Genomic DNA, 49,515 nt, shown 5'->3' on the forward strand with positions numbered 1-49,515 from the left:
TCCACCCTCGGCTACGGCGGCATGCTGCTCGGCCCGCCCTCGATCGGTTTCCTCACCGACGCCGTCGGCCTGCCCACCGCGCTGACCACCGTCTCCGCCCTGGCCGCGGTCGCGGCGGCCATCGCCTACGGCGTACGGAACAGCGCCGCGCGCGCCGAGAAGTGACCGACGGAACAGGCGCTCACCGGCACGTATCACGGCATGCTGGTCCCCGGCCGCGAGATCCACTGCCGGAAGCGTAGGGCCCGGAGACCGGGCGGGGCGAAGGCGTCGGAGCCTCACGGGCCGGAATCGTACGGGTTCGGAACCGCAAGGAGGAGCGATGCGCATACCGTCCTGGCTGACCACCGCCACCGGCCCGCTGCACCGGGAACGGATCTCCCGCGGCTATCTGTACGTCGTCGGCGCCGCGCTGGCGCTGATGCTGCTGGACACGGCGGTCTTCTCGCACCGCAACGCCTCGCTCACCGCCGTCCTGCTGGTGCTGCTGACCCTGCCGTGGACGCCGCTGATCTGGGCGCTCTTCGCCGCGGTCGGCGGCATGGACACCCGTGGCACCGCCTTCGGCTGGTCCGGCTGGACGCTGACCGTCGTGGCCGCGCTGGTCTCCGCGGCGCTCAACGCCGTACTGCTCGGCTACGCGGCCCGGTACGCCCGCCGCCGCGCCGACACCAGGGGCGAGCGTTCCGCCGACGGCTCGACGGCCGCGGAGACGGGCGCCCGGCCCACCCGCTGAGCGGGCCGCCGGCCCCGTTTACTCCCTCGCCCGCACGGTGACCGTCCTGCGAGAATCCGCGCATGGAGAGCGATCAGCGGACGGGGAAGCGGACGGGGAGCATGGAGACAGCCGAGTTCATCGACACGCTGCGCGACGAGGGCACGCTGCTCGCCGACGCGGCGGGCGGCGCCGGTCTCGACGCGCCCGTGCCGCCGTGTCCCGGCTGGCGGGTGCGCGACCTGCTGGCGCACACCGGCGCGGTGCACCGCTGGGCCACCGGGTACGTCGCCGAAGGCCGCATGGAGCGCGAGCCGTTGGACCCGGCGGTGCCCGACGACCCGGAGCTGGTGGACTGGTACCGGGGTACGCATCGGCGGCTCACGGAAGCTCTGGTCGCCGCCCCCGCCGATCTGACGTGCTGGTTCTTCCTGGCGGCGCCCTCGCCGCTGGCCTTCTGGGCGCGGCGCCAGGCCCATGAGACGACGATCCACCGGATCGACGCGGAGGCGGCGCTCGGCCGCGACCCGTCCCCGGTGGACACCGGCTTCGCGGCGGACGGCGTGGACGAGCTGCTGACCGGCTTCCAGGCCAGGCGGCGGGCCAGGCTCCGCACCGACCGGCCGCGCACGCTGCGGGTCCGGGCGACCGACGTGCCGGGCGGCGCCCGCGAGTGGCTGCTGCGGCTCTCGTCCGAGGCCCCGACCGCGGAGCGCGACGCGCCCGGTGAGGCGGACTGCACCGTCACCGGCTCGGCGGCCGACCTCTATCTGGCGCTGTGGAACCGCGGGTCGTACGAGCGGCTGTCGGTGACGGGTGACGACGCGCTGGTGGAGCTGTGGCGTCGGACGGCGAAGATCACCTGACGAACGGACCGGGGCCCGCGGATTGACGAACGGGGTCAGCTCTGGACGAGCATCCGTTCCAGCACGGCGCGGTGGCAGGGGCGGGCCTGTTCGTATCGGGCGCGGCCGGTCTCGGTGAGGCCGACGCGTACGCCCCGGCGGTCCTCGCTACAGATGCCGCGGTCGACGAGACCGTCCTTCTCCAGCCGGGCGACGAGCCGGGACAGCGCGCTCTGGCTGAGGTGGACGCGGTCGGCCAGCTCCTGGACGCGGAAGGTGCAGCCGCCGTCCTGGGGGTCGCCGGAGGCCAGCAGGTCCAGCACCTCGAAGTCGCTGGCGCCGAGCCCGTACTGGTGCAGCGCACGGTCGAGTTCACATGCCGTGCGCGCGTGAACGGCAAGGATCTGCCGCCACTCGTCCACGAGCGCCCGCTCACCCTTGTCGCCGGTCATGTCTGCACGGTAGCAGAAAGCGAACCCTTCATGCACGGACATTAAATGCGCTTGCATTGAATGCGTGCGCATGTAAGTCTCGCCTCCATGACCTCTCCGTCTCCTACCGTCCCCCGCACCGAGGAGCGATGGAGTGCCCTGCAGTGGGGCACGCTCCTGGTGCTCTGCGCGGCGCTCTTCCTCGACGCACTCGATGTGTCGATGGTCGGCGTGGCGCTGCCTTCGATCGCCCACGACCTCGACCTCTCCACGTCCTCGCTCCAGTGGGTCGTCAGCGGTTACATCCTCGGCTACGGCGGCCTGCTGCTGCTCGGCGGCCGCGCGGCCGACCTGCTCGGCAGGCGCCGCGTCTTCCTCATCGCGCTCGGCGTCTTCGCCGTCGCCTCACTGCTCGGCGGCCTGGTCGACTCGGGTGAACTGCTGATCGCGACCCGCTTCATCAAGGGCCTCAGCGCCGCGTTCACCGCGCCCGCCGGACTGTCGATCATCACCACGACCTTCGCCGAGGGCCCGGTCCGCAACCGCGCCCTCACCATCTACTCGAGCTGCGGCGCCACCGGCTTCTCCATGGGTCTGGTGCTCTCCGGCTTCCTCACCGAGGCGGGCTGGCGCTGGACGATGCTGCTGCCCGCGCCGGTCGCGCTGATCGCCCTCGCCGCCGGTCTGAAGCTCATCCCGAAGAGCCCGCGCGAGAGCGGCAAGGGCCGCGGATACGACCTGCCGGGCGCCGTCACCGGCACGGCCTCGATGCTGTTGCTGGTGTTCACCGTGGTCTCGGCGTCCGAGGCGGGCTGGGCCTCGGCCCGCACGCTGGTCTCCTTCGCCGCCGTCGCCGTCCTGCTGGCGTCCTTCGTCGCCATCGAACACCGCTCCTCGTCCCCGCTGATCCGGCTCGGCGTCCTGCGCTCGTCCAGCCAGATCAGGGCCAACCTCGGCGGCGCCACCTTCTTCGGCTCGTACGTCGCCTTCCAGTTCCTCGTCACGCAGTACATGCAGAACGTGCTGGGCTGGAGCGCCCTGCACACCGCGCTCGCCTTCCTGCCCGCGGGCTCACTGGTGGCCGTCCTGTCCACCCGGATGGGCCCGATCGTGGACCGGTTCGGCACGCCACGGGTGATCGCCGTCGGCTTCACCTCGCTGGTCATCGGCTACATCCTCTTCCTCCGGATCAATCTGGACCCGAACTACGCGGCGGCCATCCTGCCGTCGATGCTGCTGCTCGGCGCCGCCTTCGCGCTGGCCTTCCCGTCCCTCAACATCCAGGCCACCAACGGCGTCAAGGACCATGAGCAGGGCATGGTCTCCGGACTGCTCAACACCTCCTTCCAGGTCGGCGGCGCCATCTTCCTGGCCGTGGTCACCGCGGTGGTCACCGCAGCCGGCGGCGATCACCCGGCGAACAAGCAGGCCATTCTGGACAGTTACCGGCCCGGCCTGTGGGTCGTCACCGGCATCGGTCTCGTGGGCCTGCTGCTGACCCTGTCCGGGCTGTTCACCCGCAGGAAGGCGTCCTACGGCATCCTGGTCGCGTCCTCGGCCGACTTCGAGAACGGGGGCGCGGGACGGTCCGGCGCCGCCGGTTCCGCGGCTGCCACGGGGTCTGTCGGTTCCGCGGGCTCCGCCGGGGCGGCCGACGAGCCGGAACAGGTCGCCGTGCGCGACTGATCACCCGGTCGGCCGACCGCTCGGCCGACTGTCCGATTCCCATCCCGCGTCCCTTCCGGCGTCCTCCGACTCCCTTGGTGATCCGGGCACTTGACGACCGGCCCCGCGCGAAAAGGCATCGCGCGGGGCCGGTCGTGCCATGGCAGACTTGGCCGCATCGCAATTGCGACGGGAGGGGCGGGGGATGCGCGGAAGCCGTACGCAAGCGGAACGCGACGCCATCACAGTCGAAATGGTCTTCGCCATGGTGTCGGGCGCCGTGCTGGCGGCGGTCGGATTTCTGGCGGTGGTGAGCCCGGTCATGGCGGACGAGGCCCACGGCACGGCCCGCGAAGGGTGGTTCACCGCCGCGGTGATCGTCGCCGCGGCCGCCTTCTGCGGGCGCGTCGCCCTGACGCTCCGCCGCTTCGAGCAGCGGGGGCACGCGCTGCACGAGCGGATTCCGTTACCCGGGGCACCGGTCGGCGCGGACGCGGGCACCGAGAGGGGCGCGGGCGCCGAGTCGGGCGCCGGAACCGGTCCTGATCCGGGGGCCCAGTGGGGTACGGCGGCCGGCCGTTCGCCCTCGGGCGGCGGGTCGGTGACGTCGGGTCAGCCCAGCCAGCCGGGGCGGACGAGCCCGGACTCGTAGGCCATCACGACCAGTTGGGCCCGGTCGCGCGCCCCGAGTTTCACCATCGCGCGGCTGACGTGCGTCTTGGCGGTGAGCGGGCTCACGACGAGGCGGCGTGAGATCTCGTCGTTGGACAGCCCGATGCCGACCAGCGCCATCACTTCCCTTTCCCGCTCGGTGAGTTGGTCCAGGCCGACCGCCTGCGCGGGCTCCTTGGAGCGAGCGGCGAATTCGGCGATCAGCCGTCGGGTCACACCGGGCGACAGCAGCGCGTCGCCCTCCACCACCGCCCTTACCGCGCGCAGCAGTTCCTCCGGTTCGGTGTCCTTCACCAGGAAGCCGGAGGCTCCGGCGCGGATCGCCTCGAAGACGTATTCGTCGAGTTCGAAGGTGGTGAGGATGACCACCTTGACCTCGGACAACGCCGGGTCGTCGGTGATCCGGCGGGTGGCGGCGAGACCGTCCGTCAGCGGCATGCGGATGTCCATCAGCACGGCGTCGGGGGTCATGTCGCGGACCAGCCGCAGCGCCTCCTCGCCGTCGGCCGCCTCCCCCACCACCTCGATGTCGCTCTGCGCGTCCAGCAGCGCGCGGAATCCGGCGCGTACCAGCACCTGGTCGTCGGCCAGCAGCACGCGGATCACTAACGCTCCTCGGTGGCCTCGACGGCCTTGGTGAACTCGGTCGCCTCAGCGGCTCCGTCGGCGGGGGTGGGCCGGTCGGCGCGGTCCTGCGGCGGCGGCTCGACCGTGCCCGATCGTACGGCGCGTGGCGTCGGCGGGGCGGCCGGTGGGGTCGGGCCCTCGGACCGGTCGGCCGGGGCGGAGGGTCCGGGCGTCGGGCCGATTGGAGCCTCGGTGCCGCCGCCCGGTACGCCCGGCGCGACGATCGGCAGCAGCGCGCGGATCCGGAAGCCGCCGTCGGGGCGCGGGCCCGCCTCCAGCGTGCCGCCCAGCGCGACGCTCCGCTCGCGCATGCCGACCAGGCCGTTGCCCCCGCCGCTCTCGCCGCCCGCGACGGCGGGTCCGTCGTCGTCGACCGTCACTTCCACGCTGCCGGGCCGATAGCCGAGGCGGATACGGGCGGCGCGGGAGCCGGAGTGCCGCACGATGTTCGTCAGCGCCTCCTGCACGATACGGAAGGCGGCGAGGTCGACGCCGGGCGGCAGCGGGGCCGGTGCGCCGTCGACGGTGACCTCGGCCTTCAGGCCCGCGGAGCCCGCCTGTTCGACCAGTTCGGGGAGCCGGTCGAGGCCCGGTGCGGGCGAGCGCGGTGCCTCGCCGGGGGCGCGGAGCGTGCTGAGCACCTGCCGTACCTCGCCCAGCGCTTCCTTGCTGGCGGCCTTGATGGTGACCAGCGCCGTCCGCGCCTGCTCCGGCCGCTCGTCCATCAACGCGAGGGCCACGCCCGCCTGCACATTGATCACCGAGATGCTGTGCGCGAGCACGTCGTGCAGTTCGCGGGCGATCCGCATGCGCTCCTCGTCGGCCTTGCGGTGCTCGGCCTCGGCCCGCTCACGGCGGTCCCTGGCGATCTGCTCCCGCCGTACCCGGTACAGCTCGGCGGCGGCCAGCACCGCGAGCAGCCAGGCACCGGCCGCTGAGGTCTCCGCCCAGGACGCGCGGCCGTCGCCGGAGGGCGGCAGATAGCGGTAGAGCCACTGGCCGATCAGCGTGTGTCCGGCGAAGAACACCAGGGCGATGGCCGGCACGGCCCTTCTGTGGCCCGCGGCGACGGCGCTGAAGAAGGCGACGACGAGGCTGGCGAAGACCGGGCCGTAGGGATAGCCGAGCGTGATGTAGAGCAGCGTCGCGCCGCAGGTCGCGGCGGCCACGACGACCGGCGCGCGGCGGCGGATGAGCAGGAGTGCCGGGCCCGCGAGCAGCAGCAGGTAGCCGAGCCAGTCCAGGCCGACCCGGCCGGTCTGGTGGCCCGATGCCACGCGGGTGCCGACGACCTGGACGAAGGCCAGCGCGAGTGCGGGGATCCAGACGGGCCGCGCGAACGGGATTCCGTGGCGCGGCGGCCCTGTCGGCTCCTCGTTGCTCATGCGTTCCACGCTAGACCGCGGTCCAGGAGGCGGCGTCCGCTGTACGGGGGCACCGCGACTACTTCGCGGGGAGTACGCCGTCCGTCGCCGACGCGTCCGCGGGTATGTCGTCAGGGGTGTCCGCCGAGGCGCTCGCGGGGGCGCCGAGGCCGACTTGGCGGGCCAGTCCCGCGGCTGCCAGTTCGAGGAATTCACGGCGGGCCTCGACCACCCGGTTGAACTGCCCGAAGACCTCGAAGCTGATCAGCCCGAAGAGCTGCGCCCAGGCGGCGACGAGCGCGGCGACCGTCCGCACCGGCAGATCGGGGGCCAGTTCCGCGGCGAGCCGGGCGGCGTCGGCGCGGACGGGGGCGGCGAGCGGATTGCCGGGCGGCTGCGTGAGCAGGCCGTCGCGGTGGGCGTCGCGGACGACGGAGAACAGGGCCAGGGCGGCGCGGGAGGCGGGGCCGATGGTGTCGAGCGGCGCGGTGTAGCCGGGTACGGGTGAGCCGTAGATCAGCGCGTACTCGTGCGGATGGGCGACGGCCCACTCGCCGGCGGCGCGGCAGATCGCGACCCATCGGTCGGCCGGTGCCGCGCCCTGCTCCACCGCGCTCGCCAGGGCGTCCTCCGCCGCCGCGCCGATCGCGTCGTAGGCGTCGATGATGAGAGCGGTGAGCAGATCGTCCCTGCTCGGGAAGTAGCGGTAGAGGGCGGATGAGACCATGCCCAGTTCGCGTGCGACCGCGCGCAGCGAGAGCCGCGCCGCTCCCTCGGCGGCGAGCTGGCGTCTGGCCTCTTCCTTGATGGCCGCGGTGACTTCGATCCTCGCCCGTTCCCTGGCTCCTCTGATCACGCTCATGGCAGCCAGTGTGCCATCTCCAAGAGCATCAGCCAAGAAAGAGAGCAGTGCTCTTGCTTTTTCTCACGAGGCGCTGGCACACTGTTCTCAAGCGAGAGCACCGCTCACAACAGCGGTCACGACAGCAGTCGAGAAATCGGAGAGATCGCCATGTCTGAGCAGGTCGCACACGTCAAGAAGCCCGGCTGGTTCACCGTCAACGTCCTCAATCGCACGGTCGGCTGGCTGACCCGGCGCGGCTTGAGCGTCTGGGGTTCGCGGGTGCTGGCCGTCCGGGGCCGCAAGAGCGGTGAGTGGCGGCAGACCCCGGTGAATCTGCTGACCTTCGAGGACCGGCGGTATCTGGTGGCCCCGCGCGGCCACGTCCAGTGGACCTACAACATGCGGGTGGCCGGCGGCGGCGAACTGCACCTCGGCAAGAAGGTCGAGGAGTTCACCGCCACCGAGGTGGCCGACGACGACAAGCCCGCCATCCTGCGCGCCTACCTCAAGCGCTGGAAGGCCGAGGTCGGAGCCTTCTTCGACGGCGTGGGCCCGGATTCGACCGACGAGGAGCTGCGCGCGATAGCGCCCAACCACCCGATATTCCAGGTCCACGCCACCGACGGGAAGTGAGGCGCGGGAGTACGGCACAGGGCCCGGAGCCGGGCCGGGGCCGATGTCAGGCCCGGTCGACGGCCTCCAGCGCCTTGCGGGCGAGCGGGTGGGTGCGGACGAGTTCGGCGAGCGAGCTCTTTCCGCGGGTGATGCCCGCGAAGGCGCGCCAGGCGGGCGGGAATGTGGTGAGCACAGCGTGCAGCATTCCGGGGCGCCGTTCGAAGAGGGTCAGCATGCGGCGGCCGACCCCCATCTCGACGCCGAGCCCGGCCTTCACCGCGAAGGTGTAGTTGAGGGCCTGGCGCCTGGCGTCCACCGCGTCGTGGGACTCGGCGATGCGCACGGCCCACTCCCCCGCCAGACGGCCGGAGCGCAGCGCGTAGGAGATGCCCTCGCGCGTCCAGGGTTCGAGCAGGCCCGCGGCGTCGCCGCAGACCAGGACCCGGCCCCGGGAGAGCGGGGAGTCGTCGGCGCGGCAGCGGGTGAGGTGGCCGGAGGAGACGCTGGGTTCGAACCCGGCCAGGCCGAGCCGGGCGATGAAGTCGTCCAGGTAGCGCTTGGTGGCGCTGCCGTCGCCGCGGGCGGAGATCACGCCCACGGTGAGGGAGTCGCCCTTGGGGAAGACCCAGCCGTAACTGCCGGGCAGCGGGCCCCAGTCGATCAGCACCCGTCCCGCCCAGTCCTCCGCGACGGACGTGGGGACCGGGATCTCCGCCTCCAGGCCGAGGTCGACCTGGTCGAGCTTGACGCCGACATGAGCGCCTATCCGGCTCGCACTGCCGTCGGCGCCGACGACGGCGCGGGCGTAGACGGTCTCCTCGACGCCCTTGCCCGCCGGGCCGCCGCTGCCGTTGAGCACGACGGCGACGGTGCGACGGTCGGGGACACCGGGACCGTGCTGCTCCACACGGGAGACGGTCACTCCGGTGCGCAGCTCGGCGCCCGCCTCGCAGGCGGCCTCCACGAGGGCGTTGTCGAATTCGGGCCGGTTGATCAGCCCGAAGAGCATCTGCCGGGAGCGCTTGGTGCGCGTCAGCTTGCCGTTGAGACTGAAGGTGACCGCGTGCACCCGGTCGCGCAGGGGCAGTTCGAATCCCGGCGGCAGGGCGTCCCGTGAGGACCCGATGATGCCGCCGCCGCAGGTCTTGTACCTCGGCAGTTCGGACTTCTCCAAGAGGAGGACCCGACGGCCCGTCACGGCCGCGGCGTGGGCCGCGGTGGCCCCCGCGGGGCCCGCGCCGATCACCACGACGTCCCAGACCGCGAGCGCCTCGCCGTCGTTCGCGCCGCTGTCCTGCGCCGCCTGCTCACCGCTCACGTCTGTTTCGCTCCCGCTCGGCCTGTCCGGCTGTGTTGCCCCTGTTCAGCCGCATCCTATTGCGCCCGTCCGGAACATCTCGCTGTGGCACCATCGGCAGCGACCCCGTTGTGTGCACCAACGACCGATGTTGCCACCTGATTCCTGCTAGGAGCACCTATGTCCAGCACCCCGCTCGCCGATACTGTCGCCGCCCTGCTTCCCCGTGCCCGGACGGAGCTGGCGGAGCTGGTGTCGTACGCGTCGGTGGCCGATGAACGACAGTTCCCGAAGAGCGAGTGCGAGAAGGCGGCCGTCTGGGTGGCCGACGCGCTGCGGGCGGAGGGCTTCCAGGAGGTGGCCCTGCTGGACACCCCCGACGGCACGCAGTCGGTGTACGGCTGGCTGCCGGGGCCCGAGGGCGCGCCGACGGTGCTGCTGTACGCGCACTACGACGTGCAGCCGCCGCTGGACGAATCGGCGTGGCTGTCCCCGCCCTTCGAGCTGACCGAGCGGGACGGCCGCTGGTACGGGCGTGGCGCGGCCGACTGCAAGGGCGGCGTGCTGATGCACCTCACGGCGCTGCGGGCGCTGCGCGAGCACGGCGGCGCTCCGGTGAACATCAAGGTGATCGTGGAGGGTTCCGAGGAGCAGGGCACCGGCGGTCTTGAGCGCTACGCCGAGGAGCACCCGGAGCTGCTGGCCGCCGACGCGATCGTGATCGGCGACGCGGGCAACTTCCGGGTGGGGCTGCCCACGGTGACCTCGACGCTGCGCGGCATGGTGCTGGCGGAGGTCCGCGTCTCGACGCTCGAAGGCAACCTGCACTCGGGGCAGTTCGGCGGGGCGGCGCCGGACGCGCTCGGGGCGCTGATCCAGATCCTGGCGTCGCTGCGTGACGCGAACGGTTCGACCACGATCGACGGTCTCGACGCCTCGGGCGAGTGGCCGGGGCTGCGCTACCCGGAGGAGGACTTCCGGCGCGACGCCAAGGTGCTGGACGGTGTGGAACTGGTCGGCAAGGGCAGTGTCGCGGACCGGATCTGGGCGCGTCCCTCGGTGACGGTGCTGGGCGTCGACGCGCCGCCGGTCGTCGGCGCGACCCCGTCCGTACAGGCCACCGCGGGCGCGCTGGTGAGCGTCCGGGTCCCGCCGGGCACCGCGGCCGAGCAGGCGGCCGAGGCGCTGACCGCGCATCTGCGGGCGGCGGCTCCGTGGGGCGCGAAGGTGGAGGTGACGCAGCGCGGCAGCGGTCAGCCGTTCCGCGCGGACACCGGGAGCCCGGCGTACACGGCGATGGCGGACGCGATGCGGGAGGCGTACGGGGAGGAGTTGGCGGTGGCCGGGCAGGGCGGTTCGATCCCGCTGTGCAACACCCTGGCGACCCTGTATCCGCGAGCCGAGATCCTGCTGATCGGCCTCAGCGAGCCGGAGGCGCAGATCCACGCGGTCAACGAGAGCGTGTCGCCGCGGGAGCTGGAGCGGCTGTCGCTGGCGGAGGCGCTGTTCCTGGGCCACTACGCGGCCTCCAAGTCCGCGGGCGGCGCGGCCTGACCGACCCGCGGGACCCGGCCGCCGTCACCGCCGTCCACGCCGGGTGGGCGGCGGCGGGGGCAGCGGCGGCCGGGCGGGGCGGGGTCATTAGGCCGGGTGACCGGCCTCCAGGTTGAGCGGGCGGCCCTGTTCGCGGGCGCGCAGCGCCCAGCGCAGCCGGTCGAGGCGGGCCGGTGGGAGCAGTCCCGCGGCCTCGTCCTCGGTGACGAAGCGCCAGCCGCGCAGTTCGGCGCCGGGCAGCAGCAGGCGGCCGATGTCCGCTTCCGCGACCCGGCCGCCGTCGAAGATCAGGCGGAGCCCGCCGTAGCCGGGCGGGCGTGGTGGTTCCCAGTCGACCACGAGGAGTTCGAGGCCGCGGGCGAGTTCGAGCCCCAGCTCCTCGGCGACCTCGCGGTGTCCGGCGCGCGCGGGCGACTCGCCGCGTTCGACGACCCCGCCGGGGAACTCCCAGCCGGGTTTGTAGGTCGGGTCGACAAGCAGGACGCGGTCGGCGTCGTCGAAGAGCAGGACGCCGGACGCCACGGTCTCCGCGGTCGGTTCGGGGGTCTGGACGATCCCGCAGGCCCCGGCGCCGCGCCCGACGGCCTCGGTGACCCGCAGCGCGGTCTGACGGGGGGTCAGGCCCGCGGTGGACAGGATGTGCGCGTCCAGGGCGAGCCACGGCAGGGCGTTCTCGTAGTCGGCGATGCGGTCCAGCGCCCAGCGGCGGGCCCGGTCGTTCGTTCCGGTGCGGTCGGGGTGGTCGTCCCTGGTGGCGATGCGTTCACGCAGGATCGTTTCTCCTGGTTCCAGCAGCACGTGCCGGACCTCGATGCCACGGGAAGCGAGGCCACCGAAGATCTCGTCGCGGTAGTCCTGCCGCAGCAGGGTCATCGGGGCCACCAGAACGCCGCCCACCTCATTGAGGAGAGCGGCGGCGGTCTCGACCACCAATCGCCGCCATATGGCCAGGTCCTGATAGTCGGTCACTTCTTGGAGCCGTTTTTCCGGCAGCAGTTGGCGCAGACAGCCGCCGAGTACCTCGGGGTCGTACAGGGTGCTTTCCGGTATCAGCTCCAGCATCTCCAGTGCGGCGCTGGTCTTCCCCGCGCCGAACGCCCCGTTCACCCAGATGATCACGGTGCCCCCTTTTCCGTAGACCCCTACGAATTGCCCGGATCATCGTGGGCGGCAAACGCGCCGTGGCCCGCGGCGGCGCGTACCGGCCGCAGCGGTCGGCGCGGGGAGGTCAGCGTGACGGACGCCGGACCGTCGCGGTGCGGGCCGTCGGAGCGCGGCCCGGGCCGCGTCTCCGCCTCCGCGGCCGCCACCCTGTGCTCACGGCGGACCGGGCAGCGCCCGCCGCGTCGAGCCGGGCGCCGCACGCGATCCGGTGGAAGGCGCGGGTCGCTCCCGCCTCCCGGTCCTCGGAAACGCGCCGCCCCTCAGCGGGAATCCGGCACGGCGGCGGCAGGGGCGGGCCTCGGCGCGGCACCCGGTTTGCCGCGCAGCGGGTCCTCCTCGGCGAACAGCGCGGCCAGGAAGGCAGCGGCGCAGACGGCCGCGGCGACCATGAAGATCTGATGCGTCCCCGTCGCGCCGGAACGCAAGTACGCGTCCCGCGCCGCCCGCGCCCGGCCGACGCCCCTCGGTGGCCCGGGTGAACAGCGAGCCGAAGACGGCCACGCCGAGCGAGCCGCCGCCCGTACGGAAGAGCGTGGTGCCGGCGGACGCGACGCCCATGTCCCGCATCCCGACGTTGTTCTGGGCGATCGTGGTGGACATCCGCGTCAGCAGGCCGAGCTCCGCACCGGCCGGAGCGTGGCACCGAACATCGCGGCGCCCACCGCGAAGATCATCATCGACGAGAGGCGGACGTTGCGGGTGCCGAACACCCTCAATGGCAGGACGGGTTCGGCCGCGCGGCGCTGCGAGGCGACAATGGCGGCCAGGCCGAGCGCGGCGGCGACGGCCAGCGGGCCGATCCGCCAGGAGGCCCAGGCGTAACGGTTGCCCGCCCAGGTCCCGGCGAGCACAACCGAGGAGAGGGCGAAGGTCATGAGGACGAAGCCGAGCCAGTCGGTCCCGGCCTTGCCGCGGGTGGCGGGCAGCCGCAGCATCACCTGGCACCACACCAGCGCGAGCAGGCCGAGCGGCAGATTGACGGAGAAGGCCCAGCGCCAGCCGAGGTGGCCGGTGACGAAGCCGCCGAGCAGCGGGCCGCCGATGGTGCCGAGCACCATGACCGAGGCGGTCATGCCCTGGCAGCGGCCCCGCTCGCCGTGGCGGCACCGGCGCGCCGATCAGCCAGAAGGCGCCCACGGCGAGACCGCCCGCGCCGAGCCCCTCAAAGGCCCTGAAGGCGATCAGCGCCGTCATCGGCTGCGCGGCACCAGAGTGCGCGCCCCCTGACGAGACACGGCACGCGGTGGCGTCCACGACGCGAAGCACACCGCGCGGAGGCCAAGGTCTCGGGGCCCGCCCCCAGACGCCCTCACCCCTCGGAAGAGAGCACACCGAGATCTCGGCGCGCACGGTGCGCCGCCCTCACCAATCGCCAGAGGGCACGCCAGGTCTTTTGAGGGGCGCGGGGAACTGCGCGCCCAGCCAGCGCCCAGCCGCGGACCGCAGCCGGCCCCCGCGAGGCGGTCACCTCTTCGGATTGTCGGGCCACCGGCCCGACAAAGGCCGAGCACGCCGCAGGCCCCCGCCCCCACAGGAACCGTCCTCGCGGACGCGAACCCGGCGGCGAGCCGCCCCGTCAGATCGTCGTCGTAAAGGCGTCCAACCGCAGCGCCTGCGCCGCAGCCGCCGCCGCCCCGACCAACCCGGCATCCGTCCCGAGCTTGGCGGGCACGACATCGACCCCGGCCGCGAAAGAAAGCGTGGCGTACCGCGCGAGGTGCTCCCGGAGAGGATCGAAGAGAATCGGCCCGGCCCCCGCGACACCCCCGCCGATGACGGCGACATGGATCTCGACGAGCGTCGCGGTGGCCGCGATCCCGGCCGCGAGCGCCTGTGCGGCCCGGTCGAAGGAGGCCAGCGCCACGGCGTCCCCGCCGCGCGCGGCCTCGGCGACGGCCGCCGCGGTGGGCGCGGCACCGGCGGGCGGCACCCAGCCCCCGTCCAGCGCGCGGCGCGCGATGTTCGGCCCGCTGGCGATCCGCTCGACGCAGCCGCGCGACCCGCACGGGCAGAGATCGCCGTCGAGGTCGACGCTGATGTGACCGATGTGCCCGGCATTGCCGGTGGGCCCGGGAAGGAGGGCGCCGCCGAGGACCAGACCGCCGCCGACCCCGGTGGAGACGACCATGCACAGCGCGTTGTCGTAACCGCGGGCGGCTCCCTGCCAGTGCTCGGCCGCGGTCATGGCGACCCCGTCGCCGGTGAGGACGACGGGCAGGCCGCCGACCGCGTCGGACACCCGCGCGACGAGCGGGAATTCGCGCCAGCCGGGCACGTTGACCGGGCTGACGGTGCCGTGCGCGGCGTCGACGGGACCCGCGCTGCCGATGCCGACGGCGACGACGCGGGGCCACACGGCGGTGGCCCGCAGCTCGGCGATCACGTCGGTGACCGCCCGCACCACCGTCTCGCCGTCCTCCCCCGCGGGCGTCGCCCGCAGCGCCCGCGCCAGCAGTCGCCCCTCCGCGTCGATGAGCGCCCCGGCGATCTTCGTACCGCCGATGTCGATTGCGGCCACGAGTGGACCGGTAGCGCCTTGGGGGTGCATCGCTCGGGGATCTCCTCTTTCCTGACGTTCCTGACGAATATCCTGGCGAATCGCCCGGGGTTCCGCGGAAACGGCACCAGAGATAGTCTCGCCTAACTCTGACAACGTTGTCCAACTCTTCCCGCAGGGAATACTACGATCGTGACCCACAGTTCTGGACGAGTTCCCCGGCCCACCATGAAAGATGTCGCCGCCCGAGCGGGCGTCGGCCTCAAGACGGTGTCGCGGGTGGTGAACGAGGAGCCCGGCGTCACCCCGGACACGGTCGCCCGCGTCCAGGCGGCGATCGACGCGCTCGGCTTCCGGCGCAACGACAGCGCGCGACTGCTGCGCACCCGCCGCACCGCCAGTGTCGGCCTGGTGCTCGAAGACCTCGCCGACCCGTTCTACGCCCCGCTCAGCAGGGCGGTCGAGGACGTGGCGCGGGCCAACGGCGCGCTGCTGTTCACCGGGTCGAGCGCCGAGGACCCGCGGCGTGAGCAGGAGCTGGTGCTGGCGTTCTGCGCCCGCCGGGTGGACGGGTTGATCGTGGTGCCCGCGGGTGACGACCACCGGTATCTGGTCCCGGAGATCGAGGCCGGGGTGGCCACGGTCTTCGTCGACCGTCCCGCGGGCCGGATCGACGCGGACATGGTGCTGACCGACAACGCGGGCGGCACCCGTGACGGTGTCGCGCATCTGATCGCGCACGGACACCGCAGGATCGGCTTCATCGGTGACCAGCCGGGCATTCACACCGCCGCCGAGCGACTGCGCGGCTACCGCGAGGCGATGACCGACGCGGGGCTGACGATCAGGCCCGAGTGGTATTCGATGGGCCCGACCAACCCCGAGCGGGTCCGCGCCGTCCTGGCGTCCCTGCTGTCCGGTCCCGAGCCGGTGACGGCGCTGTTCGCGGGCAACAACCGCGTCACCGTCACGGCGGTGCGCGTGCTGTCCCACCACCCGCGCCCGGTCGCCCTGGTCGGCTTCGACGACTTCGAACTCGCCGATCTGCTCGACCCGCCGGTCAGCGTCGTGGCCCAGGACTCGCCGGGGCTCGGACGCAGCGCGGCGCAGTTGCTCTTCCGCCGCCTGGAGGGCGGCGCGGACGCCGCTCCCGCCCGGCTGGAGCTCCCCGCCCGCCTGATCGCCCGCGGCTCCGGCGAGATCCCCCCGTCCGACTGAGCACTCGCCGGGCCCGTACGGCATCGGCCCTTGTCCGGCGGGCATGCGCCCGCCGCGTCAGGGGCCGTTCGCGATCCGCGGGACAGGCTTCTAGCGGCCCGCCAGCGTGTCCAGCTCCGCGCGGCCGAGCCCGGTGCGCTCGGTGACCTCCTCGGCGTCGATGGCGCCGCAGTCGAGGCCGCGCAGCAGATAGCCGCTGAGGGCGCGGGCCGTGGCGGGCTCGTCCATGACGTCGCCGCCCGCCTTGGCGACGTAGGCGGCGAGGCGGGCGGCGGAGGCGTCCAGGCCCTCGCGGTAGAAGGCGTAGACGGCGGCGTAGCGGGTCGGCAGGTGGGCGGGGTGCATGTCCCAGCCCTGGTAGTACGCGCGGGCCAGTGAGCGGCGGACCAGGCCGTAGTGCAGGCGCCAGGCGTCGTGCACCTGCTCGGCCGGGCCGACGGGGAGCACGTTGGTGGAGCCGTCGGACAGCCGGACGCCGGTGCCCGCCGCGGCGACCTGCATGACCGCCTTGGCGTAGTCGGCGGCCGGGTGGTCCATCGACTGGTGGGCGGCGCTGACCCCGCACGCGGCGCTGTAGTCGAAGGTGCCGTAGTGCAGACCGGTGGCGCGGCCCTTGGCGGCGTCGATCAGCCGCGGCACGGTCGCCGTGCCGTCGGGGCCGAGGATGGACTGGGTGGTCTCGATCTGGATCTCGAAGCCGATCCGCCCCCGCGGCAGCCCGGCCGCCCGCTCGAACTCCTCGCACAGCAGCGCCATCGCCGCGACCTGCGCGGGGAAGGTCACCTTGGGCAGTGTCAGCAGCAGCCCGTCGGGCAGACCGCCCCCGTCCAGCAGGGCGGTCAGGAAGAGGTCGAGCGTACGGATGCCCCGGTCGCGGACCGCCGCCTCCATGCACTTCATCCGGATGCCGACGTACGGCGGCGCGCTGCCGTCCGCGACGGCCGCCGTCACGGTGCGGGCGGCGGCCACGGCCGCCGCGTCCTCCTCGGTGTCGGGGCGCGGCCCGTAGCCGTCCTCGAAGTCGATCCGCAGGTCCTCGACGGGCTCGCACTCCAGCTTGGCCCGCACCCGGTCGTGGACCTCGGCGGCCAGCCCGGTGGACGGCCCCGCGGGCAGGCCGAGTACGGCGGCGAGCGCGGCGGCGTCCGGGGCGTGGGCGTCGAGTGCGGCCAGCGCCTGGTCGCCCCAGTCGCGTACGGTCCGGGGGCCGAAGGCGTCGGCGGGTACGTAGACGGTGTGCACGGGCTGCCGGGTGCCGGGGTCGCCGGGGTAACGGCGGGCCAGTTCGGCGTCGGTGCCGGCCAGACCGGCGCCGATGTCCGCCCGTACCGCGTCCGCCAGTGTCGTACCGGCCGCCGCCGCGCCCGCCGCGCCCGCTGAGCCCTGCGCCATGTGCCACCCTCCCGGAAATTCAACAAATCGTTGAAGTGAAGCTAGCCGTGCCGTAGGCCGAGGTCAACACCCCACCAGGGGGGCGCCGGACGGACGACGGCCCCCGCACGCGGCTGGCGTGCGGGGGCCGTCGGGAGGGGTCGGTCAGCCCTTGCGGGCCTTGATCTCCTCGGTGAGCTGGGGGACGACCTGGAAGAGGTCGCCGACGACGCCGTAGTCGACGAGGTCGAAGATCGGCGCCTCCGCGTCCTTGTTCACCGCGACGATCGTCTTGGACGTCTGCATGCCCGCGCGGTGCTGGATCGCGCCCGAGATGCCGTTGGCGATGTAGAGCTGCGGCGACACCGACTTGCCGGTCTGGCCGACCTGGTTGGTGTGCGGGTACCAGCCCGCGTCCACCGCCGCGCGCGACGCGCCCACGGCCGCGCCCAGGGAGTCCGCCAGCGCCTCGATGACCGAGAAGTTCTCGGCGCCGTTGACACCGCGACCGCCGGAGACCACGATCGCGGCCTCGGTCAGCTCAGGACGCCCGGTCGACTCCCGCGGGGTCCGCGAGACGACCTTGGTGCCGGTGGCCAGTTCACCGAAGGCCACCTCCAGCGCCTCGACCGTCCCGGCCGCCGAAGCCGCCTCGACCGGCGCGGAGTTCGGCTTCACCGTGATGACGGGGACGCCCGTGCTGACCCGGGAGCGGGTCGTGAAGGCGGCGGCGAACGCCGACTGCGTGGCCACCGGGCCGTCGGCGCCGGCCTCCACGTCGATCGCGTCGGTGATCAGGCCCGAGCCCAGGCGCAGCGCGAGCCGCGCGGCGATCTCCTTGCCCTCGGCGGAGGACGGCACCAGGACCGCGACCGGGCTCACCGCCTTGGCGGCGGCCTCCAGCGCGTCGACCTTCGGTACGACGAGGTAGTCGGCGAACTCCGGCGCGTCGGCGGCCAGTACCCGCACGGCGCCGTGCTCGCCCAGCACGGAGGCGGCGGCGTCGGCGCCGGGGCCGAGGTGGACCGCGACCGGCTCACCGATCCGGCGGGCCAGCGTCAGCAGTTCGAGAGTCGGCTTGCGGACGGCACCGTCCACGTGGTCGACATAGACGAGGACTTCACCCATGGAAATGCACTCCTACGAAAAAGTTTGACGGGGCGGATACGGACCGGAACGGCCGGAGGCGGGCCCGGGACAGCGTCCGGGAGGGCGCCCGGCATCCGGTCAGATGAACTTCTGGCTCGCCAGGTACTCCGCGAGCTGCTTGCCGCCCTCGCCCTCGTCCTTCACGATCGTGCCCGCCGTCCGCGCCGGACGCTGCGTGGCGTCCTCGACGGCCGTCCACGCTCCGGCCAGGCCCACCTCGGCCGCGTCCAGACCCAGATCCGACAGGTCCAGGGCCTCCACCGGCTTCTTCTTCGCCGCCATGATCCCCTTGAACGAGGGGTAACGGGCCTCGCCCGACTGGTCGGTCACCGAGACCAGCGCCGGAAGCGACGCCTCCAGCCGCTCGCTGGCCGCGTCGCCGTCGCGGCGGCCGGTCACCTTGCCGTCCTCGACCGACACCTCGGACAGGAACGTCACCTGCGGCACGCCCAGCCGCTCGGCCAGCAGCGCGGGCACCACGCCCGCGGTGCCGTCGGTCGAGGCCATGCCGGTCACGACGAGGTCGAAGCCCGCGCGCTCGATGGCCTTGGCGAGCACCAGCGACGTGCCGAGGATGTCCGTGCCGTGCAGGCCGTCGTCCTCGACGTGGATCGCCTTGTCCGCGCCCATCGACAGCGCCTTGCGCAACGCGTCCTTCGCGTCCTCGGGACCCACGGTCAGCACCGTGATCTCCGCGTCGTCCGCCGCGTCGGCGATCTGCAGCGCCTGCTCGACCGCGTACTCGTCCAGCTCGGAGAGCAGGCCGTCCACCGCGTCGCGGTCAGTGGTCAGGTCCTCGGCGAAGTGACGGTCGCCCGTGGCATCGGGCACGTACTTCACTGCGACTACGATCCTCAAACTCACGCCAGCTCTCCTACCTACTGCATCGTTGCAACGTCTTCGTCCAACTGCCCCGGAATCCGCCCCGGAATGGCAGCATAGGCGTCCGCGGCGGCGGCTCCCCGCCGGGACGCAGCAACTGCCCCGACAGAAATATTACTCGCCAGTACACAGAGCTGGTTCCCCGTTAGCAAGGACCTTGAACTGTGATGTGGCCGACGCCGCCGCGGTCAGTGGCCGAGTGAGTTGAAGCCGCCCTGGTGGTAGAGGAGCGGGCGGCCGGGACCCTGGGGGTCGCCGGCGACGGCCTGGGCGATGACGATCCGGTGGTCGCCCGCCGGGATGCGCGCCACGACGCGGCACACCAGCCAGGCCGGTACCTCGTCGAGCAGCGGCACGCCGTGCGGGCCGGACGCCCAGGCGGTGGCGGGGCCGAAGCGGTCGGCGCCGCTGCGGGCGAACGTGCCGGCCAGCACTTCCTGGTGCTCGCCGAGTATGTGGACGCCGACGAACGACGCCTCGGCGACGGTCGGCCAGCTCGACGACCCCAGGCTGATGCCGAAGGAGAGCAGCGGCGGCTCGGCGGACACCGAGGTCAGGGAGGTGGCGGTGAAGCCGACGGGATCGGGGCCCGCGGCGGTGATCACGGCGACTCCGGCCGCGTGGCGGCGGAAGACCGAACGGAAGACGGCGGGGTCGAGAGCGGGGCCGGGCGCGGGGTCGAAGGCCGAGGAGTCAAAGGCGGCGGGGTGATCGCTGATGGCAGTCACGGTCAGATCCTTCTGAAGCGGTCGAGCGGCGGAGTGCGGGTCGTGGGCGCTCAGCAGCTCGGACAACGCGCGCTGGAGTGCCGACCGAAGTCGACATCGGCGCGCGCGTACAGATACGCGTACAGAAAGTGGTCCTGCGACATAACGTCAGAGTGACGATTCGGACGGGGTCACGTCAAGACCCGCCCGGAATATGGAATTTCCGTCACACCGCGCTCCCCCGGAGGCTGACAGCCCCTCAGATCGGCCGGCCCGCCCGGCTCGTCAGACAGCCGCGCCCAGCGCGGCGATCACGTCCGCCTTGCGCGGCTGACCGGCGGCCCTGCGCACGATCGCGCCGTCCGCGTCGAGGACGAACACGGTCGGGGTCTTGAGGACGCTCAGCCGCCTGACCAGCTCCAGGTGCGCCTCGGCGTCGATCTCGACGTGCCGGACGCCGTCCACCATGCCCGCCACCTCGTCGAGCACGCGCCGGGTGGCCCGGCAGGGCGCGCAGAAGGCGCTGGAGAACTGCACCAGGGTGGCGCGCTCCCCCAGCGGCCCGCCGAGGTCAGCGGCCGTCAGCCGCTCGTCGCCGTCCTTCGTCCGCACCCGGATTCTCCCGTCCCTGCGCCGGTGCACCAGCCCGTAGGCGCTCGCGGCCAGCAGTACGGCCAGGCAGACCACCAGTCCCGTCAACGCCGTGCTCCTCGTCCGCTCACACATCTCGTACGTCTCATACGCCCGGTCATACGTCCGGTCACATACACGGTCGTACGTCCGGCGGCTTCCCGCCCCGCGTCTTTCCGATCCGTGCAGCGTTCATGCGAACGCAATGATTCCCGCGGTCGCGTTCCGTCGCTGGTCGGCCATTATTTCAGTCATGGAGATCGATGTACGAGGGCCCCGCTTCGGTGCGTCCCTGACCACGGTGGTGCTGGCGGTCGTGCTGATCACCGGCAGCGGCTGGCTGCTGGCCGTTCAGGCCGCGGTCTTCGCCGTGGGAGCGGTGGCCGGAGTGCAGAATTCGCCGTACGGCTGGGTTTTCCGCACCCTGGTGCGGCCCAGGCTGGGGCCGCCGCCCGGCACCGAGGACGCGGCCCCGCCGCGGTTCGCGCAGGCGGTGGGTTTCGGCTTCTCCGTGATCGGTGTCATCGGCTATCTGGTGGGCCCGCAGTGGCTGGGTCTGGCGGCCACCGCGTGCGCGCTCGCCGCCGCCTTCCTCAACGCCGCTTTCGCCTACTGCCTGGGGTGCGAGGTGTATCTGCTGCTGAAACGGGCAGCAGCCTGATGGGTTCCGCCGCAGGTCGTGAGAAGAATCTCGCCTTGGCACCGGTCCCCGGGATGACAGGGGGCCCGCCGGCGGGGCACCATCGCTCAGCGGCCGAACAACTTACGGGCGCGTAACTTCCGCCGGGAGCGCCGCCCCGGAGAGAGCAGGTGCCCCGACATGGCCGAACTCGTCTACCCACCGGTGATCGCTTGTGCCCGCACCATGTTCAAGGTGCAGGGGCTCAAATTCGACATCCGGGGCACCGAGAACGTCCCCCGCCAAGGCGGCGCCCTGCTCGTCAGCAACCACATCGGCTATCTGGACTTCGTCTTCTGCGGTCTGACGACGCTGCCCGCCAAGCGCCTGGTGCGCTTCATGGCGAAGGAATCGGTTTTCCGGCACAAGGTGTCGGGTCCGCTGATGCGCGCCATGAAGCACATTCCGGTGGACCGCTCCGAGGGCATGCACGCGTACGCGCACGCCCTGGACGCCCTGCGCGGCGGTGAGATCATCGGAGTCTTCCCCGAGGCGACCATCTCGCAGTCGTTCACGTTGAAGTCGTTCAAGTCGGGTGCGGCCCGGCTGGCGATGGAGGCCGGTGTGCCGCTGCTGCCGATGGCGCTGTGGGGCACTCAGCGGCTGTGGACGAAGGGGCACCCGCGCAATCTGGGCCGCAGCAAGTTCCCGATCACGCTGCGGATCGGCGAGCAGATGCGCCCGCAGGAGAACGAGAAGGCGGGCGCGCTCACCCGGCGGCTGCGGCTGCGGGTGCAGGAGCTGCTGGACGACGCGCAGCGTACGTATCCGGGCAGGCCCTCGGGCCCCGCCGACCGCTGGTGGCTGCCCGCGCATCTGGGCGGCACCGCCCCGACGCCGGAGGAAGCGGCGGCCAGGGACCGCGAGCAGCAGCCCCAGCCGAGCTGAGGCGGAACCCTCCGGACGCGGGCGCGGGACCCCAACCGGACGCGGGACGCGGGACCCCTCCGGACGCGGGACGCGGGACGCGACGGCGCCCTCACGGCAGTTCGGTGGGCAGCGTCCTGGCCAGTTCCGACCGGTCGCGTGCGCCGCGCAGGGCCTCCAGTACGGCCGTGGGCGGCGCCGCGTGCACGAGCGGATAGTCGGCCTCGCCGATCTCCGGGCGCGCCGCCCACGCGAGCCGTTCCTCGTCCAGCGAGAAGCGCGCGTCGACGCCGGGTTTGTTGCCGCGCGCGTCCAGCCGTGACCAGTGGCCGCGCCCCGGCAGCAGCAGGGCGATCAGGCCGTGGACCACCGGGTCCGTACCGTCGTCGTCGGTGAGCCGCTGGTAGCAGAGCCCGGCGGGGATGGACGCGGCGCGCAGCAGCGCCGTCAGCGCGTGCGACTTGGCGTAGCAGATGCCGGTGCGCTGCTCCAGCACGTCGGAGGCCCGCCAGGTGACGCGGTCGTCGCCGGAGTCGAAGGAGTGCGGGATCGTGTCGCGGACGAATACGAAGGCGGCCCGCGCATAGTCATGCGGTCCGGTGGTACGGGCCAGCAGCGCGGCCGCGGTGTCGCGCACTCGCGGGTGGCCGTGGTCGATGACGTCGTCGGCGGCCGTATAGGCCGAGAGGTCGGCGGTCTCCAGGATCAGCTCCATGTGCGGGAGCCTAGGAAACCGCCGACCACTCGATCAATCGAATTACCGCCAACCGCATACTCATGCGGCCGACTCCGGGCCGCCGGACAGGCCCTAGGCCCGCATCTCCTCCTCGAGCGCGGCGGCGAAGCCGTCCACGTCCGACTCGGTCGTGTCGAAGGAGCACATCCAGCGGACCTCGCCCGTCGACTCGTCCCAGAAGTAGAAGCGGTAACGCTTCTGCAGCCGCTCGCTGACCTCGCGCGGCAGCAGGGCGAAGACGGCATTGGACTGCACGGGCCGCAGCACGGTGACCCCCTCCACGCCCTGTACGGCCTGCTCCAGGCGGCGGGCCATCGCGTTGGCGTGGGCGGCGCTGCGCAGCCACAGGTCGCCCGAGAGCAGCGCCTCGAACTGCACGGAGACGAACCGCATCTTGGAGGCGAGCTGCATCGACAGCTTGCGCAGGTAGTCGATGGCGCGCACCCGCTCGGGGCTGAGGACGACCACGCACTCGCCGAGCAGCAGGCCGTTCTTGGTGCCGCCGAAGGAGAGGATGTCCACGCCCGCCTCGGTGGTGAAGCGGGCCAGCGGCACGTCGAGGCCGGCCGCCGCGTTGGCGATCCGCGCGCCGTCCAGGTGCACGGCCATGCCGAGCTGGTGCGCGTGGTCGCAGATCGCCTTGATCTCCTCGGGCGTGTAGCAGGTACCCAGTTCGGTGGTCTGGGTGATCGAGACGACCTGCGGCTGGGCCCGGTGCTCGTCGGAGAAGCCGTACGCCTGCCGGTCGATCAGCTCGGGGGTGAGCTTGCCGTCCGGGGTCGGGACGGTGAGCAGCTTCAGGCCGCCGACCCGCTCGGGGGCGCCGCACTCGTCCACGTGGATGTGCGCGGACTCGGCGCAGATCACCGCGCCCCAGCGCTCGGTGACGGCCTGGAGCGCCGTCACGTTGGCGCCGGTGCCGTTGAAGACCGGGAAGACCTCCGCGCGCGGGCCGAAGTGGCCGCGGAAGACCTCCTGGAGGTGGCCGGTGTACTCGTCCCCGCCGTAGGCGGGCTGATGGCCGCCGTTGGCGAGGGCGAGCGCGGTGAGGATCTCCGGGTGCACCCCGGCGTAGTTGTCACTGGCGAAGCCGCGCACCTGCGGGTCGTGGCGGCGCACGGCGTCGCTGGCGAGCTGTTCTGTCACGGTCGGGGCGTCAGCCACTGTCGGGTCCCGTTCACTTCCGTAGGGCTCTGGTCCCAGACGTCCGCGATGGCCTCGGCGAGGTCGCGCACGTCGGTGAAGCCGGCGAATTTGGCGTTCGGGCGCGTGGCCCGCATCTCATCGTGCACCAACGCCTTGATCACCAGCACAGTGGCCGCCGCCGTGGGTCCGTCGGCGCCGCCGAGCTTGCGGAAGGAGTCGCCCAGCGCGAGCGTCCACGCCTCGGCCGCGGCCTTGGCCGCGGAGTAGGCGGCGTTGCCCGCGGTCGGCGTGGTGGCGCCGGACGCGCTGATCAGCACGTACCGGCCGCCGTGGCTGCGCATGAGGCCGTCGTGGAAGGCGAGCGAGGTGTTCTGCACGGTACGGATCAGCAGCTTGTGCAGCACGTCCCAGTCGCCGAGGTCGGTCTCGGGGAAGGACGCGGAGCCGCGCCAGCCGCCCACGAGGTGGACCAGGCCGTCGACCCTGCCGTGGTCCTTCTCGATCCGGCCGGCCCAGTCCTGGGTCGCCTCCAGGTCGAGCAGGTCGACGATCTCGCCGGTGATGTCAGCGCCGCCCGCGTCGTAGCGCGCCGCGTCGACGGCCTCGGCCAGCCGCTCGGGGTCGGCGTCGGCGGCGATCACATGGCCGCCCTCGCGCGCGAGCCGTTGCAGTACCGCCCGCCCCGCGGGGCCGCCCGCGCCCGCCACGGCGATCACCGCTCCGTCGAGACCACCCGTGTACGTGTCGGTCGTCATGTCCGCCTCCTCGGCCGCACCGGTCACGCGGCGCCCCGAAGTGAGCTCTCGCCGGTGATTCCCTTGGTCGAGGTGATCACCGTCCGCAGCTTCTTCGCAAGGGCCTCGTAGAACATGCTGAGCGGAAACTCGTCCGCCAGCACGTCGTCCACGAGTTTGCGCGGGGGCTGGGACAGGTCGAGGGCGTCGGGGCCCTTCGCCCAGACCGAGCCGGGATGCGGGGAGAGGTAGCTGGCGACCAGGTCGTAGGCGGCGAACCAGTGCACGAGCTTGGGCCGGTCGATGCCGTCCCGGTAGAGCGTCTCGATCTCGGCGCAGAGCTGGTTGGTGACCTGCGGTGCGCGCTCCCAGTCGATGTGCAGGGTGTTGTCTGTCCAGCGTACGGCGTCGTGCTTGTGCAGGTACGCGAAGAGGAGCTGTCCGCCGAGTCCGTCGTAGTTGCGGACGCGTTCACCGGTGACCGGGAAGCGGAAGAGCCGGTCGAAGAGGATCGCGTACTGCACGCCCAGGCCCATCGGGTGGCCCTCGGCCTGGAGCTTCACGGCCTCCCTGAACGTGGTCAGGTCGCAGCGCAGCTCCTCCAGCCCGTACATCCAGAACGGCGCGCGCTGCTTGATCATGAACGGGTCGAACGGCAGGTCGCCGTGGCTGTGCGTGCGGTCGTGGATCATGTCCCACAGGACGTACGTCTGCTGCGCCAGGTCCTGGTCGGCGATCAGCCGGGCCGCTTCCTCGGGCAGTTCCAGGCCGAGGGTGTCGACCGCGGCGGCGGTCACCGCGCGGAAGCGGGCGGCCTCGCGGTCGCAGAAGATCGCGCCCCAGGTCCAGCGCTCGGGGGCCTCTCGGACGGCGACGGTCTCCGGGAAGAGCACCGCGGAGTTGGTGTCGTAGCCGGGAGTGAAGTCCTCGAAGGTGATCGGTACGAACAGCGGGTTGTCGTACCGATTGCGCTCCAGCTCGGCCAGCCAGTCGGGCCAGACGACGCGCAGGGCGACAGCCTCCAGATTGCGGTCCGGGTTGCCGTTCTGCGTGTACATCGGGAAGACGACCAGGTGCGGCAGGCCGTCGCGGCGGTCGGCCGCGGGCTGGAAGGCGAGCAGCGAGTCGAGGAAGTCCGGGACGCCGAAGCCGTCGTCGGACCAGCGGCGCAGGTCGGCGACCAGGGCGCGGTGGTACTCGGCGTCGTGCGGGAGGAGCGGGGAGAGCTGTTCGACCGACTCGGTCACCCGGCGCACGGTCCGCTCGGCGTCGTCCTTGCTGGGCGCGCCCTCGGCCTCGAAGTCGATGGAGCCGTCCTTGCGCTGCCAGGGCCTGATGGCTTCGACGGCCTGCTTCAGCACCGCCCACGCGGGGTGGCCGACGATGCCCACGCCGGATGTACCGCCGCCGTCCGCCACCTTCGCCGAAAGAACTTCGCCCATGACCCCTCCTCCACAAAAGAAACTGTCGTCCGGACACCGTATCCGTGACCTTGTTGATCCATCAAGGGGAGCCGGTGGAGATTGTCCTGCCTGATGGTCGACAGGCCGCTGTTCTTCCTGTCGTCTGCCGGGATGGGTCAAAAAAACTTGCGCATAGGGGCCGCTTGAGCACGCGGTCCCGAGTCGTCACGGCGTGTTCGGCCCGCCGTCGCGCGGTCTCGCTAGGGTGCCGGTATGAGCTTCCTCACCGTCGGCCACCGCGGGGTCATGGGCGTCGAGCCGGAGAACACCCTGCGCTCCTTCCGCCGAGCCGAAAAGGCGGGCCTGGACCAGATCGAGCTGGATCTGCACCTCAGCAAGGACGGCGCGCTGATCGTCATGCACGACGCCGACGTCGACCGCACCACCGACGGCGCCGGCCTGGTCCGCGACCTCACGCTGGACGAGATCCGCGGCCTGGACGCCGGGCTCGGCGAGCGCGTACCGGTCTTCGAGGAGGTCCTCGAAGCGGTCGGCCGGCCGATCCAGGCCGAGATCAAGGACGTGGCGGCGGCCCGCGCGCTGGCCGACACCCTGAGCGCGCACGGCGCGACCGACCGGGTCAGTGTGCTGTCCTTCCACGACGAGGCGCTGGCCGAGATCCGTACGCTGCTGCCCGACGTGCGCACAGTGCTGGTCGCCAGCGACCTCGGCCCGGAGATCGTCACCCGCGCCCAGGCGGTGGGCGCCCGCCTGGTCAGCCTGGAACTGCGGCAGGTGAACCTGGACGTCGTCGAGCGCTGCCAGGCCGCGGGCATCGCCGTCATGGCCTGGACCGTCAACACCGCGCAGGAGTGGGCCCTGGCCCGCGCACTGCGGCTGGACGGCGCCGCCACCGACCTCCCCGAGGAACCGGCCATCGCGTAGCGCCGCGGTCCCGTACCGGCGTCATCCCGGCGCGCCGCGGTCCCGCGGCTCCGCGCAATGTGCCGGACACAAAGGTCCGGCATCCGGACAACTGGCCGAATCGCGTGGACAGACGCGCCCGCGCGGTGCCAAGGTCCCGCCATGCGTCCCGCGATCTCGCTGTCCCCGCGCCGTGCCGCGCTCGCCGCGGCTGCCCTGCTCACCCTCGCACTGGCCGGCTGCTCGCCCCAGGACGACACGACCGACGCCGGTCCCTCGTCCTCCGCGGCGTCGGCCGGTGCGACCGGCACCACCACCGCCACCACGGCGTCGTGCGCGCCCGGCACGCTCGCCACCCGTACCCCCGGCAAGCTCACCGTCGGCACCGACAATCCGGCGTACGACCCGTGGTTCTCGGACAACAAGCCGTCCAACGGCAAGGGTTACGAGTCGGCGGTCGCGTACGCGGTGGCCAAGCAGCTCGGTTACGCGCCGGACCAGGTCGTCTGGCAGACCGTCGCCTTCAACAAGGCGTTCGCGCCCGGTGCCAAGAACTTCGATTTCGACATCAACCAGGTTTCGATCAACGACGAGCGCAAGAAGGCCGTCGACTTCTCGCCCGGCTACTACGACGTACGGCAGACCGTCGTCGCGCTGAAGACCTCGAAGATCGCGAACGCGCACAGCGTCGCGGACCTGAAGAACGCCAAGCTCGGCGCCCAGGTGGGCACCACCAGCCTGGACGTCATCGACAACCTGGTGAAGCCCGCCAAGCAGCCCGCCGTCTACCAGCGCAACGACCTCGCCGTGGCCGCGCTCAAGAACGGCCAGGTCGACGGGATCGTGGTCGACCTGCCGACCGCCTTCTACATCACCGGGGCCGAGGTCACCGACGCCAAGGTGGTCGGGCAGTTCGCGGCGGCGGGCTCCTCGCCCGAGCAGTTCGGGCTGGTCCTCGACAAGGGCAGCAAGCTGACCGCGTGCGTCTCGCGGGCCGTCACCGCCCTGCACGGCGACGGGACGCTGGCCGCCCTGGAGAAGCGGTGGCTGTCGGACGCCGTCGGCGCCCCGGTGCTCGGATGACCGTGCGGGACGACCCCGCGCAGGTCGACACGTACCAGCCGTCCGCGCGGCGGATCGAGCGCGAGCTGTACCGACGCGCCCGCGGCCGCCGCGCCCTGGTAGTGGCGAGCGTCAGCACCCTGGCGACCGCCGGGGTGCTGATCGGGCTGATCGTCAGTTCGCCCGGCTGGCAGCGCACCCGTGAGACGTTCCTCAACGGGCACTACGCGCGGCTCGCGCTGCCGGACGTGCTCCAGGGCCTCTGGCTCAATCTGCGGCTGATGGTGGTGTGCGGCGCCGTCGTCTTGGTCGCGGGGCTGCTGCTGGCGGTCGTGCGCACCCTGCGCGGCCCGGTGTTCTTCCCGCTGCGCGCCCTGGCGACGGCGTACGTGGACTTCTTCCGCGGGCTGCCGCTGATCATCTGCCTGCTCGCGGTGGTCTTCGGCGTGCCCGCGCTGCGGCTGAGCGGCGTCACCAACGACCCCGTGCTCCTGGGCGGCCTGGCGCTCTGCCTGACGTACACCGCCTATGTCGCCGAGGTGTTCAGGGCCGGGATCGAGACCGTCCACCCGAGCCAGCGCGCCGCGGCCCGCTCGCTCGGCCTCAGCAGCGCGCAGACGATGCGGTACGTGGTGCTGCCGCAGGCCGTGCGCCGCGTGGTGCCGCCGCTGCTCAACGACCTGGTGTCGCTCCAGAAGGACACCGGCCTGGTGTCGATCGCGGGCGCCGTGGACGCCGTCTACGCGGCGCAGATCATCGCCAGCCGCGACTTCAACTACACGCCGTACGTGGTCGCGGGGCTGATCTTCGTCGCGCTGACCATCCCGATGACGCGGTTCACCGACTGGGTGACGGCCAGGATGAACCGGCGGCAGTCGCAGGGAGGCGTCGTATGAGCGGCACGGGCGGGGACCGGCTCGCCAAAGACGTACCGCCCCAGGCGCGGGACCTGGCCGATCCGGACCGGAGCCGGGACACGCCCGTGCTGCGGCTGGAGTCGGTCCGCAAGACGTACGGCTCCTCCGTCGTTCTGCGGGACATCGCGCTCGACGTGCCCGCGCACACGGTCACGGCGCTGATCGGCGCGTCCGGCTCAGGGAAGTCCACGCTGCTGCGCTGCGCGAATCTGCTGGAGGAGATCGACGACGGCGCGATCTTCCTGGACGGCGAGGACATCACCGACCCGCGGGCCGACCAGGACGCGGTACGGCGCAGGATCGGCGTCGTCTTCCAGGCGTACAACCTGTTCCCGCACATGACGGTGCTGGACAACATCACGCTGGCGCCGCGCCGGGTGCACGGGGTGCCGCGGGGCGAGGCGGAGGAGCGGGCGCGGGAGCTGCTGGCCCGGCTGGGGCTCGCCGACCGGGCCGCGGAGTATCCGGACCGGCTCAGCGGCGGCCAGCAGCAGCGGGTGGCGATCCTGCGGGCGGTCGCGACCAGGCCGCGGCTGCTGCTTCTCGACGAGGTGACCGCCGCGCTCGACCCGGAGCTCGTCGGCGAGGTGCTGTCGGTGGTCCGCGACCTGAAGGAGCAGGGCATGACGATGGCGATCGCCACCCATGAGATGGCGTTCGCCCGCGATGTCGCCGATCAGGTCTGCTTCCTGGACGCGGGCGTGATCCTGGAGCGCGGCACTCCCGCCGAGGTGTTCGGCGCCCCGGCCGAGCAGCGCACGCGGGACTTCCTGCGCCGGATCACGGAGGCGGGACGGCTGTGACGGCCGGCGCCGGGCGACCGGGTTCGGGGCGCCGGGTACCGGGTGGGGCGGGTGGCGGGCGTCCGGGTCTCAGACCAGCTTCTTCGTGAGCAGCTCGAACTCCAGGTCGTCCCTGGTCGGCAGCCCGAAGCGCTCCTCGCCGTACGGGAAGGGGCTGGTCTGCCCGGTGCGCTGGTAGCCGCGGCGGACGTACCAGGCGATCAGGTCCTCGCGGACCGAGATCACCGTCATGTGCAGCTCGGCGACGTCCCACTCCTCGCGGGCGAACCGTTCGGCCTCGGCGAGGATCACCTTGCCGAGCCCGGCGCCCTGGAGCGCGGGCCGTACGGCGAACATCCCGAAGTACGCGTGGTCGCCGCGGTGTTCGAGCTGGCAGCAGGCCACCACCTCGTCGCCGGACTCCACCACCGTCAGCCTGCTGTCCGCGCCTTCGATGACGGCCAGCACGCCCTCGGGGTCGGTCCGCTGCCCCTGAAGGATGTCCGCCTCCGTCGTCCACCCCGCGCGACTCGCGTCGCCGCGATAGGCGGACTCGATCAGCCCGACCAGGACGGGGACGTCGTCGGGGGTGGCGGCGCGGAAGCGGGGAGCGGCGATATCCATGCGGGCAAGGCTATCCCCAGGTCCGGGCCGCGCTCACGGGTCCTGCCGAGGTCTTCGCGGGCGGGCGGCGTCGGCGCGTGACGGGGCGAGTGTTCGACGTGTGGCAGGGCGCGCGGAAGGGCGCGTGCTCGGCGCGCGGAAGGGCTTCGCGACAGGGCTGGTGCTCACAGCGCGGGGGCGGTCTCGCGCAGCGCCACCTCGAAGCGCCGGACGCCTTCGGTGATCTCGGCGGCGCCCGTGGTGTAGGCGAAGGTGATCCGTATGTACGGGGCGGGCGACTCGGCGGGGAAATAGGGACGGCCGGGGGCGACGGCCACGCCCGCGCGGAGCGCGGCGCCGGTCAGCGCGGTCTCGTCGGTGCCGTCGGGCAGCCGCAGCCACAGGTGGTAGCCGCCGGTGGGCACCGGGTCGGGGACCAGTTCCGGCAGGCGGTGCCGGAGCGCGGCGAGCATGGCGTCGCGCCGCTCGCGCAGTGCGGCGGTGACGGCGCGCAGATGGCGCGGCCAGGAGGGCGCGCCGACGAGCTCCAGGGTCGCCTCCTGGAGGGGCCTGGGCACGAAGAAGCTGTCGACCACCTGGATCGCGCGCAGCCGTTCCATCACCGGGCCGCGGGCGATCAGCGCGCCGACGCGCAGATTGGGCGAGGTCGGCTTGGTGAGCGACGCGAAGTGGACGACGGTGCCGTACGGGTCCTCGGCGACCAGGGGCGGCGGCAGCGGGTCGCCGTGGCCGAGCCGCCGGGCGAAGTCGTCCTCGACCACGAAGGCGCCCGCCGCCCGCGCGATGTCGAGCACCTGGCGGCGGCGCCCGGCGGCGAGCACCGCGCCGGTCGGATTCTGGAAGAGCGGCTGGCAGAAGAAGACCCGCGCGCCGCTGGCCTCGAAGGCGTCGGCGAGCAGATCGGGCCGGACGCCGTCCGCGTCGAGCGGGACCGGCACCGGCCGCAGCCCCGCGGCGCGGGCGGCGGAGAGCGCGCCGGGGTAGGTGGGCGATTCGACGAGTACGGCGGAGCCCGGCGCGGCCAGCGCGCGCAGGGCCGTGGTGAGGGCGGCCTGCCCGCCGGAGGTGATCAGCACCTGGGCGGGCGGAACTCCCGCCTCGCGGCCGAACCAGTTCCGCAGCGCGGTGAGCCCTTCCAGCGGCGGCCGTTCCCAGGCGCCGGGCCTGCGGGCGGCACGGGCCAGCGCGGCGCCGAGCGCCCGCTCGGGCTGGAGGCCGGGGTGCAGATAGCCGCCGTTGAGGGGGATGACGCCCTGCGGCGGGCCGACCAGGCAGCCCAGCACTCCGGAGGCGTCGACCACGCGCGGTGCCACGTCCGGGTCCTCCGCGGTGAGCGCGACCTGCTGCCAGGAGGTGTCGACGGCGGTGGTGGTCGCCGCGCCCTCGGCGGCCCGGTAGGTGCCCGCGCCGGGCCGGGTGACGACCAGTCCCTGCGCGGCGAGCGTCGCCAGCGCCCGCGAGACCGTCACCGGGCTGACCCCGAACCGCTCGACCAGGGCCCGGCTCGACGGCAGTTTCGCTCCCGGTGAGAAGCGGTCCAGCTCTCCTCGGAGGGATTCTGCCAGCGCACTGGCACTGCTATCGTCATTCATGAAGGATAAGAATAGCGCTACTCCCCGCACCTCAGTAGCGGTCGCGGGCACCGCGCTCGCCTGTCTCGGTGTGGCCGCCTTTTCGCTCACCTTCCCTTCCACCCACTGGGCGCTGAGCGGATTCGGCGCCTGGTCCGCGGTGACGGTCCGGGCGGTCCTGGCCACCGCGGTCGCCGGGGCCTTCCTCGCGGCGGGCCGGGCGAAGGTGCCGGACCGGGAGCACTGGGCGGGCCTGGCCGTGGTCGCCTGCGGTGTCGTCATCGGCTTCCCGCTGCTGACCACCCTCGCGCTGCGCACCACCGACACCTCGCACGCCGCCGTCGTCGTCGGCGCGCTCCCGCTGTGCACCGCGGTGCTCGCGGCCGTGCGCACCGGTGCGCGGCCGTCCCGTACGTTCTGGATCGCGGCCGTCGCGGGCGCGGCGGTGGTCACCGCCTTCTCGCTCGGCGAGAGCGGCGGCGCGCCGACCGCCGGGGACGGCTTCCTCTTCGCCTCGCTGCTGGTCTGCGCCGCCGGTTACGTGGAGGGCGGGCGGCTGGCGTCGGTGCTGCCGGGCTGGCAGGTGGTCGGCTGGGCGCTGGTCGGTACGCTGCCGCTCACGCTGCCCGCCGCGGTCGTGTCGCTGTCGCTGGAGCCGGTACGGCTGACCGGCGAGTCGGTCGGCGGGCTGGTGTGGGTCTCGGTGGTGTCGCAGTTCCTCGGCCTGATGGTCTGGTACCGCGGCATGGCGGCGATCGGGGTGACCAGGGCCAGCCAGCTCCAACTCGCCCAGCCCGTGCTGACGTTGGTGTGGTCCGCCGCGCTGCTCGGTGAGCACCTGGGCCGCGCCACACTGCCCGCGGCGCTCGCCGTACTGGTCTGCGTGGCCGTCACCCAGCGCTCCGGCGCCCGGCAGGCGCGGGAAGTACGCAGGTCGCGGGCCGCGGCGCGGGCGCGCGGGGCCGAGGCGCCGGACGCCGGCCCGGAGGCGTTGCGGTCGGGCGACGCGCACGAGATCGTGGCACACGGCGATCCGCGACGGCGCGCGCCGCGGTGACACGCTCCCCCGACTACCCCGATGCGCTCGGGTGTGCGCCCTCGGACCTGGGCAGTTCTCCTGGGACCGCCGAACAACCGTCCGGCGGTCCGGTCGTCACGGACTGGACCGGGCCGGTCGTCACGGACCGGACCTGACTGGACCGGACCGGACGAGGGTCACCGCACGGACCGGGGCGCGCCGAAGAGGCGTGGGGATGAGGGGGAGGATGGCATGCACGGACCACCGCTGGTGGCCTGGCTGCTCGTGGCGCTCAGCACCGTCGCCGCGGTCGCGTGCCTGTTGCGCCGCGAAGCGCGCGACGAGGCGGTGATGGCGGCGGGCATGGCGGTGATGGCCGTCCCGATGTCCGTCCTCGACCCGCGGCCGTGGGGGACGCCGCTGTTCGCCGTCGTCCTCGGCGTGGTCTTCGCGCTGGCCGGGGTACGGGCGCTGCTGCTGGTCCGGCGGCCCGGCCACCATCTGCACCACTCCGTGTGCTCGGCCGCGATGGTCTACATGGCCGTGGCGATGGGCGGGGCGGCGTCGGCGCACGGCGGCCACGCCGAGCACATGGCGGCCACCGGCGCGGGCACCCCGCTGCTCACCGGCCTGCTGCTGCTCTACTTCGCGGGCTACGTCCTGCGCAGCGGCACTACCCTGGTCGCGCTCCCGGCGCAGGCGCACGGCGCGCCGGGCGGCGGCCCGCTGATATCCACCGGTCAGGCGGAAGGAGGCGCGGGCGGCGGCCGGGACCGTGTCCCGCTGCGGCACGCGCCGGAGGTCGCGGCGGCCTGCCGGGTGGCGATGGCGCTGGGGATGTTCGCGATGCTGCTGACCCTGTGACGGACTCGCTGCCGTGAGTCATGCGTCACATCGGGTCGTGGTCCGTCCCCCGTGAACCGCGCGCCTCCTAGGCTGATCACCATGACGGTCCCGTTCGTGCTGCTGATTCTCGGCGCACTTGCGGCGGCGATGGCGCCGCGTCTGCTGTCCCGTGCCAAGTGGCCGGAACGCGAACCGGTGCTGGCCCTGTGGGTCTGGCAGTGTGTGGTCGCCGCCGTACTGCTGTGCTGCGTGCTGGCCATGGCGCTCTCCGCCTCGGCCGCCTGGGCCGCGGTCCGCGGCAATCTCTTCGCGTTCGCCCCGAGCGGTGTGGTCGACGCCTACGCGCTGTCCGAGTACGGCCGCTGGGCCGGGACCATCGCCGTCCTGCTCGCGCTCGGCGGTGTGTGGACCGCGGCGATGCTCACCCGCGAGGTGCGCGGCACACGGTCGCGGCGCAAGCAGCGCCGCGCGGAACTCCGCGTGCGCGCGCCCCGGCTGCCCGGCGAGACCGTCACGCCCGGCGAGCGCCTGGTGGTCCTGGAGGACGCCCGCTCCGACGCCTGGTGGCTGTCCGGCGCCGAGCCCCAACTGGTCATCACCACGGCCGCGCTGCGCCGCCTGAAGGGCCGCCAACTGGACGCCGTGCTGGCCCACGAGCAGGGACACGTACGCGCCAGGCACGACGTGCTGCTGCACTGCTCGGGCGCGCTCGCGGGCGGCTTCCCGCAGGTGCCGGTCTTCGCCGCCTTCCGTGACCAGGTGCACCACCTGGTGGAACTGGCGGCCGACGACACCGCCTCGCGCCGCTTCGGCCGCCTCACCACCGCCCTCGCGCTGGTCGAACTCAACGCGGAACGCGGCGTCTTCGGCCCCTGCCCCACGCCGCTCGCCGCGCTGCCCGGCCGCGTGCACCGGCTGCTCGATCCCGCGCCCCGGCTGCCGCTCGGCCAACGGGTGCGGATGACGGCCTTCGCGCTGCTGGTCCCGGCGGTCCCGCTGCTGATCGCTTTCGGCCCCGGCCTCGGCGCGCTGACCTGAGCGGCGGCGGGAGAGACGGGGCCATGGCCGTCAAAGGCGTGATGTTCGACTTCTCCGGCACCCTGATGCGGGTCGAAGCGGCCGAGTCCTGGCTGCGGTCGGCGCTCACCGCCGAGGGCGTCACGGCCACCGACGACGAGGTCGCGGCGTACGCCGGAACGCTGGAGCGGGCGGGCGCGCTGCCCGGCGGCGGACCTCCCGAGCGGATTCCGCCGCGATTGGCGGCGGCCTGGGCCCGCCGCGACACCAGCGCGGCCGAGCACCGGGCGGCGTACGGCGGCCTGTCCCGTACCGTCGCGCTCCCCTGGGATGTGCACGACGCGCTCTACGACCGGCACATGGCGCCCGCCGCGTGGAATCCGTACCCCGACACCGAGCGCGTGCTGCGGGCTCTGCGGGACCGGGGCGTGCCGGTGGCGGTGGTGAGCAACATCGGATGGGATCTGCGGCCGGTCTTCGGGGAGCACGGGCTGGACGAGTTGGTGGACGTCTTCGCGCTGAGCTTCGAGCACGGCGTCCAGAAGCCGGACGAGCGGCTGTTCCGGATCGCCTGCGACGGGCTCGGACTGGAGCCCGCGGACGTCGCGATGGTGGGCGACAGCCGTGCGGCCGACGGCGGCGCCGCCGCGCTGGGCTGCCCGGTGTTCCTGGTGGACCATCTGCCGGTGACGGCACGTCCCGACGCGCTGCTCGGCGTCCTGGACCGACTGGGCTACCGACTGGGCTGATGCGGCGCCGCGCACCGTACGCGCCGAGCGCTCATGAACCGGCCGCTGAAGGGGCAAGCGCTTTCAGGACACGAGCCTCGATGACAAGCGCTTTCGGGATCGGCGCCGGTCCCGGCGATCCCCCGCGCCGCCGGGCCCGGCACCATCCCCCGTTTCCCGGACAGGGCGAAGCCCGCCGGGTTGCGCTGAGTATATTGGCTCGCAGCCAGTCAACGCAGGAGTAAATAATGTCCCCTCGGAGCGCATCGGTCAATGAAGCTATGCGTCAGCGTTCCCGGGAACGGTTGCTCCAGGCAACCGTGGAGCTGGTGGAGGAACGCGGCTACGCGGCCACCACGCTGGCGGACATCACCCAGCGGGCGGGGTCGGCACGCGGCCTGGTCTCGTACTACTTCGCGGGAAAGCGCGAACTGTTGCAGTCCGCCGTGCACCGGCTGATGCACATGGAACTGGCCGCCGCGCTGGACCGCGAGCCGCGGTCGGAGGACGGCCAGGAACGGATGGCGCGGGCCATCGACGCGATCCTCGGCCTCACGCAGACGCACACCACCTTGATGCGTACGCACATGGCGTCGATCCTCCAGGCGGAGGGTTTCATCCAGTGCCCGGAGCAGCAGAAGCTCGCGGCGCTGCTGAGCCAGGCGGTGGACGGCGCGGGAATCGTGTCGGGGCCCGAGGGTCCGGAGGCGGAGTACCGGCTGCTGCGCGCGCTGCTGATGGGCGCGACCGTGGCGCTGCTGCTGCCGGGCGCTCCGATGCCGCTGTCGCGGCTGCGGGCCGAACTCTTCGAGCGGTACGGGCTGGAGTGGACGCTGGGGGTGCCGCCGAAGGACTGCGCGGTGGCCCCCGCGAAGGCCGGCGCGGGCGGGGACGGGGGCGGCGGGGACGGCGGGGACCGGCGACCGGTGGACTGAAATCGTGCGCCTCGACCGGGCCGCGGGGTGCGGCGCTCTGCCGCGACGCGTCCGGAGGGCGCATGCTGGTGACATCCCGCCGAAGGGAGCACCCTCGTGTTACGCGTCGCAGTCGTCGGTTCGGGTCCGAGCGGGGTGTACACCGCGGACGCGCTCACCCGTCAGGAGTCGGTGCCGGATGTCGCGGTTGACGTGCTCGACCGGTTGCCGTGCCCGTACGGCCTGGTCAGATACGGTGTCGCGCCTGACCACGAGAAGATCAAGTCCCTCCAGGGCAGCCTGCGCAAGGTGCTGGAGGACCCGCGGGTCCGCTTCCTCGGCAACGTCGGCGTGGGGCCCGCGCCGCTGACGCCGGAACGGCTGCTCGGCCTGTACCACGCGGTGGTCTACTGCGTGGGCGCCGCGACCGACCGCAGACTGGGCGTGCCCGGCGAGGAGTTGCCCGGCAGCTACTCGGCGACCCGCTTCGTGTCCTGGTACAGCGCGCACCCCGACGAGCCGCCGGACGGCTTCGCGCTGCGGGCCCGCTCCGCCGTGGTCATCGGCGTGGGGAACGTCGCGGTCGACGTGGCGCGCGTGCTGGCCCGGCGCGCGGACGAACTGCGGCGCACCGACGTACCGGAGGCGGCGCTGCGGGCGCTCGCCGACAGCCGCGTCACGGACATCCACATGGTGGGGCGGCGCGGGCCCTCGCAGGCGAAGTTCACCACCAAGGAGCTGCGTGAGCTGGGCGCGCTGGCCGACACCGATGTGATCGTGCGCGAGGACGAGTTGGCGCTCGACCCGGCGTACGCCGCCCCCTCCGGTCTGCCGACGGCGGCCCGGCGCAATGTGGAGGTGCTGCGCTCGTGGGCCGCGCAGCCGCCGCGGGGACGGCCGCGCCGACTCCATGTGCGGTTCTTCCTGCGCCCCACCGCGTTCCTCGCCGACGAGGCCGGGCGGGTGCGCGCGGTCCGTTTCACCCGAACGGGTCCTGACGGGCGCGGCGGTGTGTCCGATACAGGCGGCGGCGAGGAGATCGACGCGGGACTCGTCCTGCGCTCGGTCGGCTATCAGGGGGTGCCGCTGCCCGGCCTGCCCTTCGACCCTCGGGGCGCGGTGGTGCCGAACGACGCGGGCCGCGTGCTGCGCGACGGTACGCCCTCCCCCGGCGAGTACGTGGCGGGCTGGATCAAGCGCGGGCCGACCGGTGTGATCGGCACCAACCGGCCGTGCGCCAAGGAGACCGCGACGGCGCTGCTCGCCGACGCGCCGGGTCTGCTGACGCGAGAGCTGTCGGCCGATCCGCTGGCCGGGCTGCGGGCCGCGGGCGTACGGCCGGTCGCCTGGCGGGGCTGGCTGGCGATCGAGGCGGCGGAGGCGGAGTGGGGCCGTTCCCTGGACCGGGGGACGGTCAAGATACCCGACTGGGAAGGGCTGTTGACGGCGGCGGGCCACTCGTCGTCGCCGCCCGCCGAAGGACCGGCCTGAGGCCCCGTCACGGACGGGACGGATCGAGGCGCGTCGAATCCAGCCACTCGAAATCCGGGCACTCGAATCCAGGGACTCGGATACAGACTTTGGATCCAGGTACCCGACGCCCCACGGTCAGCCGTCGAGCCGGGCCGCCTGGCGGGCCGCCGCGTCGAGGACGCGGTCGAGCAGACCGGGGAAGAGCGCTTCGAGGTCGTCCGTACGCAGCGCGTTCATCTTGGAGGTGCCGCGGTAGATCTGGCTGATGACGCCCGCCTCGCGCAGCACCCGGAAGTGGTGCGTGGTCGTGGACTTGCTGACCGGCAACGGCACGTCGGAGCAGGCCACTTCACCGTGGGCCGCGGCCAGATTGCGGACCACGATCAGCCGCATCGGGTCGGACAGCGCGTGCAGCACCTCTTCGAGCCGGATCTCCCCGGTGCCGGGGTGCTCCAGCGCGCGCCCGGCGGCGGCCGGGGCGTCGGCACCTGCGGCTGGCGCCGACGACAACGGTGCCGGTGCCGGTGCCGGTGGCGCGTGGGATGGAATCGGGAGTGTCATGAACGTCATATTACGATACCCGTCGTAGTTTGACGCCTGCCGTACTACGGCGTCTATCGTAGAAGCCGTCACCAGTGCGCGGCGACAGGCCCCGACCGGTGGAGCCCCGCGACGGAGTCCGACGACGAGGAGAGTGCCGTGAGCGCGCTGTTCGAGCCCTTCACCCTGCGGTCCGTGACCATTCCCAACCGGGCCTGGATGGCGCCGATGTGCCAGTACTCGGCGGCGACCGAGGGGCCCGACGAGGGAGCGCCCGGCGACTGGCACTTCGCGCACTACGCGTCGCGGGCGGTCGGCGGCGCCGGACTGATCCTGGTCGAGGCGACCGCGGTCAGCCCCGAGGGCCGGATCAGCCCCGCCGACCTCGGGATCTGGAACGACCACCAGGTGGCGGCCTTCAGCCGGATCACCCGCTTCCTCAAGGACCACGGCACCGTGCCCGGCATCCAGATCGGCCACGCCGGACGCAAGGCGTCCACGGACCGGCCGTGGGCGGGCGGCGGCCCGCTGGGCGCGGACGAGCGCGGCTGGCAGCCGGTGGCGCCGAGCCCGGTGGCGTTCTCCGACGAGTCCAAGGTGCCGACCGAACTGTCGGAGGCGGACATCAGGGACGTCGTCGGGCAGTTCGTGGCCGGGGCCCGGCGCGCGCTCGCGGCGGGCTTCGAGGTGCTCGAACTGCACGGCGCGCACGGCTATCTGATCGGCGAATTCCTCTCTCCGCACAGCAACCACCGCACCGACGGCTACGGCGGCGCCTTCGAGAACCGGATCAGGTTCGCGCTGGAGACGGTCGACGCCGTGCGCGAGGTCTGGCCGGAGGAACTGCCGCTGTTCTTCCGCATCTCGGCCACCGACTGGCTGGAGGACGGCGGCTGGACGGCGGACGAGACGGTCCGCTTCGCCAAGGAGCTGCTCGTGCGCGGGGTCGACCTGCTCGACGTGTCCACGGGCGGAAACGCCGCGGGCGTACGCATTCCGCTCGGCCCCGGCTACCAGGTGCCCTTCGCGGCCCGCGTGAAGGCCGAGACCGGTCTGCCGGTGGCGGCCGTCGGCGAGATCACCCACCCCCGGCAGGCCGAGACGATCCTGTCCACCGGCCAGGCCGACGCCGTCCTGCTCGGCCGCGAACTGCTGCGTACGCCGAACTGGCCGCTGCACGCCGCCCGTGAGCTGGGCTCCGAGGTGGCGGTGCCGCAGCAGTACGGGCGGGCCTTCCGCCGGGCCGGTATCTGACCGGTCCTGCCCGGCGGTCATCGGCGGCGTCGTTGCGCGGGCGGGTCCGATCCCCGTCCGCGGCACGGCCGTTGAGCCAGTAGAGTGACGGACCGTGACAGCGCGACCATTGAACGAGATCGTCGAAGCGGGCTGGGCGAAGGCGCTCGAACCGGTGGCGGACCGGATCGCGGCGATGGGGGACTTCCTCCGCGCCGAGATCGCCGCGGGGCGTACGTACCTTCCCTCCGGTGCGAACGTACTGCGCGCGTTCCAGCAGCCCTTCGACGACGTGCGGGTGCTGATCGTCGGGCAGGACCCGTATCCGACCCCGGGTCACGCGGTGGGGCTCAGTTTCTCCGTCGCGCCGGACGTACGGCCGCTGCCGGGCAGTCTGGAGAACATCTACCGCGAGCTGGGCTCCGACCTGGGGCTGCCGCGTCCGTCCAACGGGGATCTCACGCCGTGGACCCGGCAGGGTGTGCTGCTGCTCAACAGGGCGCTGACCACCGCGCCCCGGCGGCCCGCCGCGCACCGCGGCAAGGGCTGGGAAGAGGTCACCGAGCAGGCGATCAGGGCGCTCGCCGCCCGGGGCCGTCCGCTGGTCTCCGTGCTGTGGGGCCGGGACGCCCGCAATCTGCGACCGCTGCTCGGGCAGTTGCCCGCCATCGAGTCCTCGCACCCCTCCCCCATGTCGGCAGACCGCGGCTTCTTCGGCTCACGGCCCTTCAGCCGCGCCAATGATCTGCTGGTCCGGCAGGGTGCACAGCCGGTCGACTGGCTCCTTCCCTGACATGTCTTGACGGTACTCTGCCCGGGTGACGACGCATCCCAATACTCCGGCGGGCTGGTACGCCGACCCGCAAGGCACTCCGAATCTGCTCCGCTACTGGGACGGCAAACAGTGGACGGAGCACACGAACCCCGGCCAGATTCCGCAGCAGCAGCAAGGCGGCGGCAACGCGTGGGAGGTGAATGTCAGCGGCGCCCCCGACCCGTCCAAGGTCCAGCGCCAGGTGCAGCAGCAGGCCGGGATAGCGCCGACCTCGTTCGGCGGCGGCACCCTGTTCACCGAGCCGATCCTGGTGGTGAACCAGAAGGCCAAGCTGATCGAGCTGGTCAACGAGTACAGCGTCTTCGACCAGCAGGGCCGTACCCTCGGCTCGGTCGTCGAGATCGGGCAGAGCACGGCGAAGAAGGTGCTGCGCTTCGTCTCCAGCGTGGACCAGTTCCTGACCCACAAGCTGGAGGTCAGGGACGCGCACGGGCAGCCGCAGTTGGTGCTCACCCGGCCCGCGAAGTTCATCAAGTCCAAGGTGCTGGTGCACCGCTCGAACGGTGAGCCGCTCGGCGAGATCGTGCAGCAGAACGCCTTCGGCAAGATCAAGTTCGCGTTCATGTACAACGGCCAGCAGATCGGTGCCATCAAGGCCGAGAACTGGCGGGCGTGGAACTTCGCCATCGTGGACCACACGGAGACGGAGATCGGCCGGATCACCAAGACGTGGGAGGGCCTGGCCAAGACCATGTTCACCACGGCGGACAACTACGTCCTCCAGATCCACCGGCCGCTGGCCGACCCGCTGCTGAGCATGGTCGTCGCCTCGGCGCTGACCGTGGACACCGCGCTCAAGCAGGACTCGCGCGGGCTCGGCTGATCCGTGCCCGCTTCCGCTGACTGGGTGCTCGGGATCGACTCCGGCGGTTCCGGCGTGCGGGTGGCCGTCGCCCGCGCCGACGGCACCGAGGTGTCCGCGCCCGCCGTCTCTGCCCGCCCGGCCGTGACCGGCGAGCGCGGGATCGACGCCGCGAGCCTGCTCGACCAGGTCGTGCCCCTGGTGAACGGCCTGCTGGACAAGGCCGGGGCCGGCACGCTGGCCGCCGCATGCGTCGGCGCGGCCGGTATGGCCACACTCGGCACCGACCTGCGCGCCGTGCTGCCCGACGCCCTGGCCGCCGCCTTCGGGGTGGAGTCGCTGGCGCTGGCCGGTGACGCGGTGACCGCGTACGCGGGCGCGCTCGGTCTGCGGCCGGGCGTCGTCGTCGCCGCGGGGACCGGCATGATCGCGCTCGGCACCGCGGCCGACGGCCGCGGCTGGCTGCGCGCGGACGGCTGGGGCCATCTGCTGGGCGACGCGGGCGGCGGGTCCTGGATCGGCCGCGCGGGCCTGGACGCGGCGATGCGCGCGCACGACGGCAGGGCGGGCGGCTCCACGGCGCTGCTGGCCCGCGCGGAGGACCGTTTCGGGCCGCTCGACGGGATGCCCGCGCGGCTCTACCCGCGCCCCGACCGGCCCGCCGTACTGGCCTCGTTCGCGCCCGATGTGGCCGCCTGTGCCACGGGGGGCGACCCGGTGGCCTCCGGCATCCTGCGGGCCGCCGCGACGCACATCCTGGAGTCGGCGGCTGCCGTACGGCCGGACGCCGCCGCGGTGGACGTGGCGCTGACCGGTGGCCTGTTCAAGATGGGTGAGCCGCTGCTCGGGCCGCTGCGTGAGCGGGCCGGGCGGATGCTGCCGGACGCCAGGCTCGTACCGGCGGCCGGTGATCCGCTGGACGGCGCGCTGCTGATCGCGGGGGCGCTGCACCGGGACGCGCTGCCGCTTCCGGCCGACCCCGCGCTGCTGCGGCTCGTCTCCCGTGCCGCACCGGCACGTTCGCGTACCGCACCGGTTCGTTCCGGTGCCGACGCGGCGCGTTCCGGCACAGCTCAGACTCGTTCGATGACCGAACGTGAGCGGTGAAAGGGACAGATCAGGACAGGTCTGCCGCGGCTCCGACCCGGCCGAACATCCAGGCGCCCCAAGGCGTTAGCATGCGTCGCCATGAGCACTGCCACAGGGCCCGCCTCCGGCCTTCCCGTTCGAATGCCGCGCCCGCGCCAGCCGGGACGTCACCGCCGACCGGAGGCGCTGGCCGCGCCCGAGGGCGCGCCGGTGCTGGTTCTGGCCGTCCCCGGCACTCCCACCGCCGCCGCGCTCAGTCTGGCGGAGGAGGTCGTGAGCATCGCCCGCTCCGAGCTGTCGGGACTCGATCCGCGGATCGGCTTCGTCGACGGTGAGGACGGCGCGGAGACCGAATTCCCGGCGCTGCGGGGCGTCCTGGCCGCGATCGCGGACGAGCGGTCGGGGGAGGACACCGCGGCCGTCGTCGTCCCGCTGCTCGCGGGACCCGAGGCTTCGGTGCTGCGCAGGATTCGGCAGGCCATCGCCGACACCAAGGCGCAGGTGGAGCTGACCGACGTCCTCGGTCCGCACCCGCTGCTCGCCGAGGCGCTGCACGTCAGGCTCGCCGAGGCGGGTCTGGCCCGCGCCGACCGCGCCCGGCTGTTCACCGTGGCGACCGCGGCCGACGGGATCATCCTGGCGACCGTCGGCGGCGAGGAGGCGGCGCAGGCCGCGGGTGTGACCGGGCTGCTGCTGGCCGCGCGGCTCGCCGTGCCGGTGCTGGCCGCCGCGCTCGACGAGGACGGCTCCATCGCTCGGGCGGCGGAGCAGTTGCGCTCCTCCGGCTCCGGTCGGCTCGCGCTCGCCCCGTGCCTGATCGGCCCGGAGATCGCGCCGCAGCTCCTGCACACCGCCGCGGCGGAGGCGGGCTGCTCGGGCGCCGACGCGCTCGGCCCGTACCCGGCGGTCGGCAAGCTGGTGGTCACGCATTACGCGGGCGCGCTGGGCATCGCGATGCAGCAGCAGGAGAGCGCGCCCTCGCACTGAACGAGGCGGCGCGTCGACACGGCGACGACAACGGCGCGGGCGGGCGGTCCTGTCGAAGGACCGCCTGCCCGCGCCGTTTCCTCGTCGTGCGGGCCGCGCGAGCCCGCCGCCGCAGTGTCAGGGCCGGGCGAAGAGCACGCAGGACACGGCGGGCAGCGCCAGCGAACCGGCCTGCTTGGGGATGCCGGTGCCCGGGTCGACGTCGAACCAGGTGACGTCGCCGGAGCGCTCGTTGGCCGCGTACAGCCGGGTGCCCGACGGGTCGAGGGTCAGGTGGCGCGGCCAGTCGCCGCCGCAGCTCACGGTGTCGAGCAGTTCCAGCCGCTCCCCCGTCTCGTCCAGGGCGAGCACCGCGATGCTGTTGTGGCCGCGGTTGGCGGCCCAGGCGAAGCGGCCGTCGGGCGAGACGACCAGCTCCGAGGGGTAGTTCTCGCCTTCGGTGCCGTCGGGGAGCACGCGGACCTCGGCGAGCGGGCGCAGGCTGCCGATGGAGGGGTCCCAGCGGCAGACGGTGACGACGGAGTCGAGTTCGTTCATCACATAGGCGTGGTGGCCGGCCGGGTGGAAGGTGAGGTGGCGCGGGCCGATCCCGGAGCGCAGTCCCAGCTCGCGCTCGATCTCCAGCTCGCCGCTGTCGGCGTCCAGTTCGCAGACCCGCACCGAGTCGGTGCCGAGGTCGACGCTGACCGCCCAGCGTCCGCTGGGGTCGGTCAGCACGGCGTGGGCGTGCGGCCCGGTCTGGCGCTCGGGGTGGGGGCCGTCGCCCTCGTGCTCCAGCAGTGAGCGCAGTCCGCCGAGCGCGCCGTCCTCGCCGATGGACAGGACGCTGACGCTGCCGGGCTCCGCGTAGTTGGCCGTGAGCAGGTGGCCGCGGTGGACGGCGAGGTGGGTGGGCCAGCCGCCGTGCACCTGCACGGGCGCGCCGAGCAGCCGGGGCGCGGCCGGGTCCGCGAGCGAGAACGCGGCGGCGGTGCCCTCCGGCTCGGTCTCGCCGACCGTGTAGAGGGTCCGCCCGTCGTCGGACAGGGCGAGGAAGGACGGATTCTGCACCTCGGCGTTGTCGCCGAGCGCGGTGAGCGCTCCCGTGTCCGGGTCGACGGCGGCCGTGGTGAGCCCTCGCCCGCCCGCCGAAGTGAACGACCCGATGTAAACGTGCCCGGCCACTGCCGTACCTCTTCCGCCTGATGTCTGTACGGCGGCTGAGATTAGTACCTGACGGCGGCCGCGTCGCCCCCGGGTCCCACTGGTCAGGCGGCGAGCGGCGCCCGGGGGTCGGCGTGCAGGGGGGCGGCGAGGTCGGTGAGCGCCGTTTCCAGGACCCGCAGGTGGCCGAGCGCGCGTTCGGCGTGCGGATGTCCCACGCCGTCCCGGGGCGTTTCCGGCCGGGGTTCCGGTGCCTCGACGCCGCGTACGACCAGGCGGCGCACGGCGTCCTCGACCCGTCGGCAGGCGGCCGACAGCCGCTCGTCGTGGCCCGCTTCGGGGTGGGCGACGACCTCGGCGAGGCCGCGCACCTGGTGGGCGCAGGCGTCGAGGAGGCGCAGTACGTGACCGGCCCGCGCTCTGCGGGCCCGCAGGGGGCTCAGCGGGTGCACCAGCGGCGCCAGGCAGGCGCGTACCCGGCCGAGTACCAGGTCCAGTTCGGCGGCGCATCCTGCCAGGTCGGCGCCGGGTTCACCGGCGAGGTGCCGGGCGGCCTGCGCGGTGAAGTCGCGTACGGATTCCAGGGCGCGCTGGATCCAGGCGTCGGTGGCGGCGTGCGTGGTGACCGGCAGCACCAGCAGCACGGCGAGGGCAGCCCAGAGCGCGCCCGCCCCGGTCTCCTCGAGGCGCAGCAGGAGCAGCGCCGGGTGCAGGACGCCGAGCAGCCCGTAGAGGGAGCCGGCCATGACGGTGACGAAGAAGGTCATCCAGGAGTAGGAGACGGCCGCGCTGTAGAAGATGCCGAAGACGCACACCGCGACGAGGACGGCGGACGGTACGGGGGCGCCGTGCAGGGGAAGGGCGAGGGCGAATCCGGCCACGATGCCGAGCGCGGTGCCGAGCACGCGGCGGAAGCCGCGCACCAGGGTCTCGCCGCGCGACGCCGTGTTGACGAAGATCCACCAGGAGGTGGCGACCGCCCAGTACCAGCGGTCCTGCGACAGTGCCTGGCCGAACGCGAGGGCTCCGGCCGCGGCGGTCGCGGCCTGGACGGCCTGCCGGGTGGTCGGCCTGCGCAGACCGGGCGGTTGGACAAGAGAGATGGCCGGTACGGGAGCGGCGCCGCGTTCGTAGCACCACAGGCCGAAGCGGACGGTGGCGGCGACGGCGAGGCTGAGGCCGATCGCCGCGTACAACTCGGGGAGTTCGGCCGGTACGGCGTGCAGGAACTGCGCGATGAAGAACATCATGAAGCCGAAGACGCCGAGCGCGTGGCCGCGGGCGCCCCAGCGGCGGACGTAGACCCCGGCGAGGACGACGGCGACGAAGGCGGCGTCGCGGGCGAGCGGGTACGGGTGCAGCCAGGCCGCGGCGGTGAGCACCGGCAGTCCGGTCAGGGGCATCAGGGCGGTGGTGACCGCCTGCTGGCCGACGCGGGCGTCGGCGACGACGAAGAAGGCGAGCAGCGCGGCGAGACCGCCGCCGCACATCGCGGGCAGCGGAAATCCGGCCAGGCCCGCCGCGGTGACGGCGAGCGCGATGCCGAGGACGGCGCGGGAGGCGTGGCGCAGCCGCGCGCGGCCCGGATCCGGTGCGACGAACAACTTCTTCACGTGTGCGGTTCCACCCCTGTCCGGTACGGGTGCCCGGCGGCGGTCGGCGCCGGACATGGCAAAGGCGTTGCGGAGGACCGCAACGCCATCGTCACCACCAGGAAAGCACCCGAGCGGGCAGTGGCTCAAACTGGTCGCTCGGCGCTGTGCCATTGGTACGGTGAGGGTGCCCTGTCATCGACCATGAGGAGACCAGTGGCCCATGGCCGTCGACGCACTGGACACCCGCATCCTGCGGCTGCTGCTGGAGCAGCCGCGCACCAGCGTCCGTGAGTACGCCCGCATACTCGGCGTGGCCCGCGGCACCCTCCAGGCCCGGCTCGACCGGCTGGAGCGGGACGGGGTGATCACCACGGCGGGACCACGCGTGTCGCCTGCCGCGCTGGGCCACCCGGTGCTGGCCTTCGTGCGGATCGAGGTGACGCAGGGGCGCCTGGACGACGTGGGCGAAGCGCTCGCGGCCGTGCCGGAGATCATCGAGGCGCTCTCGATCACCGGCGGCGGGGATCTGCTCACCCGGGTCGCGGCCCGCGACAACGCCCATCTGGAGGACATCATCCAGCGGCTGATCCAACTGCCGGGCGTGGTCCGGACCCGTACGGAGATCGCCCTGCGCGAGCGGGTCCCGTACCGCGTGCTGCCGCTGGTGGAGGCCGTGGGCCGCAGCGCGGCGACCCGACGCCAGGGCGGACCGGGCGGCAGGGCGGCCGGGGTCCCGGGGCCCGGCGCCGGATCGGGCGACGGATCAGGCGGTGGCGCTCAGCGGGCGACCCGGTAGCCCTTCGCCGCCGGGCGACACCCCCAGCGACCGCGCCCGATACGCGGGCGGCAGGCGGCAGGCGGCAGGCGGCAGGCGGCAGGCGGCAGGCGGCAGGCGGCAGGCGGCAGGCGGCAGGCGGCAGATCGTAGGCGTACGCGAGCCGCCGTGGCCGCGGCTGGCTGGATCACGACATCCCGGGCACCCCGCAAAAGACGGCCCACGCGTCCGCGCGCCGCGCGGCGGCCGTGATGCCCGAGGCCAACGCCCGGTACCCCGCACCGTACGGCTCGTGCCGCCCGCCCCAAGGGCCTCTCGTGTCTCCCGCCCTCTGGCGGACGCGCGTAGAAGCGCGCATCATGGCCGTGTTCCACCATCACTGCCGACCCATCCGACGCACACCTTGTCATGGGCATGCAATTCTCCCGGCGTCCCCACACGCCCCGGAATCCCCACAGGACCCGCGCCACCCTCAGTGCTCGCAGTACCCGAACCCCCCACTGTCCCCCCATGCATCGAGCGCACCACGCACCTCGCACATCCGCGCGATTCACGCCACACCGCCCCACCGCCTCGCGGCCCCGCCCGTCGCCCCACCTCCCCCGCGAGCGCGCGCATCCCGGACGCCGAACACCCAGCACTGCCGCCGTCCCCACCGGCGGCCCCGTGTCACGTGTCACGCATGGCGCGGCACGCACCTTGTGTTGTCATGCGCAGGTCACAACGCCTGCGCGCGAGCGAAGGGAATCGACATGGCTTGCGGATCGACCAGTCTCTGGGCAGGTGAGACCACCTGGTTCTGCTGCGGCAGCGCCTGGGGCCCCTGCGGCAGCACCGGCACCGGTGCCTGCGGCACCTGCCAGTCCAACGCCCACCAGGCGGCGTGGCCGAACGCCTCCCAGGCGTGCTTCGACATCACCCGGCCCGACCTGTGCGGTGAGACGATCGCGCGCCGCGGCTGCGGCTCGGTGATGAACGTCAAGCACCAGTGCTCCGGCGCGACGGTCTGCGTCACGGTCTCCGACTGCGGACCGCGCACCAAGAGCTTCTGCGGCGAGTCCGCGTGCTGCAACGGCGTCTGCCGCACCAACCGGGTCATCGACCTGACCCCGGCCGCGTTCTCCGCGATCGGCAATCTCAGCTCCGGCAAGCTCCCCGTCTACATCTACGAGTGAGGAGGACCGACATGAGCCACGACCAGAATCCCGCGGGCCGCGGCCGGATGGACCGCCGGCGCTTCCTCACCACCGCCGCGCTCGGCGGTGCGACCATCGTCGGCGCCACGGCGCTCGGCGGCATCGACGCGGACGCCGCCTTCGCCGCGCCGATGCCGTCGCTCGACCCGGCGATCTCCAAGTCGGCGTTCGCCGAGGGCCGGATCACCGCGATCAACGGCACCGTGCTGGAGGTCGCCGGTTCCTACGGCGACCAGCACCTCATCCAGCTCACCAACGCCACCAGCGTCTGGAAGCTGCGCCCGACCACCGCGGCGGAGATCAAGGTCGGCGACGGCCTGTACGCGCGCGGTGTCGACATGCCCGACGGCACCATCGCGGCCGACGCGGTGTGGGTCAACATCGTGAATCTCTTCTGCGAGATCCAGGGCATCGCCAAGGACCGGCTGCACCTCACGCACGGCAACAACCACGCCGTCGTGGGCCGGATCGTCACCGAGACGACCACCGCTTCGTATCTGGGCGGCGCGCTCACCTCGGACCTGTCGCGGGTGCGGATCGGGCAGTCGGCGCAGATCCTCGGCGCCTGGCGTCCCGAGGACGACACCGTCGACATCGCCCGCGTGACCGTCGGCCACTAGGAGGGAGCGCGATGATCTCCGTCATCCCGAGTCTGGCGCCGCTGCTGTGCGGGGTCCTGCTCGCCGTGACCGGCGCGCCGAAGCTCTTCGGCCGCCGTACGGCCCAACTGGCCGCGAACACCGTCCTGGTGCGGGTCCTGGGCAACGGCCACCGCGCCACCAGGGCACTGCGCGCGGTGGGCGCGGTCGAGCTGCTGATCGCGGCGGCGCTGCTCGCCGTTCCCGAGGCCGTGGCGCCCGCCGTGGCAACGGCGGTGCTGGGCGCGGGCTTCACCGCGTATCTGGGGTACGCGCGGGCGACGGCGCCCGAGTCGTCCTGCGGGTGCAGCGCCCGTGACGAGGGGCCGGTCGGCTGGCGGTCCTTCACCCGTGCCGGTCTGGTCGTCGTGGGCGGTCTGGCCGCCGTGGCCGCCGACCGTACGTGGTGGTCGCGGATCGGCGGGGATCCGGTGCCGTCGGCCGTCGTCCTGGTGGTGGCCGCGGCGGTACTGCTCGGTCTGTCCTCCGACCTCGACCAGCGGTGGCTGCGGCCGTTGCGCAAGCTGCGGCTGCGGGTCCTCGGGCATCCGCTGAGCGGTTCCGGCGAACGGGTGCCGGTCGCGGCGTCCGTGGAGCTGCTGGAGAACTCCCTGGCCTGGCAGGCGACGGCTCCCGTCGTCCGCTCCGCCCTGCTCGACCACTGGGACGACGAGGGCTGGCGCATCCTGCGGTTCGCGGGCGTCCACGAGGACTCGCGCGGGGCGCGGCCGGTGAACGTGCTGTTCGCGCTCGACCTGGCGGCGACCATCGACACGGCGCCCGTGCCCGCGGTGCGGGTGTCCGTCATCGACGACGTCACGGAGGAGCCGGTCGACGTGGACCCGCTCATCTCGGCGGCCGAGCGCCTTCAGCTCCTCCCGCTGGTCAACTGACCCGAGAACGACGGGGCGGGGGGGGGGGGCGCGCGCGGGGGGGGGGGGGGGGGGGGAGTTGTTGTGCTGTTTAGGGGGTTTTGGGGTGGTTGTTGGCGGGT

Annotated in this window: 51 protein-coding genes and 1 pseudogene (1 of these 52 running past the window's edge); 29 read left to right on the forward strand and 23 right to left on the reverse strand. The window is 73.0% G+C overall.

The genetic code is table 11. The annotated features are described in order from the left end of the window. The 3 genes from ACZ37P_RS33255 to ACZ37P_RS33265 all read left to right on the forward strand — a co-directional run. Positions 1 to 165 carry the final stretch of an MFS transporter gene (locus ACZ37P_RS33255; RefSeq protein WP_467350108.1) on the forward strand. Its footprint begins 1,182 nt before the window's first position, so 165 of the gene's 1,347 nt are visible here — the last part of the coding sequence; its start codon lies off the left edge, out of view; the stop codon is at positions 163 to 165. 157 nt (positions 166 to 322) lie between these two features. Beyond that, the gene (locus ACZ37P_RS33260) at positions 323 to 736 is read left to right on the forward strand and encodes an SCO4225 family membrane protein (protein WP_355343871.1); all 414 of its coding nucleotides are present in this window, start codon (positions 323 to 325) and stop codon (positions 734 to 736) included. Positions 737 to 798: 62 nt separating this feature from the next. Then, positions 799 to 1,581 carry a maleylpyruvate isomerase family mycothiol-dependent enzyme gene (locus ACZ37P_RS33265; protein WP_467350109.1) on the forward strand — a complete coding sequence of 261 codons (783 nt, stop codon included), beginning with the start codon at positions 799 to 801 and terminating at the stop codon, positions 1,579 to 1,581. A 35-nt stretch (positions 1,582 to 1,616) separates the two neighbouring features. Here the strand turns inward: ACZ37P_RS33265 and ACZ37P_RS33270 are convergent, their stop codons facing one another. Then, positions 1,617 to 2,012, reverse strand: a complete 396-nt coding sequence (locus tag ACZ37P_RS33270) for a MarR family winged helix-turn-helix transcriptional regulator (protein WP_355343865.1) — start codon at positions 2,010 to 2,012, stop codon at positions 1,617 to 1,619. Between the two features lie 87 nt (positions 2,013 to 2,099). On the opposite strand from ACZ37P_RS33270, the gene ACZ37P_RS33275 reads away from it, so the two are divergent. Both ACZ37P_RS33275 and ACZ37P_RS33280 read left to right on the forward strand, forming a co-directional pair. Further along, positions 2,100 to 3,677, forward strand: a complete 1,578-nt coding sequence (locus ACZ37P_RS33275) for an MFS transporter (RefSeq protein WP_467350111.1) — start codon at positions 2,100 to 2,102, stop codon at positions 3,675 to 3,677. A 184-nt stretch (positions 3,678 to 3,861) separates the two neighbouring features. After that, positions 3,862 to 4,308, forward strand: a complete 447-nt coding sequence (locus ACZ37P_RS33280) for a DUF6332 family protein (protein ID WP_467350113.1) — start codon at positions 3,862 to 3,864, stop codon at positions 4,306 to 4,308. On the opposite strand, the gene ACZ37P_RS33285 is transcribed toward ACZ37P_RS33280, so the two are convergent. The 3 genes from ACZ37P_RS33285 to ACZ37P_RS33295 are packed head-to-tail and all read right to left on the reverse strand — an operon-like array spanning position 4,269 to position 7,181. Continuing rightward, positions 4,269 to 4,934 (reverse strand): response regulator, encoded by a 666-nt coding sequence (locus tag ACZ37P_RS33285; RefSeq protein WP_467350115.1) that lies wholly within the window; start codon positions 4,932 to 4,934, stop codon positions 4,269 to 4,271. The two genes, ACZ37P_RS33280 and ACZ37P_RS33285, sit on opposite strands and share 40 nt — an antisense overlap. After that, the gene (locus tag ACZ37P_RS33290) at positions 4,934 to 6,340 is read right to left on the reverse strand and encodes a sensor histidine kinase (RefSeq protein WP_467350116.1); all 1,407 of its coding nucleotides are present in this window, start codon (positions 6,338 to 6,340) and stop codon (positions 4,934 to 4,936) included. Before ACZ37P_RS33290 ends, ACZ37P_RS33285 begins: the two co-directional genes overlap by 1 nt. A gap of 58 nt (positions 6,341 to 6,398) precedes the next feature. Further along, complete coding sequence (locus ACZ37P_RS33295; RefSeq protein ID WP_391050200.1) at positions 6,399 to 7,181, reverse strand: TetR/AcrR family transcriptional regulator; 783 nt, start codon at positions 7,179 to 7,181, stop codon at positions 6,399 to 6,401. A gap of 150 nt (positions 7,182 to 7,331) precedes the next feature. Between ACZ37P_RS33295 and ACZ37P_RS33300 the strand changes: the two genes are divergently transcribed. Beyond that, complete coding sequence (locus tag ACZ37P_RS33300; protein WP_355343847.1) at positions 7,332 to 7,796, forward strand: nitroreductase family deazaflavin-dependent oxidoreductase; 465 nt, start codon at positions 7,332 to 7,334, stop codon at positions 7,794 to 7,796. Positions 7,797 to 7,842: 46 nt separating this feature from the next. Here ACZ37P_RS33300 and ACZ37P_RS33305 read toward each other — a convergent pair whose 3' ends face one another. Continuing rightward, positions 7,843 to 9,096, reverse strand: coding sequence for a geranylgeranyl reductase family protein (locus ACZ37P_RS33305; protein WP_355343843.1), 1,254 nt, complete (start codon positions 9,094 to 9,096; stop codon positions 7,843 to 7,845). A gap of 159 nt (positions 9,097 to 9,255) precedes the next feature. Between ACZ37P_RS33305 and ACZ37P_RS33310 the strand changes: the two genes are divergently transcribed. Continuing rightward, positions 9,256 to 10,629: a M20/M25/M40 family metallo-hydrolase gene (locus ACZ37P_RS33310; RefSeq protein WP_467350120.1), complete on the forward strand. Its 1,374-nt coding sequence runs from the start codon at positions 9,256 to 9,258 to the stop codon at positions 10,627 to 10,629. Positions 10,630 to 10,716: 87 nt separating this feature from the next. Here the strand turns inward: ACZ37P_RS33310 and ACZ37P_RS33315 are convergent, their stop codons facing one another. The 4 genes from ACZ37P_RS33315 to ACZ37P_RS33330 all read right to left on the reverse strand — a co-directional run bounded on the left by ACZ37P_RS33315 (position 10,717) and on the right by ACZ37P_RS33330 (position 14,341). Continuing rightward, positions 10,717 to 11,748: an NUDIX hydrolase gene (locus tag ACZ37P_RS33315; RefSeq protein ID WP_467350121.1), complete on the reverse strand. Its 1,032-nt coding sequence runs from the start codon at positions 11,746 to 11,748 to the stop codon at positions 10,717 to 10,719. A 305-nt stretch (positions 11,749 to 12,053) separates the two neighbouring features. Then, entirely contained in the window at positions 12,054 to 12,218 is a 165-nt protein-coding gene (locus ACZ37P_RS33320) for a hypothetical protein (RefSeq protein WP_467350123.1), read from the reverse strand. Positions 12,219 to 12,398: 180 nt separating this feature from the next. Continuing rightward, positions 12,399 to 12,866, reverse strand: a complete 468-nt coding sequence (locus ACZ37P_RS33325) for a hypothetical protein (RefSeq protein ID WP_467350125.1) — start codon at positions 12,864 to 12,866, stop codon at positions 12,399 to 12,401. A 503-nt stretch (positions 12,867 to 13,369) separates the two neighbouring features. After that, complete coding sequence (locus ACZ37P_RS33330; RefSeq protein WP_355343834.1) at positions 13,370 to 14,341, reverse strand: ROK family protein; 972 nt, start codon at positions 14,339 to 14,341, stop codon at positions 13,370 to 13,372. 177 nt (positions 14,342 to 14,518) lie between these two features. On the opposite strand from ACZ37P_RS33330, the gene ACZ37P_RS33335 reads away from it, so the two are divergent. Then, positions 14,519 to 15,508 (forward strand): LacI family DNA-binding transcriptional regulator, encoded by a 990-nt coding sequence (locus tag ACZ37P_RS33335; RefSeq protein ID WP_467350127.1) that lies wholly within the window; start codon positions 14,519 to 14,521, stop codon positions 15,506 to 15,508. Between the two features lie 90 nt (positions 15,509 to 15,598). Here the strand turns inward: ACZ37P_RS33335 and ACZ37P_RS33340 are convergent, their stop codons facing one another. From ACZ37P_RS33340 to ACZ37P_RS33360, 5 genes are all read right to left on the reverse strand, one after another. After that, positions 15,599 to 16,900 carry a DUF6986 family protein gene (locus tag ACZ37P_RS33340; RefSeq protein ID WP_467350128.1) on the reverse strand — a complete coding sequence of 434 codons (1,302 nt, stop codon included), beginning with the start codon at positions 16,898 to 16,900 and terminating at the stop codon, positions 15,599 to 15,601. Between the two features lie 144 nt (positions 16,901 to 17,044). Continuing rightward, on the reverse strand, positions 17,045 to 18,007 hold the full coding sequence (locus ACZ37P_RS33345; protein WP_355343825.1) for an electron transfer flavoprotein subunit alpha/FixB family protein: 963 nt from the start codon (positions 18,005 to 18,007) through the stop codon (positions 17,045 to 17,047). A 99-nt stretch (positions 18,008 to 18,106) separates the two neighbouring features. Then, a complete protein-coding gene (locus ACZ37P_RS33350) occupies positions 18,107 to 18,892 on the reverse strand; it encodes an electron transfer flavoprotein subunit beta/FixA family protein (protein WP_355343822.1) in 786 nt (261 codons plus the stop codon). Between the two features lie 206 nt (positions 18,893 to 19,098). Continuing rightward, positions 19,099 to 19,629: a flavin reductase family protein gene (locus ACZ37P_RS33355; RefSeq protein WP_391119284.1), complete on the reverse strand. Its 531-nt coding sequence runs from the start codon at positions 19,627 to 19,629 to the stop codon at positions 19,099 to 19,101. Between the two features lie 273 nt (positions 19,630 to 19,902). Further along, positions 19,903 to 20,316, reverse strand: a complete 414-nt coding sequence (locus ACZ37P_RS33360; protein ID WP_391050214.1) for a TlpA family protein disulfide reductase — start codon at positions 20,314 to 20,316, stop codon at positions 19,903 to 19,905. Between the two features lie 184 nt (positions 20,317 to 20,500). Here ACZ37P_RS33360 and ACZ37P_RS33365 point away from each other — a divergent pair, with 184 nt between their 5' ends. Beyond that, positions 20,501 to 20,908: a DUF4395 domain-containing protein gene (locus tag ACZ37P_RS33365; RefSeq protein WP_355343813.1), complete on the forward strand. Its 408-nt coding sequence runs from the start codon at positions 20,501 to 20,503 to the stop codon at positions 20,906 to 20,908. A 159-nt stretch (positions 20,909 to 21,067) separates the two neighbouring features. After that, complete coding sequence (locus ACZ37P_RS33370; RefSeq protein ID WP_355343810.1) at positions 21,068 to 21,814, forward strand: lysophospholipid acyltransferase family protein; 747 nt, start codon at positions 21,068 to 21,070, stop codon at positions 21,812 to 21,814. A 91-nt stretch (positions 21,815 to 21,905) separates the two neighbouring features. Here ACZ37P_RS33370 and ACZ37P_RS33375 read toward each other — a convergent pair whose 3' ends face one another. The 4 genes from ACZ37P_RS33375 to ACZ37P_RS33390 form a co-directional block, all read right to left on the reverse strand. Beyond that, entirely contained in the window at positions 21,906 to 22,508 is a 603-nt protein-coding gene (locus ACZ37P_RS33375) for a transglutaminase-like domain-containing protein (protein ID WP_401314023.1), read from the reverse strand. A 93-nt stretch (positions 22,509 to 22,601) separates the two neighbouring features. Further along, entirely contained in the window at positions 22,602 to 23,693 is a 1,092-nt protein-coding gene (locus ACZ37P_RS33380; protein WP_467350132.1) for a threonine aldolase family protein, read from the reverse strand. Then, complete coding sequence (locus tag ACZ37P_RS33385; protein WP_355343801.1) at positions 23,672 to 24,430, reverse strand: SDR family oxidoreductase; 759 nt, start codon at positions 24,428 to 24,430, stop codon at positions 23,672 to 23,674. The genes ACZ37P_RS33380 and ACZ37P_RS33385 overlap by 22 nt, the downstream gene beginning before the upstream one ends. A 23-nt stretch (positions 24,431 to 24,453) precedes the next feature. Continuing rightward, the gene (locus ACZ37P_RS33390) at positions 24,454 to 25,851 is read right to left on the reverse strand and encodes a DUF6421 family protein (protein ID WP_355343798.1); all 1,398 of its coding nucleotides are present in this window, start codon (positions 25,849 to 25,851) and stop codon (positions 24,454 to 24,456) included. A gap of 234 nt (positions 25,852 to 26,085) precedes the next feature. On the opposite strand from ACZ37P_RS33390, the gene ACZ37P_RS33395 reads away from it, so the two are divergent. The 4 genes from ACZ37P_RS33395 (at position 26,086) to ACZ37P_RS33410 (ending at position 29,518) form a co-directional block, all read left to right on the forward strand. Beyond that, the gene (locus ACZ37P_RS33395) at positions 26,086 to 26,757 is read left to right on the forward strand and encodes a glycerophosphodiester phosphodiesterase (RefSeq protein WP_355343795.1); all 672 of its coding nucleotides are present in this window, start codon (positions 26,086 to 26,088) and stop codon (positions 26,755 to 26,757) included. A gap of 141 nt (positions 26,758 to 26,898) precedes the next feature. Beyond that, positions 26,899 to 27,819 (forward strand): ABC transporter substrate-binding protein, encoded by a 921-nt coding sequence (locus tag ACZ37P_RS33400; RefSeq protein WP_391164114.1) that lies wholly within the window; start codon positions 26,899 to 26,901, stop codon positions 27,817 to 27,819. Then, a complete protein-coding gene (locus ACZ37P_RS33405) occupies positions 27,816 to 28,694 on the forward strand; it encodes an amino acid ABC transporter permease (RefSeq protein ID WP_355343789.1) in 879 nt (292 codons plus the stop codon). Before ACZ37P_RS33400 ends, ACZ37P_RS33405 begins: the two co-directional genes overlap by 4 nt. Then, positions 28,691 to 29,518, forward strand: a complete 828-nt coding sequence (locus ACZ37P_RS33410; RefSeq protein WP_391050230.1) for an amino acid ABC transporter ATP-binding protein — start codon at positions 28,691 to 28,693, stop codon at positions 29,516 to 29,518. Before ACZ37P_RS33405 ends, ACZ37P_RS33410 begins: the two co-directional genes overlap by 4 nt. A 69-nt stretch (positions 29,519 to 29,587) precedes the next feature. On the opposite strand, the gene ACZ37P_RS33415 is transcribed toward ACZ37P_RS33410, so the two are convergent. Then, entirely contained in the window at positions 29,588 to 30,121 is a 534-nt protein-coding gene (locus ACZ37P_RS33415; RefSeq protein WP_355343786.1) for a GNAT family N-acetyltransferase, read from the reverse strand. A gap of 164 nt (positions 30,122 to 30,285) precedes the next feature. Next, complete coding sequence (locus ACZ37P_RS33420; RefSeq protein WP_467350133.1) at positions 30,286 to 31,713, reverse strand: aminotransferase-like domain-containing protein; 1,428 nt, start codon at positions 31,711 to 31,713, stop codon at positions 30,286 to 30,288. On the opposite strand from ACZ37P_RS33420, the pseudogene ACZ37P_RS33425 reads away from it, so the two are divergent. From ACZ37P_RS33425 to ACZ37P_RS33450, 6 genes and pseudogenes are all read left to right on the forward strand, one after another. Continuing rightward, positions 31,712 to 32,596: pseudogene (locus ACZ37P_RS33425) on the forward strand (DMT family transporter); the annotation flags it as partial. The gene ACZ37P_RS33420 and the pseudogene ACZ37P_RS33425 overlap by 2 nt on opposite strands. A gap of 366 nt (positions 32,597 to 32,962) precedes the next feature. Beyond that, entirely contained in the window at positions 32,963 to 33,574 is a 612-nt protein-coding gene (locus ACZ37P_RS33430; protein ID WP_355343777.1) for a DUF5134 domain-containing protein, read from the forward strand. An 81-nt stretch (positions 33,575 to 33,655) separates the two neighbouring features. Continuing rightward, positions 33,656 to 34,594 (forward strand): M56 family metallopeptidase, encoded by a 939-nt coding sequence (locus ACZ37P_RS33435; protein ID WP_355343774.1) that lies wholly within the window; start codon positions 33,656 to 33,658, stop codon positions 34,592 to 34,594. Between the two features lie 23 nt (positions 34,595 to 34,617). Then, complete coding sequence (locus ACZ37P_RS33440; protein WP_355343771.1) at positions 34,618 to 35,322, forward strand: HAD family hydrolase; 705 nt, start codon at positions 34,618 to 34,620, stop codon at positions 35,320 to 35,322. Between the two features lie 227 nt (positions 35,323 to 35,549). After that, positions 35,550 to 36,236: a TetR/AcrR family transcriptional regulator gene (locus tag ACZ37P_RS33445; RefSeq protein ID WP_467350137.1), complete on the forward strand. Its 687-nt coding sequence runs from the start codon at positions 35,550 to 35,552 to the stop codon at positions 36,234 to 36,236. 96 nt (positions 36,237 to 36,332) lie between these two features. Next, complete coding sequence (locus ACZ37P_RS33450; RefSeq protein ID WP_401724610.1) at positions 36,333 to 37,706, forward strand: FAD-dependent oxidoreductase; 1,374 nt, start codon at positions 36,333 to 36,335, stop codon at positions 37,704 to 37,706. A 117-nt stretch (positions 37,707 to 37,823) separates the two neighbouring features. On the opposite strand, the gene ACZ37P_RS33455 is transcribed toward ACZ37P_RS33450, so the two are convergent. Then, positions 37,824 to 38,249 (reverse strand): ArsR/SmtB family transcription factor, encoded by a 426-nt coding sequence (locus ACZ37P_RS33455; RefSeq protein ID WP_355343762.1) that lies wholly within the window; start codon positions 38,247 to 38,249, stop codon positions 37,824 to 37,826. A 138-nt stretch (positions 38,250 to 38,387) separates the two neighbouring features. On the opposite strand from ACZ37P_RS33455, the gene ACZ37P_RS33460 reads away from it, so the two are divergent. The 5 genes from ACZ37P_RS33460 to ACZ37P_RS33480 all read left to right on the forward strand — a co-directional run bounded on the left by ACZ37P_RS33460 (position 38,388) and on the right by ACZ37P_RS33480 (position 43,174). Continuing rightward, positions 38,388 to 39,482 carry an NADH:flavin oxidoreductase/NADH oxidase gene (locus ACZ37P_RS33460; RefSeq protein ID WP_401314042.1) on the forward strand — a complete coding sequence of 365 codons (1,095 nt, stop codon included), beginning with the start codon at positions 38,388 to 38,390 and terminating at the stop codon, positions 39,480 to 39,482. A 94-nt stretch (positions 39,483 to 39,576) separates the two neighbouring features. Then, on the forward strand, positions 39,577 to 40,254 hold the full coding sequence (locus ACZ37P_RS33465) for a uracil-DNA glycosylase (protein ID WP_188280927.1): 678 nt from the start codon (positions 39,577 to 39,579) through the stop codon (positions 40,252 to 40,254). A 25-nt stretch (positions 40,255 to 40,279) separates the two neighbouring features. Then, a complete protein-coding gene (locus tag ACZ37P_RS33470) occupies positions 40,280 to 41,119 on the forward strand; it encodes an LURP-one-related family protein (protein ID WP_355343755.1) in 840 nt (279 codons plus the stop codon). 3 nt (positions 41,120 to 41,122) lie between these two features. Further along, on the forward strand, positions 41,123 to 42,205 hold the full coding sequence (locus ACZ37P_RS33475; protein ID WP_401857639.1) for an N-acetylglucosamine kinase: 1,083 nt from the start codon (positions 41,123 to 41,125) through the stop codon (positions 42,203 to 42,205). Between the two features lie 81 nt (positions 42,206 to 42,286). Continuing rightward, positions 42,287 to 43,174 (forward strand): sirohydrochlorin chelatase, encoded by an 888-nt coding sequence (locus ACZ37P_RS33480; protein ID WP_355343749.1) that lies wholly within the window; start codon positions 42,287 to 42,289, stop codon positions 43,172 to 43,174. 117 nt (positions 43,175 to 43,291) lie between these two features. Here ACZ37P_RS33480 and ACZ37P_RS33485 read toward each other — a convergent pair whose 3' ends face one another. Further along, positions 43,292 to 44,338 carry a lactonase family protein gene (locus ACZ37P_RS33485; protein ID WP_401724600.1) on the reverse strand — a complete coding sequence of 349 codons (1,047 nt, stop codon included), beginning with the start codon at positions 44,336 to 44,338 and terminating at the stop codon, positions 43,292 to 43,294. 83 nt (positions 44,339 to 44,421) lie between these two features. Beyond that, the gene (locus ACZ37P_RS33490; RefSeq protein WP_467350141.1) at positions 44,422 to 45,987 is read right to left on the reverse strand and encodes an FUSC family protein; all 1,566 of its coding nucleotides are present in this window, start codon (positions 45,985 to 45,987) and stop codon (positions 44,422 to 44,424) included. A gap of 145 nt (positions 45,988 to 46,132) precedes the next feature. On the opposite strand from ACZ37P_RS33490, the gene ACZ37P_RS33495 reads away from it, so the two are divergent. The 4 genes from ACZ37P_RS33495 to ACZ37P_RS33510 all read left to right on the forward strand — a co-directional run bounded on the left by ACZ37P_RS33495 (position 46,133) and on the right by ACZ37P_RS33510 (position 49,414). Further along, positions 46,133 to 46,708, forward strand: coding sequence for an Lrp/AsnC family transcriptional regulator (locus ACZ37P_RS33495; protein ID WP_391164102.1), 576 nt, complete (start codon positions 46,133 to 46,135; stop codon positions 46,706 to 46,708). A 731-nt stretch (positions 46,709 to 47,439) separates the two neighbouring features. Then, positions 47,440 to 47,862: an RlpA-like double-psi beta-barrel domain-containing protein gene (locus ACZ37P_RS33500; RefSeq protein ID WP_188284393.1), complete on the forward strand. Its 423-nt coding sequence runs from the start codon at positions 47,440 to 47,442 to the stop codon at positions 47,860 to 47,862. An 11-nt stretch (positions 47,863 to 47,873) separates the two neighbouring features. Beyond that, positions 47,874 to 48,503 carry a cell wall protein gene (locus tag ACZ37P_RS33505; RefSeq protein ID WP_355343736.1) on the forward strand — a complete coding sequence of 210 codons (630 nt, stop codon included), beginning with the start codon at positions 47,874 to 47,876 and terminating at the stop codon, positions 48,501 to 48,503. A gap of 11 nt (positions 48,504 to 48,514) precedes the next feature. Further along, complete coding sequence (locus tag ACZ37P_RS33510) at positions 48,515 to 49,414, forward strand: MauE/DoxX family redox-associated membrane protein (RefSeq protein WP_355343733.1); 900 nt, start codon at positions 48,515 to 48,517, stop codon at positions 49,412 to 49,414. The last annotated feature ends 101 nt before the right edge of the window (positions 49,415 to 49,515 follow it).

Source organism: Streptomyces sp. NPDC024632 (assembly GCF_055559175.1).

What these genes read in the sequence shown, in the direction of transcription:
- ACZ37P_RS33260 (WP_355343871.1), top strand. Translation starts at nt 323, where the DNA reads ATGCGCATACCGTCCTGGCTGACCACCGCCACCGGCCCGCTGCACCGG.
- ACZ37P_RS33265 (WP_467350109.1), top strand. Translation starts at nt 799, where the DNA reads ATGGAGAGCGATCAGCGGACGGGGAAGCGGACGGGGAGCATGGAGACA.
- ACZ37P_RS33270 (WP_355343865.1), bottom strand. Translation starts at nt 2,012, where the DNA reads ATGACCGGCGACAAGGGTGAGCGGGCGCTCGTGGACGAGTGGCGGCAG.
- ACZ37P_RS33275 (WP_467350111.1), top strand. Translation starts at nt 2,100, where the DNA reads ATGACCTCTCCGTCTCCTACCGTCCCCCGCACCGAGGAGCGATGGAGT.
- ACZ37P_RS33280 (WP_467350113.1), top strand. Translation starts at nt 3,862, where the DNA reads ATGCGCGGAAGCCGTACGCAAGCGGAACGCGACGCCATCACAGTCGAA.
- ACZ37P_RS33290 (WP_467350116.1), bottom strand. Translation starts at nt 6,340, where the DNA reads ATGAGCAACGAGGAGCCGACAGGGCCGCCGCGCCACGGAATCCCGTTC.
- ACZ37P_RS33295 (WP_391050200.1), bottom strand. Translation starts at nt 7,181, where the DNA reads ATGAGCGTGATCAGAGGAGCCAGGGAACGGGCGAGGATCGAAGTCACC.
- ACZ37P_RS33300 (WP_355343847.1), top strand. Translation starts at nt 7,332, where the DNA reads ATGTCTGAGCAGGTCGCACACGTCAAGAAGCCCGGCTGGTTCACCGTC.
- ACZ37P_RS33310 (WP_467350120.1), top strand. Translation starts at nt 9,256, where the DNA reads ATGTCCAGCACCCCGCTCGCCGATACTGTCGCCGCCCTGCTTCCCCGT.
- ACZ37P_RS33325 (WP_467350125.1), bottom strand. Translation starts at nt 12,866, where the DNA reads ATGACCGCCTCGGTCATGGTGCTCGGCACCATCGGCGGCCCGCTGCTC.
- ACZ37P_RS33330 (WP_355343834.1), bottom strand. Translation starts at nt 14,341, where the DNA reads ATGCACCCCCAAGGCGCTACCGGTCCACTCGTGGCCGCAATCGACATC.
- ACZ37P_RS33335 (WP_467350127.1), top strand. Translation starts at nt 14,519, where the DNA reads ATGAAAGATGTCGCCGCCCGAGCGGGCGTCGGCCTCAAGACGGTGTCG.
- ACZ37P_RS33340 (WP_467350128.1), bottom strand. Translation starts at nt 16,900, where the DNA reads ATGGCGCAGGGCTCAGCGGGCGCGGCGGGCGCGGCGGCGGCCGGTACG.
- ACZ37P_RS33345 (WP_355343825.1), bottom strand. Translation starts at nt 18,007, where the DNA reads ATGGGTGAAGTCCTCGTCTATGTCGACCACGTGGACGGTGCCGTCCGC.
- ACZ37P_RS33365 (WP_355343813.1), top strand. Translation starts at nt 20,501, where the DNA reads ATGGAGATCGATGTACGAGGGCCCCGCTTCGGTGCGTCCCTGACCACG.
- ACZ37P_RS33370 (WP_355343810.1), top strand. Translation starts at nt 21,068, where the DNA reads ATGGCCGAACTCGTCTACCCACCGGTGATCGCTTGTGCCCGCACCATG.
- ACZ37P_RS33375 (WP_401314023.1), bottom strand. Translation starts at nt 22,508, where the DNA reads ATGGAGCTGATCCTGGAGACCGCCGACCTCTCGGCCTATACGGCCGCC.
- ACZ37P_RS33385 (WP_355343801.1), bottom strand. Translation starts at nt 24,430, where the DNA reads ATGACGACCGACACGTACACGGGTGGTCTCGACGGAGCGGTGATCGCC.
- ACZ37P_RS33390 (WP_355343798.1), bottom strand. Translation starts at nt 25,851, where the DNA reads ATGGGCGAAGTTCTTTCGGCGAAGGTGGCGGACGGCGGCGGTACATCC.
- ACZ37P_RS33395 (WP_355343795.1), top strand. Translation starts at nt 26,086, where the DNA reads ATGAGCTTCCTCACCGTCGGCCACCGCGGGGTCATGGGCGTCGAGCCG.
- ACZ37P_RS33400 (WP_391164114.1), top strand. Translation starts at nt 26,899, where the DNA reads ATGCGTCCCGCGATCTCGCTGTCCCCGCGCCGTGCCGCGCTCGCCGCG.
- ACZ37P_RS33405 (WP_355343789.1), top strand. Translation starts at nt 27,816, where the DNA reads ATGACCGTGCGGGACGACCCCGCGCAGGTCGACACGTACCAGCCGTCC.
- ACZ37P_RS33410 (WP_391050230.1), top strand. Translation starts at nt 28,691, where the DNA reads ATGAGCGGCACGGGCGGGGACCGGCTCGCCAAAGACGTACCGCCCCAG.
- ACZ37P_RS33415 (WP_355343786.1), bottom strand. Translation starts at nt 30,121, where the DNA reads ATGGATATCGCCGCTCCCCGCTTCCGCGCCGCCACCCCCGACGACGTC.
- ACZ37P_RS33420 (WP_467350133.1), bottom strand. Translation starts at nt 31,713, where the DNA reads ATGAATGACGATAGCAGTGCCAGTGCGCTGGCAGAATCCCTCCGAGGA.
- ACZ37P_RS33430 (WP_355343777.1), top strand. Translation starts at nt 32,963, where the DNA reads ATGCACGGACCACCGCTGGTGGCCTGGCTGCTCGTGGCGCTCAGCACC.
- ACZ37P_RS33435 (WP_355343774.1), top strand. Translation starts at nt 33,656, where the DNA reads ATGACGGTCCCGTTCGTGCTGCTGATTCTCGGCGCACTTGCGGCGGCG.
- ACZ37P_RS33440 (WP_355343771.1), top strand. Translation starts at nt 34,618, where the DNA reads ATGGCCGTCAAAGGCGTGATGTTCGACTTCTCCGGCACCCTGATGCGG.
- ACZ37P_RS33445 (WP_467350137.1), top strand. Translation starts at nt 35,550, where the DNA reads ATGTCCCCTCGGAGCGCATCGGTCAATGAAGCTATGCGTCAGCGTTCC.
- ACZ37P_RS33455 (WP_355343762.1), bottom strand. Translation starts at nt 38,249, where the DNA reads ATGACACTCCCGATTCCATCCCACGCGCCACCGGCACCGGCACCGGCA.
- ACZ37P_RS33480 (WP_355343749.1), top strand. Translation starts at nt 42,287, where the DNA reads ATGAGCACTGCCACAGGGCCCGCCTCCGGCCTTCCCGTTCGAATGCCG.
- ACZ37P_RS33490 (WP_467350141.1), bottom strand. Translation starts at nt 45,987, where the DNA reads ATGTCCGGCGCCGACCGCCGCCGGGCACCCGTACCGGACAGGGGTGGA.
- ACZ37P_RS33495 (WP_391164102.1), top strand. Translation starts at nt 46,133, where the DNA reads ATGGCCGTCGACGCACTGGACACCCGCATCCTGCGGCTGCTGCTGGAG.
- ACZ37P_RS33500 (WP_188284393.1), top strand. Translation starts at nt 47,440, where the DNA reads ATGGCTTGCGGATCGACCAGTCTCTGGGCAGGTGAGACCACCTGGTTC.
- ACZ37P_RS33505 (WP_355343736.1), top strand. Translation starts at nt 47,874, where the DNA reads ATGAGCCACGACCAGAATCCCGCGGGCCGCGGCCGGATGGACCGCCGG.
- ACZ37P_RS33510 (WP_355343733.1), top strand. Translation starts at nt 48,515, where the DNA reads ATGATCTCCGTCATCCCGAGTCTGGCGCCGCTGCTGTGCGGGGTCCTG.